This is a genomic window from Arsenicibacter rosenii (assembly GCF_001870735.1).
Classification (GTDB): domain Bacteria; phylum Bacteroidota; class Bacteroidia; order Cytophagales; family Spirosomataceae; genus Arsenicibacter; species Arsenicibacter rosenii.
The window spans coordinates 230,685-288,355 of record NZ_MORL01000004.1 but is presented as its reverse complement, the minus strand read 5'-3'; the positions used below and the strand labels follow the sequence as shown (position 1 = coordinate 288,355).

Sequence of the window (57,671 nt, the reverse complement as noted above, 5' to 3'; positions counted from 1 at the left end):
TACTAAACCGCTATGCCCGACGATATACCCCGTTTGGGAATCGGTGAAGAAAATTCGTCTGAGTACATTGGTTGTCCCCGATGTTTGCGATACCCATGTGGTGCCCCCGTTGGTCGTTTTCAGCAGTACACCATTGCTGCCGGCAATCCAGCCGGTTGTTGCGTCAACGAAAAACGTACTGTTAAGATTAGGCACAACATTTGATGTCTGAGCCGTCCAGGTTGTACCGCCATCGGTGGTTTTCCGGATAACACCGCCTGCGCCAACAACCCACCCGGTCGAGGCACTGGTGAAATACATGCTGTTGAGGGTCTGGGTTGTATTAGACGTCTGCGTGGTCCAGTTAGTACCGCCGTCCGTTGTTTTACGGATCAATCCGGCCTGACCGATAAACCAGCCTGTATTAGCATCTGCAAAATAGATGTTGGTCAGCCCATTGCCCGTTCCCGATGATAGTGTATTCCAGGTCGTCCCTCCGTCGGTTGTTTTGCGGAGTATGCCCGAGGCTCCCGACATCCAGCCGGTCGATGCATTCAGGAAATAAACCCAGTAGATATCATTCGTGGTATTTGCGTTCTGGGCAACCCAGTTAGCGCCGCCGTCGGTTGTTTTGTAAACAATTCCACCCTGCCCGGCAGCCCATCCTGTTGACGCGTCAATGAAGTACACACTATTAAAGATATTAACAGTATTGACCGTTTGTGCTGTCCATGTTCTGCCCGCGTTGGTTGTTTTCCGGATAACACCGTTTACGCCAACTCCCCAGCCTGTCGTTCCATTAACAAAGAACATACTGTTGATGTCGTAGGCTGAGCCATAGGTCTGTACGTTCCAGTGTTGTGCCGACAGAGGGACGCTTAATAGCATAACCATTGCACAAGCGTGTAGGTACTGGATAAGTTGAGATTTAGCTACCATAGCGGTAGCGTCGGGAACGTTTTTTTTCTTAATAAGCGGATAAAAGAAGTGCAGTAATCCTGGATGCATTGGGATGGGAAGTTTAATTTTTTGATTAAAGCTAACCAAGGGCTTATTGGCTGTCAGAAAATTGTATACGACCAACTGCCTTTGGTATGTGAGTAGCAGGAACTGGTATGTGGAGGAAATTAAATTTTGCAAATAAGTACCGATATGAATGATTGCGTTTACCGTTTACGTGTATCTTAGCAACGCCATGCAGGATGTGGAAAGCGGAAGCGGAATATGGCCTGAAAAACTGAGTGAGCCGCCGTAAAACTATGACATCCGTTTACCCCCGACTTGAACCTCCGGTCGTAAAAGCTGGTTGCCGTCCGCTGCTGATACGATTTATCATTTATCTTCTTGTCGTATTACCCTGGCTGGCAACAGCTCAGACCCGGCCGATTATTATAACTGATCAGTACTATACCGGAACGCTCGAAGGCTCTGCTGAGGTGCTTCAATCAACAGTTACCAGTACAGAGATCCCCAACTTTCAGAACGCATTTAAACCGTTCCATGCAACGTCATTAGCTATTGGGAACAGTGAAAAGATTGTTTACTGGTTACGCTTTTCCGTTCGTAATGAATCACATGAGCACCTTTATGGAATGCTTACGCACGGGGGGTATTCGAAAGCTGACCTCTACGAATGGGACGGGAAAAAAACTAAGCTGCTCAGCAGGGGAGGGATGGATGTATCCGTGAAGGATCTTTACATTCCGCATACATCGGCTTTAATGCCACTGGCACTGGCGCCTCATCAGCAAAAAGTATACTTACTGCGGATCGAACGAGTCTGGATAAAGCAAAGCCCGTTACGGATTTACACGGAGACCGGCCTGTTGCGGGCCACTCAGTTGCAGGATATATCGGAGAGTATTTTTATCGGATACTTGCTGGGTATTTGCCTGTTCATTCTGTCTGCCTGGTGGTTGAGTAAAGAAACAGCCTATTTATTGTTGTTTCTGCATATTGTCATGCAGTTAGTGCAACACATAGTTGGTGCAGGACTGATAACAGGTTATTTTAATTTACCCGCCTGGCTTTCCGGCAGTACATTATTTACAATATTGTTGGGTGTAGTAGGAATTACATCCTGTCTGTTTCAACGCCATTTTCTACAGGTCAACCGGTATGGAAACCGGTTAATACACTATGGCTATTACGTGCATGGATTCGGGTATCTTTTAATCAGTATTATAGCCCTGTTCGATACTAAATTAGTCCTGGATCTGAATAGCGCATTCAGCGGAATGTGCTACTTTTTTGTGCTTTATTCCGACTTTTATGTAGCCCGGAGAGGATATAAACCGGCAAAATACCTGCTGGTTTCACAGATATGGCCGGTCATTTTCCTGCCCATTGCTCTTTTGCCTACCGAGGGCTACCTGACAGTTGATATTCAGCTCATGCTGAACATCTTTGTCATGCTGTCGCTCACCGGTTATGCCTTTACCGTCGGTTATAAAGTGCGGCTGTTTAAAGACGAGGCCGAAGCAATGATTCTGGAACAAAACCAGAAACTCGAAGGCATCGTCGCTGATCGGACAAAGGAGTTAACGCAGGAACGGGACCGCGCCGATGTGCAGTCGGAACGGTTGCGGCTGGCCCTTCGCGAGCTGAATCACCGTGTCCGGAATAACCTGGCCGTGGTGTCGAGCCTGCTTAAATTACAGAGCAACAACATTGATCCCGACAAGACAAAACAGGTGTTTGCCGAGAGCCGGCAGCGGGTAGATGCCATGGCCCTGATTCATCAGCAACTGTACCAATCAGAAGAACTGACCACCATTGACGTACCGGTCTTTATCACCAACCTGGTACAGGTGCTGTCGGACGCGTATGGCTATACGCCGGCCACACTGCGGGTACAGCTTAGTCTGGAAACGGTCATTCTGCCCGTCGAAAAGGCGGTACCGTTGAGCCTGCTGCTGAACGAGGTGCTGACCAATGCCTTCAAGTACGGACTTTCCCGCGCCTCGCAGCCGACGCTCAGCATTGCGCTACAGGCGGGCGGGGAAGCGATCCGGCTTGACATTACCGACAATGGTCCGGGCATTGATCTCAGCATCTGGCAAACCAAAATCAACTCCTTTGGCCGCCGCCTGGTCGACGGCCTGACCCGGCAGCTGAAAGGCGAATACACCATTGAAAATCAGTCCGGAACAACGTTCCGGTTTACCTTACCCATACACCAGGACTTACTTGTACTTGAATGACAACCTCTGCTATTAAGATTTTATTGATTGAAGACGAATTTATTCTGGGAATGGATATTGCCGACACGCTTACTGCCGAAGGTTACAGGGTAGTTGGCGTGGCAGAAGATTATACCACTGCCCTGGAGTTGTTTCAAGCCCATACCCCTGATCTCGTACTTTGTGATGTGCAGATTCAGGGACCATACGATGGCATCGGTGTGATCCGGAGACTGAGTGCGATCCGTTCATTTCCGGTTATTTATCTCACGGCGTTTACAGATACCGTTACCTTTAACAATGCGAAGGAAACCCGGCCGGCGGCGTATCTGGTAAAACCGTATCAGCTATCGACGCTCAGGACATCTATCGAACTGGCTCTGCATCGGTTTACCGAAGAAACTATTGAGGCCGGCACTCCGGACGAGGAAGTGCCTGAACATGAGGTTACGCTTGGCCGTGACAGTATCCTCCGGATCGATGAGGTTATTTTTATCAAGAAAGACGGCCGGTTCATCAAAATACAACTGACCGACATCATCTGCATTATTGCGGAAGGAAATTATGTGATGATCAAACTGGCAACGACGCGTTATCTGCTGCGCTTGTCGCTGGGAATGTTTCTGGAGAAAGTGAACTACAGCCGGCTCGTGCGCACACACCGGTCTTACGCGGTGAATGTGACAAAAGTCGATAACTTCACGGAGAGTGAAGTCATGATTCTGGACCAGACCTACCCGATCAGCCGGCAGTACCGCGATGACTTTCTGCGTAGTTTCATGATCCGGTAAACAGGCGGAATAAGGCCGCCAACAGTGCGTAAATTCACTTAGAGCGGGCAATAGCGTAGTTTTCCGGTCATACATTTATCCGATTGATTGCGGTTTGTTGCCGGAGTAGCTTTGTCAGGGTTTGTAAACGCTCTGTCTATGCGCTACGTTTTACAGCATGCTTTCATGGTGGTTTTGTTAATGATGGCGGTTCATCCGCGGTTATTGGCTCAGGCAAGACCGGATTCGACGGGGAAGGCGGCCAGAAAGCCCTCGCCCGTCAGGCTGTCGGGGGGACTGAATGCTTACGCCGGTCTCTACATGGCCAGCGGGATCGAGGGCCGCAACCAGCCATCGCCCTTCGGTATCAGCGGCAACGTGACGGTGACCCTGCCGGGCGGCATTGCGCTGCCGTTTTCGGCTGTGCTGGGCAATCAGGGTACCAGTTTCCGGCAGCCGTTTAACCAGTTTGGGGTATCACCGACGTACAAATGGGCTACCGTACATGCGGGCTACCGGAACGTAAATTTTTCGCCGTTTACACTGGCCGGTCATACGTTTCTGGGAGGAGGCGTCGAACTCAATCCCGGCAAACTGCGGCTGGGGGCCGTGTATGGCCGGTTCAATAAAGCCATTGCGTCTACCCTCGCCGAACCCGATGTCATTCCGTCCTACAAACGGACGGGCTACGCCGTAAAAGTCGGGTATGGCACTGCCGGCAATTATGTCGATCTGGTCATGCTGCGGGCCGCCGACGATTCAGCGTCCATTCAGTCTGTTGCCCCAACGGCAGCACAAACGGTTAAGCCGGCCGAAAATCTGGTGGTGGGTGCTACCTCGCGGTTGCTCATTCTGAAACACATTACCGTCGAACTGGATGCCGCCGTCAGCGCTTATACGCGGGATGTGCGGGCCAGCGAGGTCTCGGCCGAGGGCAAATCGCCGCTCGTCCGGTTTTTCGGGCAACTGTTTACGCCACGACTGTCCACCCAACTGACGCAGGCGACGCAGGCTGCTCTTGGCTACAAAGGCAAAAACGCGGGTATCAAGCTGCAATACAAGCGCATCGACCCGAATTTTCAGACAATGGGGGCCTATTACTTTCAGTCCGATATTGAGAGCTATGCCGTTGCCCCGAACCTGTCGGTGCTGGAAGGAAAACTCCGGCTATCGGGCAGTTACGGAATTCAGTTTGATAACCTCGGCAACAATAAAAATGCCCGCACCGGCCGGAAAATCGGCTCACTGGTGGTGAGCTATAATCCTGGTACCAAATTCGGGCTTGACCTCCAGCTGACCAACTATGGCATCAGCCAGCAGGCGGGCATCCGGCCCTTGATCGACACACTGAAACTGGCCCAGAATAACCTGGCCGCCACGACTAATCTACGCTATACCCTCCAGAAAGAAGACGTGATGCAGGTCTTCACCCTGACCACAACCTATCAGAAATTAAGCGATCTGAACGCCAGCACGGCCGGTCAGACCGAAAACACGAATATCAATTTAAATCTGGGCTATTTTTATCAGCAGACAGTGACAGGGTGGGGTGTTAATGGCATGGTGTCATACACCGAAACACAGTTGCCGGTGGCCGTGGGGACCGAAAACCGTCTGGTCCGGTTTTTCGGCCCCACCATCGGCGCTACCCAGTCGTTTCTGAAAAATAAACTGACGACCTCGCTCAACGGCAGCTACCTGGTCAATCAGCAGTCGGGGATTACGGGTAAAGTCATTAATGCATCGGCCAACGCCGGCTACCAGATCGCGAAGCGGCAGACCGTTAGCCTGTCACTGCTGTATCTGAACTCAAATACTGGTATTGCTTCACAAACCTTTAATGAATTCCGTGGGAACCTTGGTTATGGCATTACGTTCTAACGTCCGCTCCGCCCGCTGTTCGGGATTTACAATCCCGAACCATCTGAAAGCGGATTTGCAATCCGCCTGCCAACACCTTCTGTTGGCCCTTGGTTGTCTCCTGTTCCTGACTGGAAACCATGCTTTTGCGCAAACCTTTCCGCTTCAGATTCAGGTCAGTGTGGTGCCGCCCTACAGCGCCTATCTGCAGGATTATGCCGGTGCGGGGCAGCAGGTCCGCATCGTGATTATCAACACCAGCCAGACAACCTATCAGGTCCGGCTGACCGGTCAGCTGACGGGCGACAACGGCGTCGAGATCCGGACATCGGCCAACTACCGGCCGTTGCGGCCGCTGACGGTGCCGCCCGGCCAGAAGCTCCTGACCCGCGCCGACCTGGAGGGGCTTTTCGACCTGAACCAGATTGAGGTGGCGGGGATCGACAAGGCACGTTTGGCGCAGGGGCTGCCGTTGCCGGATGGGTTTTACCAGCTCTGCGTCCGTGCGTATAATGAGGGCCGTTCGGCAACGGGTGCTACGTTGTTTGGCCAGCCTCTGTCGGCAGAATTCCCGATTGGCTGCTCGGCCCCGATCCAGGTGCGGGCTGTTGAACCGCCGATTCTGGTGGCCCCGCTCTGCGATGCAGAAGTAATGCCGGTCAATCCGCAGTCGCTGGTGTTTACCTGGACGCCGCCGGTGGGCGTATCGCCCGCGCAGGTTGAGTACACGCTGCGCGTTGTGGAACTGCCACAGATAAACATAGACCCGAATGTATTTATTGATGCCGTAGCCCTGCCGAAGTCGGGAGTAGAAGTGCGTAATCTCCGCACCAGTACGTTTCTGTACGGCCCGACGCAGCCACCGCTGATCCCTGGCAAGCGGTATGCCTGGCGCGTACAGGCCATCGACCGCAGCAAAAAGCTGAATTTTCTGAACGACGGCAAAAGTCCGGTCTGTGTGTTTACGTACGGGAGCGGGCCATTAGGCAATCTGAAACCAGGCATGGAGGTTGCCCAGACACCGATTATCCCGATACCGGGCCTGGGCGGAACGAATACCCCACCGGACGGTAAGACAGCTGTGGCCTACAAATCAAATCCGATTGATGCTACCTGTTCCTGTAAATACACTGTCTCTGATAAAACGGTAAATAACAAACCGGCACTGGAAGCTGGCAAGGCCACAGTGGCAGGCTTTCCGGTAACGTTTCTGAAGACAGCAGATGGTGTCAGGGAAGTCAACGGAGTATTGACCGGCAATGCAACGATACCTATGCCGCTGGTCAATAATGCCTATTTCAAGTTGCGGGTAGAGCTGGTCAATGTGCAGTGTAATGCCACAGGAGAGGTGATCAGCGGGTATATCCAGGCTATTCGCAGCGGGGATTTCCCCGGTATTTTACCTAAAGCCAGTAAACCAGCGCTCGAACCACCTAAAATGCCGGAGATCAGTACCGCCAATGCGGACAGTGTCGGGAGTCAGATTCAGAAGCTAAGCGATCAGATGAAGGCCTTTCCGGGGCATATGCTGTCGCAGGCAGGAGAGGTTGCCAAAAGTGTCGGGATGGAAGTACCTTTCGGCATTGATAAAAAGATAGGGCCCGTCAGCTCAAATATTGCCATTACCGATGTGTATTTTACGCCGGAAGATGCCTGGCTGAATGCCACCACCTTTATTGAGTCGCCGGGCCTGAGTTCGCAGTTTAACGGCATTCCGCTGGCGGCCTATCACCTGTGTATTAAGCCGGACGGTACATGCGGAGACAAAATTCTGTACCTCGCCAAAGACATGGTGGCGTCGAGCCTGCTGACGCTGAAAGGCGGAGCGGTAGGCCTTAAAGCACTGCAAAGTAAAGTCACCCATGTTATTTTTGACCAAAGCGGGTTTAAAAGTCTGCATGTCGCAGCCGGTATCAATACTCCGGGGCTGCTTCGGAAAGTAGATGACCAGCCGCTTGAGTTACTGACTACATTTGATCTGCCTGCGCCAGAATTCAAGAACTGGACAGCCGAAGTACAAACGGAAGAAGACTTCTACGTAACGGGTTTGTCGGATTTCGTCTTATCCATGAAGGATAAAGATGGTAAGATTCAGCCTGCTATTTATGATCATGATGATGCAAAGAATCCGGGAACGATGCCCGCCGGTTATGAGCCTGGTAATGACCCGACATGGCATGGTTTATTCTTGCCGGATCTATCAGTGAGTTTACCCTTTATGAAGTCACTCAATAACGGTAACGATGTTCCGGTTGGGGTTCAGAACATGATTTACGATGCCAATGGCTTTACCGGTATTGCTTATTCAGGATCGTCACAAAAGCCATTGATTGCCTTGGAGGATGGAAGCCTGGGCGGTTGGTATTGCTCGACAGATCAGCTATCGATGACGTTTGTGCAAAGCAGTTTTGTGGGTGGCGGATTAAACGGACAGGTCGTGTTGCCGATTTTTACCCATAAAAAAGAAGACAATGCCGGTACTCCGTCGGTGTGGCCATGGACGTGTACATACACAAAAGCCGATAAGTCGCTTCAGTTTGTCGTGTCTCCGAAAGAAGAAGCCAGTGTAGATATCTGGATGGCGCAACTGACCATTCAGAAAGAGGGTAAAAACCTGAAAACGCTGAAGAACGGAAAACCGAATACTACCGCAATCACAGCCACCTATGACGGAGCGGGCTTTAATGCCAAAGCTGTGCTTAACATGACCCTCAGCCTGAATACGGGTGTAATCGTGGCACCTGGTATGAGCGTAGAAGGGTTGACGGTTCAGACAAGCCCGCCCCCGGGCGAAGATTACTTCGACCCGGGCATGTTTACGGCCGGACTGAATTCACCGCAGCGGTATATTGCCGGAGACAGCCCCGACAATGGATTGCCGCTTGAGTTGAAAAGTGTCAACGTAGCCAAGGCCGCATCAAAAAAGTCAGGAGAATATGATATTAATCTGGTTGGCGGTCTGAACCTCACCAAAATATCGTCACTGAAGGCAGGTGCTACGGGCTTTGTACGGTTTTGGGTAGGTAATAACAGCAAAGGGCGACCTGACTGGAAATACGTCGATACCGGTATTACGAGTGCGTCGGTGAACGGAGCTGTCGGGCCTATGACCGTAGCCGGGCAGCTGGAATTATTCGGGTTCAACGGACAGGAAGATAAAACATATGGTAAAGGGGTAAAAGCTGCCCTGGAGGTATCGGTATTGGGCGCGAGTTTTGGCGCAGGGGCTAAATTAGCCGGCTATTTTGGCTCCAAAACCGATGCACAGGGCCAATTCCGGTACTGGCAGGTCGGTGGGTATGCCGAATTACCCGGCGTGGGTGTGCCCATCGCTCCGGCGATTAACCTCCGGAAATTCGGGGGCGGGGGCTTTAATAACATGGTGTTGTCGCTTGATACGACCAGCAAAGGGGAACCCAACGGTAATGTAAATTTTAAACCGCAACGGGGAGGCTGCGGCTTTCAGGCCGCTGTGGGTATCACTACGGCTGATGGGACTGCCGTAGGCCTGACCGGGCGGCTAACGGTTGGTTTTACCGGCTGTGACGGCGATTTGAATCTGAACAATGTCACGATAGATGCCAATGCGCAATTGTTAGTGGCCGACAAACCATTGGCGGAAGGGCGCGGACTCTTCTCGGTTGATTTTGTGGATAATAGCCCAACCCTCATTACGGGAGTTGCTTCGTTAAAGGCGGATTATAGCTTATCCGGTATATTCAGTGCAAAAGGTGAGGGAACATTCGGCTTACACATTGACCTGACGAATCCTGAGAATTTCTACGTCTATCTGGGATTGCCCAAAGGCGAAGATGAACGCGTAAAATTAAGTTTAGGTATGCCATCTATCAACGCGAACCTCACGTTTGCTTCTTATTTCTTCTTAGGAAAAGCGCAGCTGGCAGGCATCAGTAAACTACCGCCCGATCCATATAAGGTAGATCCGGCGTTGTTAAAGCAATTAGGGTATGTAGGCGGTTCGGCTGTTCCGGACGATGCACTGGCCTTTGGTGCAGGACTGGCGTTTGACTATAATAATACCTTTGGCCCGTTCTACATTGATTTTTCGGCCCGGGTTGGGTATGATCTTGTTCTGCGGAATGGCCTTACCTGTGCCGGTGATCCGTCGGCCCCGGCTAATTCGCCGGCGGCTGCCGGCAACAACAATCCGGGCATTAACGGGTGGTATGCCAATGGTCAGCTCTATGCGAGTCTGGACCTGGCCCTGGGAATTGAGGTTGATTTATGGTTTTACTCCGGTAAACTGGAAGCACTGCGGGTGACGGCCGCCGCTTTGCTCGAAGGCGGTATGGTCAATCCGGTTTGGTTGCATGGGAGTGCTTTGTTAAAATACAGAGTATTGGGTGGCCGGATTAAAGGGCAGGTTAATGCTGAGTTCTGGTATCGGAAGGAATACCGTTGTGTGGTAGCCGTGCAGCAACCTAATCCGTTTGCCAGTATGCCGATTATTTCGATGGTGTTGCCGACGGGAAAAGACCCGATTAATACGATCTCACCGCTTTTTGCCAGTTTCAATTATCCCATCCGGACGCTGATTGAGGTGAATGATGTGGATGATAAAGGAAATGTGCTGGATACCTACCGGACTTTCCGCCTCGACTTTAAACCTGGCCAGCAGTTTAAGCTGACGCCTGAAAATGGCGCCATAAACAGCCAGTATGCCAAATGCGCCAACATCGAAACCGGACGGTTAGTGCTTGATCAAACCGCCGGTAATGATTTTGAAGAGTCAAATTATAATGCCACCTACTACCGGGATGCAGCCATGATGCCAAATACGAGCTATTCGTTAACGGTTGGTATTCAGGTATATATTAAGTCGTCGAACTGCGTTAATACGCCCGTTAAAAACTGCGGCGCGATCAACGGTGGCTGGGCGGAATACCTGTTTGCCGGCAAAGGAAAAGATGGTAAGCTGGGTACGCCGCAGAGTATCAACGAAACACAGACGGTACAGTTTACCACAGGTGACTGCAACGGCACACTTACCCGGGAAGGTGAAAAACCAACAGTTAGCTATTCATTTCCCTTTGAAGGGCAACGGTATTTTACGGTAGGAGATGCCTCGATGGGATTTGTCGAAATGACGGCGGTTAATTGCTGTAATCAGTCAATCAAAAGTGATGACAAATTCGATTTGAGTGTACGCTTTGTACCGTTTGCCAGTTTTACGGGCACGCCGTTTAATACCGACAATGCGCTGATGGCCACTAATGTGAAATACGATGACATCCGGTTGTCGTATACGATCCCTTCCGGTCTGAAAAAACAAACCCTGTACCGGCTGGATGTTGTCCGGATTCCGAATGAGAAGTATGTGCAGGAGCAAATGGCCGAGCTTGAAAAACAAAAGAATCTGGCTATGATCTATAAAGTGGCTGCGGCAATGGCGGCCACTACGCAGCAAACCATGGTTTATGGTGGCTTTGCGCCGTTAACTACCGATAACAGTTCACCAAATAAAGCCCTTTATACGGTTGGGAATGCATCGACGGGTATCGCTGATAAGGTGAACGGTGTATCGGTTAACAATGCTGCAAAACCCGGCCAATATCAGGTAGCTTCGTCTGGTGGCCAGACCCAGCCGGCTGCAAACAATGCAGGTCTTCTGTCCTCGGCTAAGCCGGGTGCCGGTTTAGGCGCACAGGCGGGAGCAATCAATGGTCTGGCTACCCAATATGTGTCAGACTACCTGGATGTGCAGCAATTGGGTAAGGGTAAGTTGGGAACAACGCTGGCAACGGGCATCACCTCATCGACCGTGACCGATAAGAGCAAGGTGAAGCTGACCCCTGAACAGCAGGCGGCGGAAATCAAAAAGAAATTTGAGCAGATACTCTATAGCTATCCGTTCCAGACCAGTAAATACAACACCCTGGCTGAAAAACTGGAGGACACCAAAATAGTAAGTGGAGAGGTGAAAAATCTGGTAGGCAATAGCTCCGTCTTTGATGGCTATTTGGTCGTACCGATGCAGGGGAAAGAAGGCTTTGATACCTATGAACTCGAGTGGGACAACCTGAGCATGGGCAAAGTTCGTCCACCGTTGGTGCTCTTCCGGCCCGACGATATAGGCAATGCCTGGTTCAAGGAGTTCGTCAAGCCAACGGTTGATTTTATCAATAATCTGGCAACGGCTACGAAAAGTAACGGGCAGAAACTATTCACCAACAAAGGGGCCGGTAGCCAGCAGTACGGACTTGAAAAGGTTGATTACGATGAATTAATGCGGTCGGTCATGTCATTCAATTTCCTGTTCGAAGCGGCTGAGCCACCCATTAGCAAAAACGAACTACTGCTTCTGAATCCGAAAAAATAACACGCACATGAGGACGAACGGAATGAAAGTAAGTGCGGCTCTGGTAGGGATCTTACTGGTTACTATGCAGGTTAGGCTACAGGCACAGGCGACTTTCCCCAAAACGACAGTGCCGAATATGTCTGTGCAAGACATGACGTTGCTCGTTAATGCGGGGGCGCTGGGTAGTCAGCCTACCCAACCGCCAAAGAATACGTCGTATGCGGGTTTTGCCGATAATTCAACTGTATTTAATCCGGTAAATAACAAGGCGTCTAAAGCGGATGACTTAACGAATCCCTCCATAAAAGGCGTGATTGGGGCCATGAGCAATCATATCAGCACGAAGCCGGGTAAGTACGGAATTGCTTTTGATGCGACGGTGGTGCAGGAAATGTACAAAAAACGGGTTTTGAATAACCTGGATATGCTGGTCGAAGCAGCAAGTGTCAACCTGAATCCAGGCAGTAAGGACATAACAGAACTATTGCTGACGAAACTACTGACTGATGCGGCCGCAAAAGAGAATACAACTTCTGCCGAATTAGCTAAAAACTACGGGCGGTTTATCAATTCCTTTCGGACGCAGCTGGCGAATCAGGATTATCCGAAAATTATGCAGGGTGATGTAATTGCCTTTTTTTCGGAGGTCATTAATAAAGCAGGTGTAGATCAATGTATTAGCTATTGCGAATACACCTTTCTGGAGTACACTACCTTTTATGGAAACAGTAAAACGACGCCGGCAGGTGTAGCCGCTGCTTTTTATGTGGCCTATTTGCTTGGGTACGAAAATGTGTGGAAACAAAACGATGCAACCTACAAAACCATCTACGAATCCTATGTTGCCAAAAAACAAGGAAAACAGTATGGTACGTATCAGTATATCTCAAGCCGACACGGCATGCCGGTTTCCTTTACCCGGTACGGGGTGCAATTTGGCGCCATTGCTCCGTTTATGATACTCTCTAAAAGTGCGCAGGCAACCAGTTATTTATGGGATCAGGACTGCGATTGCCCTGATAGTGACTTGTTTAATGTCTGGTCTTCTTCGCAAACAAAAGCAACGTTTATTATTCCCTAGATCAGCTATGAAACGTGCATTGGTAGTATTGCTTTGGGGAACGTTGTCAGGAGCCGTACAGGCGCAAAAAGCTCCTAACCCAACCAAGCCTCCTTCGCTGACGGCGGCTCCGGTAACCGATACCTCAAACCGGTTTCAGGTCGTGTTATTAACCCGGTCGTACGGAGATTCAATTGTCTTGCGATGGGCACCCAATAATGCGTTGTTATTCAGAGCCGCTGTCCGTGGAGGAGGATATGTGCTGACCCGCCGGAGCCTGGGGCCGGACCGGAAACTGAAAACGGATTTCGAACAGAAAATGGCGCCATGGACCATTGATCAGTGGAAGCAGAAAGCCGGTCCACGCGATACGCTTGCCGGAGTCTGCGTGCAGTTGCTTTACGGGAAAAACAGCGTTCAGCGGCCTGGCCAGCCGGTAACGCTCGATGATCTGGTTCAGCAAAAAACGCAGGATGATCTCCGGTTGATGATTGGCCTGACCCTGGCCGATGCCAATGCCCGGCATGCTGAAGGCATGGGATTGCGGTTTACGGACCGGAACGTGCAAAAAGGCGAGGTCTATTTCTACACACTGTATCCATTGGCTGACGCGAAGAACTATCCGACGCCCATTGAAAAAGCAACGATCGTAAATGATGGCCCTGGCGAGCGGCCGGCTATGGTTCCGGTAATGGCCGATCCGGCCGACCGGACCATCAAACTGCGTTGGTCGCGAATGGCGACGCAGGAGCGTTTTTCGGCCTATTATATCGAACGGTCAGACGATGGAGGGCGTACATTTAAGCGGTTAAACCGGCGGCCCTGGATGCAGTCGTCAGTGGCGCAGTTTGCTACCGTATTTGAGTATAAAGATTCGGTGGCCCAAAACTATAGACCTTATCAGTATCGTGTGATTGGCATTACACCGTTTGCAGAATTGAGCCAGCCATCGCCCGTTCTAACCGCGCAGGGCATCGACCAGACACCGCCAAGGGCTGCATCCAATGTTACGGTGAAGCACAAAGGTGGAACGGAAGTTCAGTTAAGCTGGCAGTATGGTAAAGCGGCCGGTGATTTTGCCGGTTTTGCTGTCGGCAGAAGCAATGCGCCAAACGGACCGTTTACGCCCGTAACCAATGCGTTACTGCCCGCCGGTACGACTACCTTTGTGGATAAAAACGCGGACCCTTATGACAGGGCATACTACGTGGTGGTGGCCGTAGATACGGTGCGTAATGCGGCATCGACGCCAGCTATTTATTGCCGCTTTATGGATGTAAATGGCCCGGCCAAACCGAAAGGGCTGCAAGGCTATATTGATTCAACGGGTTTTGTGCGCGTGGTTTGGGAGCCTAATACCGATCGCGATGTCATGGGCTATACCGTATTATTTGCCAACGACCCAACCCACGTGTTTACACCCGTTACGTCGGGGTTCCTGGCAGTCAGTACATTCGATGACCGAACCACACTAAAGACCTTAACCCGGAAACTGTATTATCGGGTTATTGCCTGGGATCAGAAACATAACCCGAGTCCACTGTCTGATATACTGACCCTTACCCGTCCGGATAAAGTGCCACCTGCTGCCCCGGCCATTGAGTCCTTTGCTGCCAGTGATTCGTCGGTACGTATACTGTGGCGAGTCAGTGCCAGCGATGATGTGCGTGAGCAGATACTATTACGTCGTTCAGAACCGACTGAACGCTGGAAAGAGTTGCTGAAAGTGCCTGCAAATCAGTATGAGTTCAGTGATACAACCGTTAAAAGCCGTACTACCTATCAGTATGCCATTGTGGCGGTCGATTCCGCAGGACTCCGCTCGGCTGAATCGTTCCCCTTGCAGGTGCGGACACCCGCCACCTATCCCCGTGCGGCACAGCAACTACAGGCAAACCTGGGCCCCGATCAGAAGTCGGTCGTGCTTAACTGGAAATTAACGAATGATTTTGCACGATATGTTATTTATCGTGGCGAAGCAGGTCAGCCATTACGTACCTACGCCGCTTCGAATCGTTCACGGACCTATACCGACAAGTCGATGTCTAAAGGCTGGTTTGAATATGCGGTAAAAGTCATCTACCCTGACGGAACAGAGTCCGGTTTGTCAAACAGAGTAAAAATTGAAATCAGATAGCTATGAAAAATAGTCAGTGTGTATTCGCAGTATGGCTACTGGTTTTGTTTTCCGGTAGATTACTCGCCCAGTTTACCGCGCCGACCAACCTCGCCGGTACAGCCCCGGCCTACAACCGCGTTGTGCTGACGTGGCGGGATAACTCGACGGGGGAGACGAAATTCGAAATCGAACGAAATAACTTCACCACCTTTGCCAAAATCGGGGAGGTTGGTGCCAATGTGACTACCTATACCGATAATTCGGTCGGGGGCGGAACCTATCGGGTGCGGGCCGTATTCGCAACCGGTGCTTCGGCCTACTCCAACGAATTTACGATTAGTACCCCGCCCGAACCACCCGGTGCGCCAACCGGACTGGCCCTGACGTTGCAGGGCAGCAGCATCCGGCTGGTGTGGAACAATGGTTCGGGCGGTACGGCAACCGATTACCAGATTGAACGCAGCAACAACGCGGGAAACGGATTTGTCCTGATCCAGACGGTTGCCTACAGCCGGACACCGGCGTATACCGACAACGGGATAGCCAGCGGCACGCAGTATTGCTACCGGGTACGTGCCCGGAACACTGGCGGAACCTCCGGCTACTCCAATGTGCCTTGCCTGACTACCCCGCTGGCGCCGACCAACGTTGTTAACCTGCAGGCGCAGGCCCTGTCGGGGACCTCAATCAAACTGACCTGGAACCGGTACGGCAAGGAAAGCGGCATTGCTATTGAACGACGGCAGGGGCAGAACGGCAACTGGGCACGGATTGCTACCACCCTGGCTGATGGCGGAGAATATACCGACAACAGCGGACTCTCGCCCGGCACCGAATATTGCTACCGGATTTATGAGGACGGGCACGACTATTCGTCGGTCGCCTGTGCCACGACACCACAGGTTGCCCCGACGGCCCCCGCGCGGCTGGTAGCAACCGTTATCTCGTCGACGCAGATAGATTTGCAGTGGGCCGATCTGGCCAATAATGAAACGGGCTTTGAGGTCGAACGGGCGAGCGTGCCGGGCGGACCGTTTACCAAAATCGCCGATCTCGGCATCAATACCCAAACCTATTCTGACCGGAACCTGACGCCGAATACGCAGTACTGCTATCGGGTGCAGGCTAAAAACAGTTCGGGCGGGTCGGGCTTTTCCAATACGGTCTGCGCCACAACCCCGGCGCCGCCGGTTCCGCCACCGGCTGCACCGGCCAACCTGGTTGCTACAGCGGTGTCGTCTTCTCAGATTAACCTCAACTGGACCGATAATGCAACCAATGAAACGGGTTTTGAACTGGAACGCTCGACCGATGGCACGAACTTTACCAAAATTGCCGACCTGCGCCCCGACATAACCACCTACCAGAATACCGGGCTGAATCCGGCAACCCGCTACTATTACCGTGTCCGGGCCATCAACCAGGGGGGGCAGTCGGCCTACTCAAACGTGGCTGATGCGACTACCGCCGATGTGGTTCCCAACGCACCCGCCCGCCTGACGGCACAGGCAACCTCCTTTTCGGCCATCGTACTAAACTGGGCCGACTTGTCGAACAACGAGACGGGTTTTCAGATTGAACGGGCACTTAGTTCAACAGGCACGTTTACCAAAATTGCGGATGTCGGTGCCAACGCGACCACCTACACCGATGCCGGACTGAATGGCTCTACCCCGTATTGTTACCGCATCCGGGCTATGAACGCGGTTGGTGCCGGTGCGTATTCCGACGTAGTGTGTGCGACAACCCCGGCTGCTCCGGTACCGCCGCCATCGGCTCCGACAGCCCTTGTAGCCACGGCGGTGTCGTCGGCCACGATCAACCTGTCATGGACCGACAATGCGGCGAATGAAACAGGTTACGAGATTGAGCGCTCGGCCGATGGTACGAACTTTACCAAAATTGCCGATGTGCCGGCCAATACGACGACCTACCAGAGTGTGGGCCTGAATCCGGCAACCCGCTACTATTACCGTGTCCGGGCCGTAAATCAGGGCGGTGGCTCGGCCTACTCAAACGTTGCCGATGCTACCACGGCCGATGTGCCGCCCGCCGCACCGGCGCGGTTGGTAGCGACGGCGGTATCGTCAACCCAGATCAACCTGCAGTGGGCCGATCTGTCGGGCAACGAAACCGGTTTCCAGGTTGAACGGTCGGCCGATGGTACGAACTTTACCAAAATTGCCGATGTGGGGGCCAACGTGACGACGTACCAGAACACCGGCCTGACGTTTCTGACCAAATACTACTACCGCGTCCGGGCGGTCAATGCCATCGGGCAGTCGGCGTACTCAAACGTAGCCGATGCCACGACCCTGCCGCCGCCGGTCCCGGTTGCGCCGCAGAACCTGACCGCCGTAGCCACCGACTTCGACCGGATCCGCCTGAACTGGTCGGCCAGTACCGACATTGTTTCGGGTTATGTGCTGGAACGGGCCTTATCGCCGGCGGGCACCTTTACCGTCGTTGCGGAAGTGGCGTTCGGCACCAATTCGTATCTGGATACGGGCTTGCAGGAGCAAACGGTGTACTATTACCGGCTGCGGGCGAAAAATGTGGCGGGGGCCTCGCCCTACAGCAACCTTGCCAGCGCAAAAACCGAAGAAATGGTGGTGGCCGTCAGGAAAGAGCCGGTGGCGCCGATGTGGCAGGTAACGCAGCTCGGCGACGAAGCACTGATCCAGTTTGCGCCGGAAGTGACGGGCCTGGTTCCGATCACCATCTACGACCTGCAGGGCCGCCCCCGGCAGACGCAAACCGTACGGGTAATGCCAGGCCGGCAGGTCTCTGTATCAACCATCAGCCTGAACGGAGCACTGTTTATCATGACCGCCGACACGAATAAAGGCCTGTTAAGACATAAGCTGATGAAGCCATGAGAAGCATAATGAATAATGGACAATGGAGAATGTTTAATGCACAATGTTTAATGCACAATGATCAATGGAGAATGAATAATGAAACAGGACATAAGGATATCAGTGCCTTTATTGTGAAGTGGAGCACATTATTCATTATTCATTTAACAGTATTCATTTATTCTTCCTGCCAGCCCAAACAGGTGACACCGGTTGACGGGCTGATCGGGAAGGTATGGAAGGCAAAGTCGGTGAAGGAGGGGACGACGGTGGTGTATACCGATGGGGGCACCGGCAACGTAAAACCGGGCTATAGCGGTTTCCGGCTCGACCTGACCAAAAAGGATCAGGTGACGCTGAAAGACATCGACGGCCGGACGCTGACCGGAACCTGGAGTGTGTCAACCGATAACACACGGCTGATCCTCGAAAAGCTGCAGCCGAACCCGACCGGCACCGTAGGTACTATCGAATATCTGTTTCTGAGTCTGCCGACGGCAACCAATATGAATATCCAGCGAACGGCCGAAAGCCGGAAGACCGGCAACAGCATCAATGAATATGAACTGGTGCCGGAGTAATTGTTTGTTCTTCCCAGCCAATAGCCTTAATTTCGGGTCCTTAATTGAGTAAACCTGATTATGGCCGAAGTATCTAAAGAATCAAATGAAAAAGCGGAACGTTCGCTTAATTTCATTGAACAAATCGTAGAAGAAGATATTGCCAGCGGCAAAAACGGTGGTCGTGTGCATACGCGTTTTCCGCCGGAGCCCAATGGCTACCTCCACATCGGGCACGCCAAGTCGATCTGCTTGAATTTCGGCCTGGCGGACAAATATGGCGGGCAGACCAACCTGCGTTTCGATGACACGAACCCCGTGACCGAAGACACCGAGTACGTTGAGTCGATCAAGGCTGACGTACGCTGGCTGGGCTTCGACTGGGAAAACGAATTCTATGCATCGGATTACTTCGACCAATTGTATGCGTTTGCCGAGTCGCTGATTCAGAAAGGGTTAGCGTACGTTGACGATTCGACGGCCGAGGAGATTGCGGCTCAGAAGGGTACACCTACGGAGCCTGGTACGCCGAGTCCGTACCGTAGCCGGTCAATTGACGAAAATCTGGATCTCTTCCGCCGGATGCGGGCCGGTGAGTTTCCGGATGGCGCAAAGGTGTTGCGGGCCAAAATCGACCTGGCGTCGCCGAACATGCACTTCCGCGATCCGATCATGTACCGGATCAAACACGCGCATCACCACCGGACGGGCGACAAATGGTGCATCTACCCGATGTATGACTTTGCGCACGGGCAGTCGGATTCCATTGAAAACATTACGCACTCGCTCTGTACGCTGGAGTTTGAAGTACACCGGCCGCTGTATCAGTGGTATATCGAAAAACTGGGCATTTTCCCGTCGCACCAGTACGAGTTTGCGCGGCTGAACCTGACCTACACGGTGATGTCGAAGCGGAAACTGCTGAAACTGGTGAACGAAGGGCATGTCAGCGGCTGGGACGACCCGCGGATGCCGACAATTTCGGGTCTGCGTCGCCGGGGGTATACACCGTCGTCGGTGCGGGAGTTTGCCGACCGGATCGGGGTGGCCCGCCGCGAAAACCTGATTGATGTCGGGCTGCTGGAGTTTTGTATCCGCGAGGAGCTGAACAAATCGACCAGCCGCGTGATGGCCGTGGTAGATGATCAGCCGATTAAAGTCGTGATCACCAACTATCCGGAAGGACAGACGGAGATCATGAAGGTCGAAAACAATCCCGAAGATCCGTCGTCGGGCGAACGCGATGTGCCGTTTGGCCGCGAAATCTGGATCGAGCGCGACGACTTCATGGAGAATCCGCCGAAGAAATACTTCCGCCTGGCACCGGGTCAGATGGTGCGGCTGAAAGGCGCGTACATCATCAAGTGTGAGGAGGTGGTGAAGAATGATGCCGGTGAAGTGGTTGAACTGCGGTGTACATACATTCCGGAAAGCCGTTCGGGCTCCGACACATCGGGCATCAACGTGAAAGGCACGATCCACTGGGTATCGGTTGCCCACGCCGTTGAGGCCGACGTACGGCTATACGACCGTCTGTTCATTGTCGAAAATCCGGCCGCCGACGAGCGCGACTTCCAGGAGCTGCTGAACCCGAACTCACTCGTCACGGTGAAAGGGCTTGTCGAGCCATCGCTGAAAGACGCCGTTGCCGGCGAACGTGTGCAGTTCATGCGCAAAGGCTACTTCTGCGTCGATGCCGATTCAACCGCCGACAAGCTGGTGTTCAACCGTACCGTCACGCTGAAAGACAGCTGGGCCAAGGAAGCAAAGAAAAATTAACCGTACGGGCGACCCCACGTGGTCGCCCTTTTCTTATATCACCGGATTGGTTTTGGTCGCCCTTTTCTTATATCACCGGATTAGTTTTGGTGGCCTTTTCCTATATCGCCGGATTGGTTGTGGTCGCCCTTTTCCTATATCACCGGATTGTTTTTTTCGCCCTGACAACACAATTATCCTGTCGTCAGCTTGGCCCGGATCACCCCCACGGCGTCTTCATACGACGCGCCGATGGGAATAAGATTGCCCGCCACGGTAATGTCCTGGCGGGCAATTTTTGTGATATGATCGACCGACACAATGAATGACCGGTGCACGCGCACAAATTGCCGGGCGGGCAGCAGTTGCAGAATGTCAGACATGGTTTGCCGGCTCAGGAGCTTGCGGCTGGTCAGCACAAATGACAGGTAATTACCTTCTGCTTCGATATAGAGGATGTCGTTCAGCAGCACGCGCTCTTCCTCATAGCCTGTTTTAATGAAAATAAACGGCGCAGCCTGATCGCCGGAACGGGCGTTTTTCTGGTCGAGGGCCTTGTTGCAGGCTTTCAGGAAACGGGCCAGCGAAAACGGTTTCAGGAGATAGTCAACCGCATCCAGATCGAACCCCTGCACAGCATAGGCCGAATAGGCCGTTGTAAACACAATCAGCGGCGATTTGGGCAGGCAGGTGGCCACATCAATGCCCGAAATATCCGGCATGTTGATGTCCAGAAAAACCAGATCGACCTTATTGCCCTGTAAATAGGCAATGGCCTCGAAAGCATCCGTGAAGGTGGCCGCCAGATGGAGAAACGGAACCCTGGCAGCATGTAAGCGGATGACTTCCAGCGCCTGTGGTTCATCATCAATGGCAATGGCAGTAAGTGCGTGCATAACTCAAAGGCAAAAATCGTCGGGCAAATTAAACCGGTAGCGCGTAAAAAGGAACGGCTACCAGTAAACCAGCGTCAGCGAAACAAAGAAATCCTGCTCCGACTGCTGAATATCCAGCGTATAGCGGTTGGGGTAAATCAGGTCGAGGCGCTTGCGGACGTTGTCGAGGCCGACGCCTGTGTTATGGCTCTCCGGATCGTTGGCCAGCTTCGGATGCCGCGAGTTATGGACCTTAAAATACAGCCGCGTGGCGTCGAGCGTCAGGGTGATAAAAATCCACGACGGGTTACGGAGGCTGACACCATGTTTAAACGCATTTTCGACAAACGGCGTCAGCAGCATCGGCGCCAGATAGATATCCCGTTCGGGTTCCTGCAAATGCACACGCAGGTCAAATCCATGCGAGTCGTCGAGCCGGAGCCGCTGAATATCCACATAGTTGTGGAGGTATTCGATTTCTTTCTGAAGCGGAATCCGCTCGTGGTTGTTCTCCTGCAACATAAACCGCATCATGTCGCCCAGTTTCTGGATGCCGTCGGCGGTTTTTTCGCTGTTTTCTTTCAGAGCCGTGGCATAGAGGCTGTTCAGGGCATTGAACAGAAAATGCGGATTAATCTGTGCCCGCAGACTAGCCAGTTCGGCGGCCTTGCTCGTTACTTCGGTTTTCAGCTGCGTTTTTTCGCGGCCAAACGTCATGCGGAGGTAAGCGATGAGCGCCGGGGCCATCAGCGAAAAGAACAGGTGCGGGGCCAGTACACCCGGAAACATGCGGCGGTTGCTGAACGGCGTACTGCCGGCCCAATAAATGAACAGGGCACCCGACAAACCGGCAAACAGAAAGATGACCACCCGGATCAGAAAGGACGTTGTATCCGGATGCTGGATGTAAGGAATAACAAAATGAAACAGGTACGTTTGCAGCAGGTAAACCAGAATGCCGGAACTACAGACGATCAGGATCGACCGGAACGGTTCGTGCCAAAGCGTTTGAGGGACATAGGCACTCAGGGCAAAGGTGAACAAAAACAGACAAAAACCACTGATCAGCAGGAAGCTCATTACCTTGAACGGGCGGGCAAACACCGGAGCCATTGTCCGGCGGATAAACACATACCCCTGAAACAAAAGCTCATAGGCATAGATAATGATCAGCAGCGCAAAGGTATCGGTAACGATGGTGCGCTTCCGGTAAAACGATTCCACTTTTAACCCGATTATAGTCCCCTGCATATCCTCCCTGAATCGCACATGCAATTTAAAGTAGTGGTAGATAAAGGCGCTGATAAACAGGGAAATAAGTGCAATGCCTGCCAGGGTTAAGGTCTCCCGGTCAGGTCGTTGTTGCGGAGAGACGCGGGACTGAAGACGTGGAAAAACCTCTTCGTGCAGCAGATAAAACGCAACCAGGAAAAACAGCATACCGCCGATGAGCGGAACATTGTTGTTGAGCGTGTGATCATAGCCCGCCAGGTGACGATTAATAACGGAAGCGGGTACGCCGTTACGGATACAACTCTCAACGGCGTTATTGATGTAGGAAATTTCGAAAATCAGCCGGCGGGTCACATAGATGACAGCCGCGCTGAGCAGCAGCATGAGTTCGTAGCGTCTGTGCAGGGTAAGTTGTTGCATCGTTTTTCGGATTGATGGCTCAAAACTACCCTAATCGTACAGGCAGTGGTGTGAAATGGGTTGAAACCGGCTGAAAATGGGATGAATGGCGTGCGTCACCCGTTGGTTATTTCGTACATTCGCCGGTATAAACCAGTAAACACCAGATTACTATGATCCGCAAAATTACCGGCGCTTTCCTGTCGGCCCTGCAAAACATCCGCAGCCGCTTTTTTCACACCATCTTGTCCATTCTGGGCATCGTTATCGGCGTGGCCGCCCTGGTCGCTATTCTGTCACTGATTGATGGACTGGAAAAATACGCACAGGAGCAACTTACAAAAACCACCTCGATTAAGGCCATCATGGTGGCAACGGAAAATACCAGACTCATCAACGACATTCGTGTGGCCAAACCGGATTACAATTATTTTAACTACGACCGGTTTGCAGCTATGACAAAATCGCTCAAACATCCGGCAACGGGGTATATCATGACCCGGGAGTCGGCTGAGCTTGAAGTTGTCGATATACATTTGCCTGTCGGGGCTATGGTGCGGGGTACAGCCTTACCGTTACCACCACCATCGACAACGTTTGTGGCCGGGCGTGCCTTTTCGGAAGAAGAACTCCGCAGCCGGAAACCGGTTGCGTTTATCAATCAGCGACTCGCCGAAAAGCTGGCGCCGAAGAATAAACCGGCAGAGGCTATCGGTAAACAAATCCGATATGGTAATCTGCTGTTAACAGTAATAGGTGTTGATAACAATGACGATTTTAAAGCCGGTCAGCTTTGTATACCCATCACTTTACTGGACGAAAGCGCCCTGAAAACCGAAATGCCGCAGGTGATTGTGGAAGCTGGTAAGGTTGAAGATGTACCGGTCCTGAAAAAAGAAATCGAAGCATGGATTACGGCCAACATGGCTCACAAAATGGACGATTTTTCGCTGTATTCTAATGACCAGCGTGTCGAACAGGCCGCGAAGGGCTTTCTGGTATTTCGGGTCGTGATGGGCATGATCGTCGGAATCTCAGTACTCGTCGGTGGCATCGGGGTGATGAACGTGCTGCTGATCTCGGTCAATGAGCGCACCACCGAAATCGGGGTCCGGAAAGCATTGGGCGCCAAACGGCGTGATATTCTGTGGCAATTTCTGTCGGAATCGATTACCATTTCAACCTTCGGCAGTTTGCTCGGGCTTGGGCTCGGTATCCTGATTTCAATGGCCGCGATTCCGATTCTGACCATGTTTGTAAAAGTGCCGTTTGCGGTCGCCTATACCTGGAATACGTTCATCATTATCATGATCATTGCCATGGTCATCGGCATCGTGTTCGGGACATACCCGGCCATGCGGGCCGCCAGGCTTGATCCGGTCGAGGCCATTCGCCGGGAATAAACAATGAGCTGCTTATTAACCACATAGGGCACCATAGAAAAACAAAGATTTTTTCTTTCTATGGTGCCCTATGTGCCTATGTGGTAAACTATTATTTCCTGCTACCGGACCCAGAAGCGGTTTTCCTGATCAATGTCGGCAGAGAATACCTGTGCGTTAACAATCTGCCCGTCTTTAACCGTATACACATCGATATTGTCGACGTCCAGAACTTCACCGGTAGGTCGGGCGGCGGTCCAGTGCAGGAGGCAGGCAATCTCGTTGCCGTTTTCGGCTACTACCTTAATATTGGTCAGGCGCATGGTATCTTCGGTGAGGCTGAACATCCCGCCAACCATCTGAAACACATCGGTTTTTGAGCGTTTGACGCCCGAAAAGGCATTGTTTCCGGGCTGATTCCACGTAATGCCATCGTGAAGAGCGGCGGCTAATGTGGCCTGATCGCCGGTCTGAACGGCTTTCAAAAAGCGGGTGACGATCTGAGTGGCTTGGTTTTTCATTGGTACTGAGCTTTTTTGTGGTTGATAAGCAATGGATTGGCTGACTAAAACCGATTGTGTTGGCGGCAGAATAGCGGCGTCGGTCACCGGAAGCAGCGCCGTAAGAAGCAAAGCAAGTGTCTTCATGGCTATTGCGTTTTGTTTCGGCAAAAGTACCGGAGCAACCGGGGGCATAACTTATCCGGAGCCGCCAATCACTTGTCATTTCACGCCAGTGTTTTCCGGAGCAGGCAGACGGGCGTACCTTGCAGAAAAACTACGGTTTATGAACGCCTACCAACACCAGTTTATGTGGCATTTACTGGCTTATGCCGTGCAGCGGAATGTTTCATTGCCGGCACTGTGCAGGGCCAATGGTATCGACGAACCGGCATTCCGTGCGGGGCGATTACCGGATCTGACCGAACAACAGGTGGTAATGATCTGGCAGCAGATTGGTGCAGCAACCAACGATCCGTTGCTGGGCCTTCATCTGGGGGAATCACTGCAGCTGGCAGCCCTTGGGGTGGTGGGCGATCTGGTGAAGTTCAGCCGGACCATCGGGGAGGGGGTGATGCAGGCGGCAGCGATGCTTCCGCTCGTTACGGAACTTTGGCGGATGGACGTAGAAACAGAAGGTGCGGTTTGCACCATTCGGTTTACGCCTGAGCGGCCGGAGGGGTCGCAGCCGCTTTCGTTTCTGCACCGGCACATGCTGGACATGCTGCTTGCCTTTACCCTGCACGAAGTCAATGGCCTGGTATTTAGCCGGATCGCTCCGGTAACTGTCGGGTTGCCTTATGAAACAGCGGAGACGGCCGAATATGCCCGTGTGCTGCGGTGTGATGAGATCCGGACGGGAGGTGCCTGCTACCTGACGTTTGACCGCCACGTCTGGCATGAGCCGGTATTGACCGCTAATTATGAAATGCAGCAGTATTTTCTGAAAAAAGCAGGGGAGATGATGCAGGAAAAAGCCCTGCGCCAGTCCCTTCGGGACCGGGTGGAATCCTACCTGATGACCAATGCCTATCTGGGAATACCGACGATTGAGGCCATTGCCGCTAACTTTAACACCAGTGCCAGGAGTCTGCAACGGCATTTACAGGAAGAAGGCGTCACGTACCAGCAACTGGCCGATCAGGTCCGGAAAACGCTGGCACTGCACTATCTGGAAGTCCGGAATTATCCGGTAAAAGAAATTTCGTATTTGCTGGGCTACAATGAGTTAAGTGCCTTTACGCGGGCCTTCCGGCGGTGGACAGGCACTAGCCCGTCCATGTACCGGTCATAAGGCAGATCAATCAGCTGATGGCGAGTATAATCTTGCCGGTGTGTTCACTGCTGGCCATCAGCCGGTGGGCCTCCGCTGCCTCACTAAGCGGAAAAACAGCATGGATAACGGGTTTGATATCGCCACGGGTGACCAGCGGCCATACATGCCTGGCCACGTCGGCGGTGAGTTGCGCCTTGAATACTGCATCGCGGGGTTTTAGGGTGCTGCCACTGACAATCAGTCGTTTGGTCATAATATCCATGATGTTGATTTCGCTTTTGGGCCCATTCATGGCGTTGATAAACATCAGTCGCCCGCCCGTCCGCATCAGCCGCAGGTTTTTGGCCGTATAGTCCCCGCCAACCATGTCAAGGACAACGTCGATACCATAAGAGGTAAGTTCGGCTTCAAAATCGTGGGTTTTGTAATTGACACACCGGATGGCTCCGAGTGACTCGCAGAAAGCGGCTTTTTCGTTGCTGCCCGCCGTGGCAAACGGTACCGCCCCGAATGCTTTTGCCAGCTGAATGGCCGTGATGCCAATGCCGCTGCTGCCACCATGCACCAGAAAATGCTCACCCGCCCGCAAGGCCGCCGACTGGAAAATATTAGACCAGACAGTTAGCAGTGTCTCGGGCCACGACGCAGCTTCGGTCATGGGCATATCCGACGGCACGGGCAGGCAATGCCGTTCATCGACTACCACATACTCCGCATAACCGCCGTTGGCAATCAGCGCACACACGGCGTCGCCGGGTAGCCAGTGATTGGCGTCGGGGCCGCAGGTTTCGATGATGCCGGCCACTTCGAGACCAGGAATCTGCCCTGACGGATCGCCGCCGTATTTACCTTCGCGTTGCAGTAAGTCGCTGCGGTTCAGGCCAGCGGCTTTGACGTGGATCAAGACCTGCCCCGGACCGGGCGTTGGTTTCGGAACATCCTGAAGCTGTAACACATCGGCGTCGCCGGGCTGTGTGATCACAATGGCTTTCATAAAGCAGAATTGTTTTGGCGATATACGTTGCCAATATAACTCCCTTTCTTTGTTCTTTTGTTTTGGAAACGTTTTGAACGATGGACTAAACCACGAAGACGGGAAGGCGTGAAGGGGCACGAAGTTTTTTCTTCTTTATGCTCCTTGATTCCTTCCCGTCTTCGTAGCGAAAAAAAGATATGCAGACAAAAGAACACTCTTTCTGGCAGGATCATGTGAATCTGATCCGGTTTGTGGGTAAATGGGCCCTGCTCATAACGCCCGTCGCCATTGCAGGCGGAACGGCCAGCGCGCTGTTTCTGTGGATGCTCGATGAAGCAACCAGGCTTCGGATCGCCTATCCGGCCTTGTTGTACGGCCTGCCGCTGGCCGGTGTGTTGATCGTTTGGGTGTATCAGCAAGCCGGTAAACGGGCTGAGCAAGGCAATAACCTGCTGATCGACGAGATTCACCAGCCGGGCGGAGGCGTACCGGGGCGTATGGCACCGCTGGTACTGCTGACGTCGGTGCTTACGCATCTGTTTGGCGGTTCGGCAGGCCGCGAGGGAACGGCGGTCCAGATGGGCGGCAGCCTCGCCGGGGTAATTGGCCGGTGGCTGAAACTGTCCGAAGCCGATCTGCGGATGCTGCTGATGGCGGGCGTGGCGGCTGGATTCGGGGCCATTTTCGGGACGCCGCTGGCGGGCGCCATCTTTGCGCTCGAAGTACTGACCATCGGCCGGATGGAATACAGTGCCATTGTTCCCTGCCTGATGGCCAGTATAGTAGGTGATGTCGTTTGCTCGGCATGGGGTGTTCACCATACGCATTATGCCGTCCTGTTTTCGGGCCGTGAACTGCCCGTTTTTTCCGCGGAACATACCTGGCTGGTCGGCAAAACAGTGCTCGCTGGCTGTGCCTTCGGCCTGGCGGCGCTCCTGTTTTCGGAGATGAACCATGGCTTTCAGCGGTTGTATAAGCGATATGTTCCCTCGGTTTACCTTAAACCGGTGATCGGCGGACTGGTGCTGATCGGGCTGGTGTACGCATTGGGCACCCGCGATTATCTGGGGTTGGGCGTAACGGCGCAGCGTCCGGGCGGGGTATCTATCCTGAGCGCCTTTGTCTCCGGCGGGGCCGATCCGCTCAGCTGGTGGTGGAAGCTCTTATTTACCACCATTACGCTCAGCAGCGGTTTCAAAGGCGGCGAGGTGACCCCCTTGTTTTTCATCGGGGCCTGTTTGGGCAACTGGCTGGCGGGGCTTATGAATGCTCCCGTTGACCTGTTTGCGGCCATCGGGTTCATTGCCGTTTTCGGAGGGGCTGCCAACACCCCGCTGGCCTGCACCATCATGGGGCTTGAGCTGTTCGGAGCCGACAACCTGATTTTCTTTGCCATTGGCTGCTTTGTCGCCTATCTGTTCAGCGGTCACCGCAGCATCTACATGGCCCAGCGTATCGGCCTGTCTAAAACCGACGATGCGATTCGCAGCACCATTCAGCGGCTGAGTGACCGGTAAAAATAGGAGTCGTCTTTCCGATATTTAGTGAATCTTACGAAATATCATGATAGAACGCTTTGGAAATGCATAGTTAATGCTTTTAAAACTTTTTATAGGATTCATGTATAATAAGTTTTCGGGAGTATTTTTATGAGTTATACGAGTTTTTGTTAATAGAATGACTGAAAATATAAACTAAATTTGATTAGTAATTTTTTTTATTTTCTTGATTATATGTTGTTTATGGTTTTTCTATGTTTTTTAGGTAACTTTTTTGTTATAAATTGAAAATAACGTTCATGAATAATGGAATAGTTTTTGTTATAATTTTGAAAATTAATTGTTTGTTCATATGCTGATTTGTGTCGGTTGAATATGAATTTTATGTGTCACATTAACTTTGTATTATTTATGAAAAAAAGTTTTTTTATACTTAATTGCGTAATAATGTTCATAATATGGCTGTCTTTGTCTTGTACTGAAGATCATCGTATACCAAATTATGAAGAGCGTATTGTTATTGCCAATAGAGGAGGCAGTAGTATTTCGTTTGTTGATGCTAATTCGGATCAAGTTATAAAAACGTTGACTATAACTGGTTCAGAACCAATGTACGTTGTATATGTAGCAGCTAAGGATAAGCTATATGTAGGAGACCGGGCAGGGAAGAAAGTTCATGTTGTAAACCCTCAGACAAAAGAAGTTGAAAACGCCATTCCTGTCGGAAATGGTGTTTTTCATATGTGGGCAGATGCCCTGGGTAAGCAACTTTGGGTTAATAATGATATTGATAATACAATATCAGTAATTAATCTTACCACCGATAAAGTTGAGACATTGATAAAACTAGACGAGAAACCACATGATGTTTTTCTTACAAAAGATGCAACAAAAGCGTATGTTTCGATCTTAAATCCTGATGCAGCCACACCGGATAAAATAGTTTTATTTTCGATGCCGAGTTTTAAAAGGATAAATGAAGTTAATGTTGGAAAAGATCCGCATTTATTTCATTTATCGAAGAGCAATAAACTAGTTGTTCCTTGTCAATCCGGTCAGGTATTTACACTGAACGGGAATGATTTAAACGTATTATCAACTAGTTCGTATGCAGGAGCTCATGGTATTTTTCCAGCACCCGATGAAAATACAGTCTTTGTTACAAATATTACCGGTGCACAAATATATTCTATTAATCCGGCTGATAATATACAAAACAGAACTGTAACAGCATCATTAACTGCTACGCCGCACAATGTTGTTGCAAATGAAGCCGGTAGTAAATTATTTGTGACGCATTCAGGCGCAGCAGCAAACACAGTTTCTACCTATACCGTTGGTTCGAAGTCTTTAACACCAGGTACAACTATTACTGTCGGAACAAATCCTTTTGGTTTAGCTTACTATAAAAGAGAAGCAAAATAGCGAAAGCTACAGCACTAAAAGCAATGTTCAGGCCTCCACAAATTCCATATTTTATATGCAAAGTTTGTTCATATCCGTAACTTGACGGATAATTATAAAATCCCATTTCTATTTTAGAGATGGGATTATTTTTTTAAGGATTATATGACTTCTGCCCTAACTGCCACAGCCCCGTCCGCCAAACGGGTTTTGTCCATTGACGTGTTTCGTGCCGTCACGATGCTGACCATGATTTTTGTCAACGACCTCTGGTCGCTGTCCGGGATTCCCGGCTGGCTGGAACACGCGCGGGCCGATCAGGATTTTCTGGGGTTTTCCGACACCGTATTCCCGTGTTTTCTGGTCATTGTCGGCATGTCTGTTCCGTTTGCGGTGCAGCAGCGGCTGGCAAAAGGCGATACCTACGGCAAACTGCTGCTGCATATTGGTCTGCGCAGCGTGGCGCTGATCATCATGGGTGTATTTACCGTGAACATATCCGACCTGAACGAAGCCGCATCGGGAATGCGTAAAGAGTGGTTTCAGATCCTGATGGTAGCCGGATTTTTCCTGATCTGGAATCAATACCCGAAACAGGACGGCATGCTGAAAGGGCTGTTTACGGGGTTACAGCTTTTCGGAATCGCCCTGCTGGTCTGGCTGGCTTACCGCTTTAAAGGGGGGGCGGCCGATAACCTGACGGGGATGACGCCGCAGTGGTGGGGCATCCTCGGCCTCATTGGCTGGACTTATCTCACCTGTGCTACCCTCTACCTGTTTCTCCGTGACCGGTTTAGCGCCCTGGTGGTTTGCTGGGTTATGTTTAACCTACTGCCCGTTGCCGGTCATGCGGGCTGGCTGCGGCAACTGTGGCCGGAGGGGCCGCAGGACTGGATATTGGGCAACGGTGCATTCAGCGCGTTTACCTTTACGGGCATCCTCGCCACACGGATGGTGACCCGCTGGCAGGAGCAGCAACGGGCCACACACATCCCGCTATACCTCATCATCGCCGGTGGCCTGTTCGTTATGGCCGGACTTCTTTCCCGTAACTTCTTCCTTATTTCCAAGATTCAGGCTACCTCCACATGGATCTGGTTATGCTGCGGAATTGCCCTGATTGTATACGCGGGCATTTACTGGCTGGTCGACCTGAAAGATAAGGCCGGCTGGTTTACGCTGATCAAACCCGCCGGTACCAGCACGCTCACCTGTTACCTGATTCCGTATGTCTACTACAGCGTAGCCGATCTGTCGGGTATTTCGCTCCCTGCAATCCTCACAACCGGTGGAGTGGGGTTGCTGAAATCGTTGGTATATGCCTTGCTGGTTATCGGTATTACGGCCCTCCTGGGAAACGTGCGGATAAAGCTTAAACTATAGTTCGTCGCGTTGTTTCACATCCGGGTAATCATTTCTGCCAAAGAAAAAACGTAGATTAGCGCGAATTTCTAACCCTTATCCTGATGCTGAATCGTCGTTTACTTTTTCTGTTTTTACTTTGTTTCGTATGGCCCGGTACTACACTGCTTTATGCGCAAAGTGATGCCTTTATAACGGGAGATGCGTTACCCGATGCACCGGAACTGGCTTTACGCGGAGCGTATAAGGTAGGTGTCCGGACCCTGAAACTGACTAATCCCGGACAGCTTGATATTCTGAAGGCAAAAGACGGGGTTGTGCCGACCTACGACCGTCCGCTGACCCTCGAAGTCTGGTATCCGGCTCAGATACCGCAAGGGCAGACCGAACGGACAGTCTATGACCAGGTAATGGGGCAGGCCAATAATCCCCAGCGGCCGATTATTCCCTATACGTTTGAGGGGCGCGCCCTGCGGGATGCCGAGCCGGTCCGGGAGGGGACGCCTTTTCCGTTGGTTATTGTCTCACACGGCTATCCCGGCACCCGGTATCTGATGACCTACCTGACCGAAAATCTGGCCTCCAAAGGGTATGTGGTGGTGGCTATCGACCATACCGAATCGACTTACCGCGACATGGCCAATTTCAGTAGCACGCTGCTTAACCGTCCGTTCGATGATCTGTTTGTGCTGAACGAAATGGCCCGGCTGAGTACGAAAGGAAGCAACTCATTTCTGGCCGGTTTATCCGATGCCAACAACACGGCCATCATCGGGTATTCGATGGGTGGGTATGGGGTGGTGAATGTAGGTGGTGCCGGATACAGTGCACAGGCCGTAGCCTTTTTTAAACAAGCTACCGGTGGCAGCGACGCCCTGAAACTGCGTGCGGCGGGTTCACCGGCCATGGCGGCGGGACCTGATCCACGCATTAAAGCCGTGGTTGCCTTTGCGCCCTGGGGAATGGAGCGCGGCATCTGGGATGCCGAAGGACTGAAAGGATTGCGGTTGCCGACGCTGTTTATTGCGGGCGAAAAAGACGATGTGTCAGGCTACGAAAAAGGGGTTAAAGCCATTTTTGACGGAACCGTTAACGCCGACCGCTATATGCTTTCCTACATTAATGCCCGACACAATGTCGCCCCGAATGCGCCGACGGCAGCCGTTATGAAGCCCGGTGTTTCCTGGAACGAATACATGCACTACGCCGAGCCGGGCTGGAACGAACGGCGCATCAACAACATCAACCAGCATTTTGTCACGGCTTTCATTGGGATGCACCTCAAAGGCCAGGATAACCGCAAATACTTCGATGTCCCCGAAAAAATAACGGACGGCGTCTGGCCCGGCTTTAAACCCAGAGCGGTTGGGCTGGAAATGCGGCACCAGAAACCATAAAAACGCTTGAGCCGTTGCGGATTCACGCAACGGCTCAGTCACTCATTACCGATGATTCCTATTGATACGATAACCTCATTTCCGCTTGAGGAAACACTGTTTGTCTTTGCGCTCGAATCCGAAGCCGGGACCTCATTCGACAACCGCCATACCCTGTTTACCGGCATTGGAAAAGTAAATGCCGCCGTCAAACTGACCCGCGCCATATACCGGTCGCGGCCGAAGCTGATCGTTAATCTGGGATCGGCGGGGAGCAATGTATATAAAAAAGGAGAGGTGGTATGCTGTACAGCGTTTGTTCAGCGGGATATGGATGTCAGAGGACTGGGCTATGCCCTTTATGAAACGCCTTTGTCGGGCATTCCGATGGTATTATCGTATGGCCTGACGCTGGACGGGCTGCCGAAAGGTGTCTGCGGTTCGGGCGATAGTTTTGACATGAGCCACGCTGAGACGATTTACAATGTGGTCGACATGGAAGCCTACCCGCTGGCGCTCATCGCCATGCAGGAGCAGATTCCGTTTTTGTGCCTTAAATACATTACCGACGGCGCCAACGATGCCGCCGCCGAAGACTGGAATATGCTGGTACACCGCGCCTCGGAAGCGTTCAGCGGGTTGCTGTTCGCCAAAGCCCTGACGGTGGAGGAAACAAAATAGGGGTTAATATATACCAGATAGCCACATAGGACACAAAGAGAAAAGTAACTAAATCGTTGTGTTCTTATGTGGCTATGTGGTGTAGTGTTTTTATAAACAGACAGCTGTGTGTTTCGCGGTAAGGTCGCAATTACTGGTACCTCAATTCACCGCCATGGCTTTTTTCACCGCCTCGTACGCATTCACGATTCCGCCCGAACGGCTGAGGGTACTGAAAGGGACCGTCTCTTTTGCCGCTGCGCCTGGCCGCTGTACCGTCAGGTCTGGCTTCCAGACGGTCTGCATCAGCAACTCTTTTACCTGCACAGCCGTCAGCTTCGGGAAATACGACCGGAGCAGAGCCGCCACGCCCGCTACGCAGGGGGAAGCCATGCTCGTGCCCGAAAATTTTTCGTATTGATTCCCCGGTGTTGTCGACAGAATTGCAGTACCGGGGGCAAACAGATCAACAGTCCGCTGTCCGTAGTTTGACGAACCGGCCGGCAGGTTACTGTTGGCTTTCCAGGTCGAATTACCGACCGTAATAAAGTTGCGGGCCTCCTTCCCGTTTTCGTATACCGGTCGCGGGTAGGCAGGAATCGTATCGTAGTTTTCGCCGTTATTACCGGCTGCATGCACTAACAAAACATCCTTGTCTTCGGCATATCTGATGGCTGCATCAATCTGTTCCTTATACGGTGACAGCCGCTTGCCAAAGCTCATGTTAATCACTTTCGCACCGTTATCGACCGCATACCGGATGGCATTGGCCACGTCTTTATCCCGTTCATCGCCCCCGTTCGGCACCGCTGCCAGATACATCAGCCGGACATTATCAGCCACGCCATCGACACCAATGTCGTTGCCGCGCTGCGCCCCAACGATACCGGCAACGTGGGTGCCGTGTCCGCCGAGTCCGTCTTTGGCCACGAAAAACGGACTGCCGTAGCCGCGTTCATCGGGATTCAGCGGGTTATCGCCAACCAGCTCACGGGGCTTTAAATCAGCGTTGTAGGTTGCGTCGATGTCTTTCAGGATAATTGATTTCAGCACGCCGTACCGCGCTGTCAGCAGCTTTTCCATTTGCGTGAACGAGCCGAACTGTGGTGCAAATACTTCGCTAAGTATGGCTTTCACCGCGCGGCCCACCGAGTCGGTTTCCGTTGGCTGTATCAGATTCAGACTTTCACGGGCGAAGGTTTTATCGCTGATTTGGGCCAGTTGCCCTTTCATGGTTTCGATAAACCGGGCACTGTCGGCCATGGCCAGGCGTTTCTGACGCACCACCTTTGAGCGGTCCATAAACCGCTTTTTCGCAATCTGGTAGACCTCATATTGCCGCCGCTCAACCTTATTTTTCAGCTTGCCCGGGTCAATGGTATCGAATTTGTCTTTCCACATGACATAAATCTGGGTCACTTCTTCCTGATCATTGACGTAGGTTTTGCCATCGGGAGAAGCCATGAAGTTCCAGCCATGTACGTCATCGACGTAGCCGTTTTTGTCATCGTCCTTACCGTTGCCGGCAATCTCCCTGGTATTGGTCCAGAGCACGTTTTTCAGGTCTTCATGTACCAGATCGACTCCTGAGTCAATGACACCGACAACAACGGGCGTTGATGGCCTGCCTTTCAGCAGCTCGTAGGCACGGTATAGGCTGATACCGGCAATCGAGTCTTTCTGTGGGTCAAGGTATTGCCAGTCTTTGGGCGGGGTTCGTTTGAATGTTGGAATTTGTTGGGCCCATGCGCCTGAAACGGTCAGCAGGGCAACAAAAGGGAAGATGAGTTTTTGCATAGGTAATAATGGCAATCGGCGACATACACCGGCCGTTTATAGTAAACGTTTTTCTGACGGATTTTAACTCAGTGGCGGATAAAAATGTGGTAGCTTGTGACACAGTACCGAACCTGAATGACTGCCGGAAAAGGTCCACGCAGCGCGTAAATAAAAAAACGGAGCGGCTTGTTTTTTTGCCGCTCCGCTATGAAAACAGGTTAAACCGGTTCTGCTACCAGACCGGCACCGGCTTCTTCTTTTTCTTCCGGTTTCAGGTTCGCAGACATATAGGTATAAACCGCCGGGATAATGTACAGGGTCAGCAACGTCGAGAACAACAACCCGCCGACCACCGCAATACCCATCGACACCCGGCTTTCTGAACCTGCACCGAGTGCCAGCGCGATGGGCAACAGACCCAGGGCCGCGCAAAGGCTGGTCATCAGAATAGGCCGGAAACGGGCAACGGCTGCTTCCAGAGCTGCCTGATGTTTGTTGTCGCCCTCTTCTTTGCGCTGATTTGCAAACTCCACAATCAGGATACCGTTTTTGGTTACCAGACCAACAAGCGTGATAATCCCGATCTGGCTGAACACGTTCAGGGTCTGGCCGAAATCCCAGAGCGACAGCAGGGCACCGCACAGGGCAAGCGGAACCGTCAGCAGGATAATGATCGGATCCACGAAGCTTTCGAACTGGGCGGCCAGAATCAGATAAATCAGGACCAGGGCCAGGGCAAAGGCAAAATAGAGTGATGAGGAGCTTTCGCGGAATTCCTTCGCCTGTCCGTCGAGTGCCGTTGAGTAGCTGGAATCCAGGACTTCTTTGGCAATCCGTTCCATCTCGTCGATACCAGCCCCGAGCGTTACGCCTTTTGCCAGACCGGCCGAGATCGTAGCTGCCGAATAGCGGTTGTAGCGGAAGAGGGTAGGGGGCGTACTTTGCTCACTCACCCGGACAAGGTTATCCAGCTGAATCAGCTCGCCGCGATTGTTTTTTACGTAGAGCGACTTCAGGTCGGTTACGTCATTGCGGTCGTCGCGCATGATCTGACCGATAACCTGATACTGTTTGCCATCCATGATGAAATACCCGAACCGGCGGCCCGAAAGCCCTAATTGCAGGGTCTGGGCTACATCCTGCACCGATACGCCCAGGTTGAGCGCCTTGTCACGGTCAATGTCAAGCCGGATTTCCGGTTTCGTAAATTTCAGGTTGACGTCGGAGGCTGAAAACTTGTCGGACGACTGCACGAGTTTCATAAACTCAGGCACCACCTTGCGAAGCTTGTCGAAGCTCGTGGCCTGAATCACAAACTGCACCGGCAGACCGCCGCCGCCGCCCACACGGGCTCCCGACTGTATGGTCTGCTCCTGAATAACCAGCGCCTTCGCGCCCGGAAACTTCTTGATTTTCGGCGTAATGTCATCCACCATCTGTTGTTGAGAGATGGTTCGGGGTGGTTTGTCGCCCAGGACAATCCGGAACGCGGCTGAGTTGGTGGCACCGGAGCCAAAGCTGGGCGACGTGATGGCAATCACACCGGCCACATCTTTTTTGTCGAAGTTTTTACGCAGGAATGCCGCCACCTGATCGGTATAATTCAGCATGTATTCATAGGTTGCCCCCTCCTGAGCGGTTGCCTGAATCCGGAACCCGCCGCGGTCTTCCATCGGGGCCAGTTCCTGCGGAATCGCCTGAAATTTAAAGAGCGCATAGATGATGCCGCCGAAAGCCAGAATCAGCACCCATGCCATCCAGCGTATTTTGAGGAAACCAGCCAGAGAGTTCTGGTAACCGTTGATCATCCACTCAAAAAACGGCTCGGTTACCCGGTAGAGCCACGGCTGGCGATGGCGGTTTTTTAACAGTTTCGACGACAACATCGGCGTCAGCGTCAGCGACACAAAGGCCGAAATCAGGACCGATCCGGCGACCACAATGCCGAATTCGCGGAACAGACGACCCGTAACCCCCTGCAGGAAGATAACCGGCAGAAACACCGCCGCGAGCGTAACCGTCGTCGAAATAACGGCAAAGTAAATCTCTTTCGACCCTTCAATCGCTGCCTGCATGGGCTTCATGCCTTCCTCGATCTTGGTATAAATGTTCTCGAGTACCACAATGGCATCATCCACGACCAGACCGATGGACAAGACGATACCGAGCAGGGTCAGTACGTTCATCGAGAACCCGCAGATGTACATGATAAAAAACGACCCGACGAGCGAAACCGGAATGGCCGTCAGCGGAATCAGCGTACTCCGCCAGTCGCGGAGGAAAGTAAAGATAATCAGGGCCACCAGGGCAAAGGCAATGATTATCGTTTCCTCTACTTCTTCGATTGATTTCCGGACATAGCGCGTGTAGTCAAAACCCAGAATGAGCTTCACATCCGGCGGCAAGTCCTTCTGAATCTGCTCCTGTTTTTTGTATACATTGTTTACAATCTCAATCTGGTTGGCACCCGGCTGCGGAATAACGGCAACGCTGAGCATCGGAACGCCATCCCGTTTGAACAGGGTTTTTTCCACTTCCGGGGCCAGCTCGGCATAACCGACATCCTGAAATTTAACCACCTGATCGTTGGTCTCCTTCAGAATCAGGTTGTTGAAATCCTGAGGTGTGGTCAGGCGGCCCAGTGTCCGTACGGTCAGTTCGGTACTGGCGCCTTCCACGCTACCCGATGGCAACTCAATGTTCTGCGTCCGGAGCGCGTTGGATACATCAATGGCCGTCAGCCGGTAAGATGCCAGTTTCACCGGATCGATCCGGAGACGCATGGCGTATTTTTTCTCTCCCCAGATCTGGACGCTGCTCACGCCCGGAATGGTCTGAAAGCGTTCTTTAATCTGACGGAGGGCAATGTCGTTCAGCTCCAGCAGGGAGCGGGTTTTCGACAGAACCTGAATAAAGTAAATCGGGCTGGCGTCGGCGTCGGCCTTGGCCACGATCGGCGGATCGACATCGGGCGGGAGGTTGGCGATGGCCCGGCTTACGCGGTCGCGCACGTCGTTGGCGGCGTCCTCAATGTTGACGCTCAGTTCAAATTCTACCGTAATCTGGCTCCGGCCGTCCCGACTCGATGACGTCAGGGTCCGGATACCGGCAATCCCGTTGATGGATTCTTCGAGCGGTTCGGTAATCTGTGATTCGACAATATCGGCGTTAGCACCCGTGTAAACCGTCGAAACGGTCACGACCGGCAGGTCGATACTGGGGAACTCGCGCACCCCCAGATAGGCAAAGCCAATGCCGCCAAAGACTAAAATCAGCAGAGACATCACAACCGCCAGTACCGGCCGCTTGATGGATGTTGTTGATAGGTTAGCCATAAAAAATTGAGTGATTGTGTGAAAGTGCGATTGAGTGAATCGATGGCGTTTTAGTTCGCTCAATCACTCAACCGCCCAATCACTAATTTAAGTTTCTGATGTCAACTTCGCCGCCGGGTTTGACGAGCTGGGTGCCGGCGGTGATGAGCGAATCGCCGACGTGGAGGCCGCTGCGGATTTCGACGGTCCGGTCGTTGCGAAGGCCGATTTCAACCGGGACCGACTCGGCTTTGCGGTTACGGACCACAAATACTTTCTGGCCGGCCTGTTCGGGAATGATGGCCTCCGTTGGCACCACAATGGCGTTGCCGTGGGAATTGAGGACAACGTTGATCCGGGCAAAAGCACCCGGTACGAGTGTCCGGTCGTTGTTCGGGCTGACGGCACGCAGCAGCAGGCTTCGTGTTTCGGGATCCACTTTGGTTTCGACAGCGTAGACCGTTCCGCCATATTGCCGGGAGGAGCCCTCGACCAGAAACTGGATTTTGCTGCCCTGACGAACCAGTTGGGCGTATTTTGCCGGTACCGAAAAGTCGAGTTTGGCAGGGTTGGTATTGGTAAGGGTCGCGATCCGGCTTGCCGGTGAGATATAGCTGCCGCTGCTGATGTACCGCAGCCCGATGGTGCCATCAAACGGCGCACGGATGACGGTTTTGCTGATTTGTACTTTCAGGTTTTCAATATCGGCCAGAATCCCGTTCAGGTTGGTCTGGGCGATGTCGTATTCCTGGCGGCTGATGGCTTCTTTTTCCAGCAGTCGTTTCTGCCGCGATTCATTGGTCTCGGCCAGTTGCTTGTTCGACAGCAGTTTCTGCAACTGTGCCTGCAGGTCGGCGTCGTTGATGCGCAGTAAAACAGCATCCTTTTTAACGTATTGGCCTTCTTTGAAGAAAATGCCGGTCACCCGACCGGAAATTTCACTCCGGACTTCTACTTCTTCATTCGGGATAATGGTACCGGTAGTCAGGATTTTCTCATCGAGCGATTGCATATTGACGACCATAACGTCGACAGATGCCTTGCCGCCGCCTTTGGCATCGCCGCCGGGTTTGCCGCCACCCGTCGCCGCTTTTTCGTCGGGTTTTGGTGCCAGGAGTGGTTTTAGTTTAGGGTAAAAAGCCAAAGCCCCAACCAGCACAATGATGATAGCGGTCAGTAGTCGTTTGGTAAATGTTGTCATAGGCAGTGAAGGTAAAAGTAGCGTCGGTTTTGGCTACTAAACTAGGCAAAAAAGTGGATTTAAACGTGAATCTGTCTGCCTCAGATGAAAATATCGGCACCTGCTGATTGCATGTAACCAAAATAAGGAAGTTGCGGATTAACAGGTTGTTGGTATGGGATGTACGCGTATAAAAAAAGTGGCCAGTCCGGAAACTGGCCACTCATTCAGCGATTAAGAACGGACAACGGTTTTAGTTGCGGACGGTAAACGTAAACGTTTTGTAGTTTTCGCTTGGATTGATATCCGTTGACGTGGCCAGTGTCGTTACCAGCGTCACTGTTTGCGTAGTCGGAGCCGTAGCCGGAATGCCGGGCAGGAACCGAACCACCAGATATCCGACACTGCTGTTTGGCGGAATGGTAACCTGGCCTTTGGTACCAACAATCTGATAGTGCGTACCTTCAACAGCGGTGCTTGTCGGATCAATGTTATAGTTGATCGTCGTAGCAACGGGGCGTTGCGGACCAACCAGCTGGACCAGAATACTGTCGCGGCCGATGCCCTGACGAACGGTACGGGTACGGACGCCATTGGCCACGTTGTTGGTTGGCTGCGTGGCAAAACCACGGCGCGGGTTGCTGAACTCAGCCACGGTAGGGCCTTCGTAGGTCCATGACGGATTTTCGAAGCAGGATGTCAGGCTCAAAACCATAGCCCCGAATCCAAGAATATAACTTAATGCTTTACGCATGTCTTTTACAAATTTTGAGTTACGAGATTAATAGCCTGGGTTCTGCTTTAGTTTGCTGTTCAGCTGAACCTGTGCATTTGGCAGCGGGGCCAGAATCCGGAAGTCTGTGTACGGAACAACCGCCGACAGGTTGGCTTTAGTGATCGTTAATCCCTTACGCTTCAGGTCAAAGAACCGGTGGCCTTCCAGTACCAGCTCCAGACGACGCTCGGTCAGGATCAGATCAACCAGGCCCTGACCGGTAACGGTTGACGCGATCGGCGTTGCGCCGCTGCGAGTGCGGATACGGTTCAGGTCAGTGATTGCCGCCGCGCTGTTGCCCGACATGGCATACGCCTCCGCCCGGATCAGCAATACTTCTGAGTACCGGATCACCGGAATGTTATCGGTGAATGGCCCGCGTGAACCAGAGAATTTACGGCTAAAGAAGACCGCTTCACCTGATTTCGTTGACGAGTAGAACATTGCCCGGCGAACGTCGGCTGCCTCATACAGGTTCAGCAACTCTGTAGTCGGCACCACATCACCCCAGTTACCGGTTGTCAGGTTGGTAGTCAGCGAGTGCATTGACTCATTGGCACCCAATGACTCCGTAGCCTGCACATAGTTGATTTCAAACAGTGACTCCGGATTCGGTGCTGTTGTAAAGGCTGCCTGATAGCCTGTGCCTGAAACCAGGGTAGCCGCTGTGCCCGCCAGGGCATCCGTAGCGGCCTGGATAGCTTCCGGGAATTTTTCCCAGTACAGATACAGACGGGCAAGCAACGCCTGAGCAGCGGCTTTATTAGCACGGAGACGGTTGGCAGATGCGGATGCCGGCAGGTTGGTGATGGCATCCTTCAGGTCTTTCTCAATCAGCTGATAGGTTTGCTCAACGGTTGAGCGTTCCAGGAAAGTTGCCTGTGACGCATCTGACGTTGGTTCTGTCCGGAGAATCATGCCTAAATTGAAGCCGTTAACCACTTTAGTAGGCTCATAGGCGAAAACCCGTGCCATATCAAAATAGAGTAAGGCCCGAAGGAATTGCGCTTCACCTTTGATCTGGGCTTTCTCGGCATCCGTTGCATTTGAGCCATCGATCCCTTTAATGATAAAGTTGGCTTCGTTGATAGCGGCATAGTTATCCCAGAACTGCTGCATGTGTACCCCAACGGCATTCACCCGCTCGTTGAAGTAGCGGTTTGAGTTACTGTTAGTCAGACGAACATTGTCGGCCATGATTTCCGGTGCAATCATCATCCGGGCACCGTAATAGGTATTTGGCTGCAGACGGTCATACACGGAAATCAACAGGGAACGTACACCGGTTATGTCCTGCAAGGCCAGATCCGAACCAACAGACTGTTTAGGCTGTGTAATGAGCAGATCGCTGCATGAGCTGGCTGCCAGCACAATAAGGCAGCCGGTCAATGATAGACGAATATGTTTAAACATGATAGTTGATGCTGTTTGTTGATTAGAAACCGAACTGAATGCCACCCATTACCTGCTTGCTTTGTGGGTATGTACCGATTTCGGTGTTCAGGATTTCAGGGTCAAAGCCGGTGTAAGCTGTCCAGGTCAGGAGGTTAATTCCCTGCGCAAATACCCGGATTTTGTCCATTTTAATTCGGCGGGTCAGGCTGGATGGCAGTTCATAGCTTAGCGTAATCTGCTTCATCCGGACATAACCGGCATTCTCGACTTGTTTCGACGAGAATGTCTGGATTGATGAACTGCCCGGTACCGAACCCCCTTCATACGGGGCTGCTACACTGGTGATCTGACCTGGTGTTGTCCAGCGGTTCAGCTGACTGGCCATGTTGTTCCAGCCGGCTGTTGCCGAGCTTTCCATAAAGAAACCGTTGTTGTTCAGTACGCGGTTACCCCACTGCCCCTGGAAGAATACTTCCAGCGCTAATCCTTTATAGCGGAATGTGTTCGTTACACCACCAAAACCTTTTGGAATCGGTGAACCCTGAACCCGTGAATCGCGTGTCTGTAGTGTATAGGTAATATTCCCCAGTGTATCTAACCACATGGCGCGGCCATCGGCCGGGTTGACACCGGCATAGGTTGGATACCAGTTGATGTTAATTGGCTGCCCAACCTGTAAGGCTGTACCGATCCGGTTCTGGCCCGGTAGCAGTTGAAGAATCCGGTTCCGCTGGAACGAAGCATTCCAGTCTGTTTCCCACCGGAAACCGCCTTTGTCAATATTGACGTGTTTCAGACTGATTTCGAGACCACGGTTTTCAACCTTACCGAGGTTTTCGAATATCGAGCCAAAACCGCTGTCATTTGGTAACGGACGGGATAACAAGAGCTTGTCATTGATTTTGCGATACGCATCGATGGCGGCACTGATACGGCCATTAAACAAGTCAAAATCAACACCGACGTTCAGCGTACGCGCAACTTCCCATGACAGGTTGTTGTTACCCAGCTGGCTTGGGCGAATACCCGGTAAATCGATATACTGACCACCCAGACCGAACAAAGCGCGTGAGGCAAAATCCGAAATCAGGTTATTCCCGGCTTCACCATAACCTGCCCGGATTTTCAGATCCTTGATGACCGGAATGTTTTTCATGAATTCTTCTTCCGAAATCCGGTAGCCAATAGAAGCCGACGGGAACAGACCCCAGCGGGTATTGGCACCAAAACGTGACGAACCGTCATAACGCAGGGAGGCCGTCGCCAGGAATTTATCACCGAACTTGTAGTTCGCGCTGCTCAGCAAGCTGGCAATCCGCCAGGTTGTGTATGTACCCGTTGTGGTAATCGGACGGGCAGCTGCTGCCAGCGTCGTGAACAAACCGTTCGGGAAACCCTGACCGGTTGCTGAAGCCGTCTCACGAACTTCCTGGCGATACTCGGCACCGGCCAAGACGTTGATGTTGTGGCGTCCGAATGAGCGGTTATAGTTCAGCGTCTGGTTCGTATTCCAGTTGAGGGTATACCGGTTGGTTACCGTAGCCGAACCGCCGGTTGACGCAAACTGTGGTACGATCTGATCCCGGTAGTTGTTGTCCAGGTTGTTGGCATAGTCTATGCCATAGAACGACCGGAAACGCAGACCACGGATAATTTCGTAATTAACGGCAATGTTACTGACCGTTTGTACCGTAGTACCCAGACGGGTTTCGTACTTTACACTTTGTAGCGGGTTATAGCTGAATGCTCCGGAAAGTGGGGCATTAAAACTACCGTCTGTCTTGTAGATCGGCTGGTTTGGCAGGATCAGAGCCGCTGCAAAGAACGGACTGTTAATGAATGCGCCATCAGCAATCGCTCCGTTCAGACGGGTCGCTGATAAACCGATGGATGTTTCAATTTTCAGCTTCGGCGATGCCTGGTGGTCCAGGTTTACCCGCAGGGTTCCACGGCGGAAATCGGATTTGATGACCTGACCTTCCTGGAAGTTATACGAACCGGCAATGTAGAAGTTTGTTTTGCCGTCGCCCCCTGATGCTGAGACATCATACATCCGCAGGCGGCCACGCTGGAAAACGGCATCCTGCCAGTCGGTATTCTGAACCGTTGACGGGTCACCATATTGGGTAATAGCTGATGTACGGGCGGTTTCAACCGATGCATTCGTCTGAATAGCACGGTTAACAAAGTTTTCAATTTTCAGCGTCGCAAACTCCGATGCGCTTAATACATCCAGTTTTTTCAGGACGTCAGTAAAGCCATCCTGTACGGATACGTTGAATTTGGTCCGGCCCGAACGACCCCGTTTTGTGGTGATTACCACTACGCCGTTAGCTCCCTGTGCCCCATAGATGGCGGCGGCGGCCGCATCTTTCAGGATGTCGATTGACTCAATATCGTTCGGGTTTAGTGAGGTCAGTACGTTTGAGCTGGCCTGGCCGGATAAGCCACCGTCCGATACCTGTACCCCGTCGATGACGTACAGTGGGTTGTTACCGGCGTTGATAGAGCCGACACCACGGATACGCACGTTCAGCGCACCGCCCGGCTGACCGCTGAGGGCTGTGACTTGCACACCGGCCGCACGGCCTTGCAAGGCACGGTCAACCGACTGCATCGGGAGGTTTTCAATGGTTTTGCCAGTCACAGCGGCAACCGCACCGGTGATATCCTGACGGCGAGCGGCATTTCCGTAACCCGTTACGACAACTTCGCTCAGTTCCGAGGCGGATGCCTGCATGACAACATTAAGCGTAGTCCGGTTGCCGACCGCGATTTCCTGGGGCGTAAAGCCGATATAGCTAAATACTACACGAGCGCCGGAAGGGGCATTGAATTTGTAATTACCATTGGCATCGGTTGTTGTTCCGCGGCTTGACCCTTTGAGCTGGACACTAACGCCCGGCAAACCTGCGCCATCATCTGATGAAGTGACCCGACCACTGATGGTTATGTCCTGCGCAAGCAATGGCAGCGCGAAGAATAACGTCAATAACCAGGATGAAAGTAGTAATTTTTTCATCTGAAGTTAGTTGATAGAGTTGTAAGTTTATTTAGTTAACGGGGTGTAAAATTATCGTAAAGAACGAGTTTTGGAAACTATTGTTTGGGGATAAGCATAAATAACCAATTATTGTAAAGTGTATACAAGGGATATTTTAGGGCAATTCCCTGGATTATTCCCGGTATGGGATTGTATTAAAATTGCATTAAAATGGATTAAGTGAAATTTATCGGAGGAAAAGTATAGTTGAAAAAAACTTAAAAAAACTTAAAAAATGTTGGGGTATTACACAGAAAAGTTGCGGAGGATTCAGGATTAAAGGAGGCAATAGCACGTAAATCGCTTAATTGAAATATGATTGATATTATGTTTTTTGTCGATGTTTTTCTTATGTAGATGCCCTGTAGGTGATGAAAGAAAGGTAGATTAATGTGTCTCTTGAAAAATGAAGAACTATTCATTTTTCAAGAGACACATTAACAGATTAGGTTAAGTGTATTTAACATAATCCGGGTTCTAAGTATAAATAGCAAAAAAAGTGTATCGTTAATTTTAGCTAAGCAATAATTAGCTTTAAAACTATTTTTACCACTCAGGAAACACTGTAAAAAGAGTATGAAAATACGAGTAATCGGAAGATAGAAAATTGAATTATTTTGAGTAGATATACCAGATAAGTTGTCGCAATAATAATTGATTGGGCGATGTTTGTTTTGAAAACTAGTTAATATGACAAATATTGTTCTACATATGCCTTGATCAGAGAAAAGTTTAAATATGACACGGAAATGGACATTTATTGCAGGTGAATAATCTAAATAAATAGACACTAGTCTATATAACTAAATATTTTGACTACAAATTAAAACCACATTAAATATTTTATATCTACCATAAAGTTTACTTAAATGGCGCCTTTGTTTTCTGATCAGCATAATTAATAATTGTATTATAGTAATGTCTACCCAATAGATAAGGTATTAGGCCTTATTGGTTGTTGGTTATGAAATGCAATAGATTATTTTGGTAACAAATCGAATAAGTATATTAAATCTTTGTGTAGGTTATTTATAATAATACTATATTTGGTGCTCAAACAATAATATTCATTAACTTAAACTATGAGTCTATGAAGAAGAGCATACTTATACTATGCTTTCTGGCCGCGCTTACACTCATAAGCAATTATGGCTGGGCCCAGCAACGCAGTGTGTCGGGCCGGGTGACCTCATCAGAAGATGGGTCTGCTTTACCAGGTGTAAACGTCCTGATCAAAGGAACAAAACAGGGCGTCTCAACAGACGGCGACGGTCGGTACACAATTAATGTTCCATCAACAAACGCAACTCTTGTCTTTTCATTTATCGGCTTCGACCCGAAAGAGGTAGCCGTCGGCAATCAGACAGGCATCAATGCCACCCTTACGGCGAACGCCAGTGAGCTGAATGAAGTCGTCGTAGTCGGTTACGGTACGCAGTATAAGCGGGACGTAAGCGGCTCAATCTCGTCAATCGGCGGTAAGCAGATTGCGCAGTTACCGGTTCAGAGCTTTGAACAGGCATTGGGTGGCCGGGCAGCCGGTGTAAACATTACCGTACCAAACGGTTTGTTAAACAACCCGCCGGTAATCCGCGTGCGTGGGGTCAACTCCATTAACCTGAGTTCGTTCCCGCTGGTGGTAATCGACGGTATTCCTGCCTTTACCGGTGATAATTCATCAACCAACGCGCCGAACAACCCGCTGGGCAATATTAACCCATCGGATATCGAATCCGTAGAAGTGCTGAAAGATGCGTCTGCCAGCGCGATTTACGGTTCACGCGCGAGCGCCGGGGTTATTCTGGTTACGACAAAACGGGGTACCAAAGGCAAAGGCAAATTTACGTATGATGCATGGGTCGGGGTAACCCAGCCTTTCCGGTTGTTTGACATGCTGAATGCGGATCAGTACATGCTGATGAAAAATGAGGCGGTCCGTAACCTGAATGCCAACGTACTGGCCGTGAGCGGTAAACCTGGTACCAACATCGAAGGCTTCCGGCCAAGCCTGGACGCCAACGGCAATCAGGTGAATACTAACTGGTATGATTACGTCTATCAGAATGGTTTCTCACACTCCAACTCAGCCAGCTTCTCGGGTGGTAATGACAATACATCGTATTACCTCTCTCTGGGGTATACTGGCCAAAAAGGGATGTTGCAGAAAAACGAATTCAAGCGGACATCGGCCCGTCTGAACGTTGACCATAAAGTGTATAAAACATTCAAGGTAGGTACCAGCTTTGGTTACGCAAACAGCTACAACAGCTCACCAAACAGCGGTTCTATTCCTGGTGCGGCCTTCTCAACAGCCGGTTTGGGCCGTCTGCCGCTTGTGTTGCCGCCAAACGTAGCCCCTTACAACAACGATGGCAGCTTCAACATCAATGGCTCTAGCTTAGGCGCAGGCGCTAACGTAAACCCGGCTTCTGGGGCCGCCCTGCTGCCCGGTTACTACAACCCGGTAGTTGATCTGGCTAAAAACTCGTTTACGTCAGAAGGTAACGATATCCAGGGCAGCGTCTACGCAGACTGGGAGGTGATCAAAGGCCTGAACATCCGTACGCAGTATGGTATCAACAACATTGGTTTTGAAGATAAGTCGTTCCTGACCGGTCTTTCGGGCGACGGGTATTCGTCAGGTGGTTCAGCCACAAACACTTACCGTACGCTGAAGCGCTGGAACTGGCAGAATACAGCCCAGTATTCACGTACTATCGCTGAAAAACATAGTGTATCCTTACTGGTTGGTGCAGAAGAGCAGCGTACACAAATTGAACGCTGGGGCGCTAACCGCACAGCGGTGGCCGACGTTTTCTTCGAAAGCTATCAGGGAAACTTTACCAACATTGCCGTTTCCGGTAGCCAGCAGACTGAAAACTATCTGGTGTCGTATTTCGGCCGTCTGAACTACGACTTTGGTAAAAAATATTTTGCTTCGGTTAACTTCCGTCGCGACGGCTACTCGGCATGGGCCAATAAGTGGGGTAACTTCTACGGCGCTGCATTAGGGTATACTATCTCGGAAGAAGCATTCTGGAAAAACTCGGCATTCCTGCAGAATATCAACCACCTGAAACTGACCGGTAGTTACGGTGAAGTTGGTAACAGTAATGGTATCAATGACTTCGCCTCACTACAGACATATTCCTCAGGTCTGTACGGTGCAGTGGCAACCCTGGGCTATAACAGTGCCGGTAACTCAGCCCTGACCTGGGAGACCAGCAAGAAAACAGACATCGGCTTCTCGTTCGGCTTGTTACAGGATCGTTTACAGGGTGAGTTCTCATACTACAAAAACCTGGTGGATGGTCTGATTCTGGACGTACCGCAGGCGCCGTCGAAAGGGGTTCCGAATAACTCAGTACCCGCCAACGTAGGGTCGATGCAGAACACCGGTATCGAGTTCAGCCTGCAGTTCAACGCCATCACGCAAGGTGATTTCAAATGGACGATCAACGGTAACGTAACGACCCTGAAAAACCGCGTATTGGCCCTGAGCGCAGAAGGACAGCGGATTGGTACGGCAACCAGCCTGGAAACCATCAACTATACGACAGCAGGCCGCTCAGTGGGTGATCTGTTAGCGGTTCCTACCGTTGGCATCAACCCGGACAACGGTCGCCGGATGTTCCGTAAGGCAGATGGTACCATCGTGCAGTATGATCACCTGGGTACCGGCTGGACCAAGGTTTCTGACGGTAGCGGTACAACGTCGCCTTCACAGCTGGCCGACGGGGTATATTATGGCCCGGTACTGCCTAAATGGTACGGTGGTCTGGACAACACGTTCCGGTACAAAGGCTTTGATCTGGGTATCTTCCTGCAGTTCTCAGGCGGCAACTACCTGTACAACGGTACAAAAGCCGGTCTGCGCGATCAGCGTTTCTGGAACAACCACACCGACATCCTGAACCGCTGGACACCGGAAAACAAAAACGGTACCCTGCCACGCGTTGTTTATGGGGATAACGTATCTAACGGTTCGGCACTGGTTATTTCAGAGAACGTCGAGAAGGGAGACTTCCTGCGCGCCCGTAATATCTCGCTGGGCTACACATTTACCCGTGGTTTGCTGGATAAACTGAAAATCCAGAACGCCCGGATTTATGGTCAGGTGCAGAATGCGTTTATCCTGACGAAATACACAGGTATTGACCCTGAAATTTCGACAAACGGTAACAGCAATACAGGCGCTGGTGTTGACCGGAACTCAATCGGTCAGGCCAGAACATTCACGTTAGGTATCAATCTCGGTTTTTAATTGAGTCAGGATAATGAAAAAATACGTCAACAATAAATTTGCTGCAGTCGCACTGACAACGGCCCTGGCGTTTGGCCAGTTCTCGTGCCAGACGGACTTATTGAATCCAGTACCCAAAACCCTGTTCTCCGACCAGGTCGTGTATGATACTCCTGCCCGTGTGTTGCTGCAGGTAAATAACATGTATACGTCTGTAAAAAGCGGGAACTTCCTGGGTGGCCGTTACTATGTCTATGGTGATGTCCGGGCAGACGATTTTCTGAACCGTACCAACAACGGTGTAACCGCACTGGGCGTATGGAACCACACATTGACCGAAACGTCGCAGAACGATGTCATCAACATGTGGGGAGCGGCCTATGCCGCCATCAACCAGATCAACGTGTTTCTGGCTGGTCTGGACGCCAATACCGCTAAGTATGTAGTGCCGACCTTCCCGGCAGATTTTGCTACCGTTACAGCGAATCAGTACAAGGGAGAAGCGCGTTTCCTGCGCGCGCTGTGCTACTACTCACTGCTGCAGTTCTATGCCCGTCCGTACGTAGACGGTAACGGCAGCAAGCCGGGTCTGCCGCTTCGTCTGAAAGCGGAGACTAACTCACTGAACAATGAGCTGGCCCGCAGTACCGTGGCAGAAGTATACACGCAGATTCTGGACGACCTGAACTTTGCGGAACAAAACCTGCCATTGACATACGGCGATGCAACAACCCGCACGACACGCGCACATAAAAACTCGGCAATCGCTCTGAAAACCCGCGTTTACCTGACAATGGGTAACTGGGCAAACGTAGTGACTGAAGCAAACAAAATTGTGCCGGCTTCGGCACCGTTTGCCGCTGCTACGGGTGTTCCGCATGCACTGGCCTCGTCGATTGCCAACGTATTTGCGCCGCCGCAGGAGACAACTGAGACGATCATGTCGTTTCCGTTTACAGCGCAGAACGCCCCGGGTACGCAGAACCAGCTGGCCTATTACTTCCTGCCTTCGTCGCTGGGCGGTAACGGTGAGTTTAGTCTGAACCCGGCCGGTATCATTTCGAACACCGCTGTGTTGGGTGCAACGGATGCCCGCCGTACCAACTTCGTGGTGACGTCTGGTACGGAAACATTCCTGAAAAAATACCCGACCGGTACCCCGTATACCGACCGCGCGCAGGTAATCCGCTATGCAGAGGTATTACTGAACCTGGCAGAAGCCAAAGTACGGGCATCAAACACGGTAGATGCCCAGTCACTGGCCCTGCTGAATGCCGTACGCGGCCGCTCTAATCCGGCAGGGGTTTATACCGCTGCCAGCTTTGCCAATGCGCAGGCGTTTATTGATGCCGTGCTGCTGGAACGCCGCGTTGAGTTCCTGGGCGAAGGCCTCCGCAATACCGACATCATGCGTCTGAATGCCACCATTCCGGCTAAAGGAGCAGTTGGTGCGGTTCCGCCGTCGGATTCACGCTATGTATGGCCGATTCCGGCAACGGAGTTGCAGACCAACCCGTTGGTAGTACGTAACTAAACGGTTTATTCCGGTTAAATACTTTGTAAAAAGCGGCTGTCTCATTAGTTTTGAGACAGCCGCTTTTTTTAGTACAATAATTTGTAAGAATTAAAGAAGCTACTATATTATTTTGTCAGCAAAGTAAATTTAACAACTTCCGACGATTGTACAGACCTATGAAAAAGTTTATCAAGACAGTAGGAATTGCCGCAGGCGCGCTGCTGCCCATGGCCGTTTCGGCTCAGACGGCCGGCCTGAAAACCAAAATGGATAAGATGGCCGACGGCATCGAAAAGAAGGTGGTTGCCTGGCGTCGTGACTTTCACCAGAACCCGGAACTGGGCAACCGCGAAATCCGGACGATGGGCATCATTGCCGCCCACCTGAAATCGTTGGGCATCGAGGTCACAACGGGCGTTGGCAAAACCGGCGTAGTGGGTATCCTGAAAGGCGGAAAGCCAGGGCCGGTCGTTGCCCTGCGCGCCGATATGGATGGCCTGCCGGTGACGGAGCGTGTCGATATCCCCTTTAAGTCTAATGTCCGGACGGAGTATAACGGCCAGCAAACCGGCGTGATGCACGCCTGTGGGCACGATACGCACGTGGCCATGCTGATGGGAGCCGCCGAAGTAATGGCGGCCATGAAAAGTGAATTGAAAGGTACGGTTAAGTTTATTTTCCAGCCGGCCGAGGAGGGAGCGCCGCAAGGCGAAGAGGGTGGTGCGGCCCTGATGGTGAAGGAAGGCGTGCTGGAAAACCCGAAAGTCGACGCGATTTTTGGCCTGCACATCAATTCGCAGACCGAAGTCGGTACGATTAAATACCGCCCCGGCGCAACAATGGCGGCCGTAGATTCCTATGCCATTAAAATTAAAGGCCGTCAGGCACACGGTGCTGCTCCGTGGTCGAGCGTTGACCCGATTGTAACGGCGTCGCAGGTGGTTTTGGGCTTGCAGACCATTGTGAGCCGGAACCTGCAATTAACCGAAGGCCCGGCCGTTGTAACGGTTGGTGCGATCCACGGCGGTATCCGGCAGAACATTATCCCGGAAGAAGTGAACATGATCGGCACGATCCGGACGTTCAGTCCGGAAGCCCAGAAGCTGGTGCACCGCCGGATTGATGAAATCGCGACGAACATTGCCGAAAGCGCCGGGGCTAAGGCTGAGGTGAAGGTTGACGTAATGTATCCGGTAACCTATAACGATCCGAAACTGACCGATCAGATGATTCCGACGCTGGAAGCGCTGGCCGGAAAGGATAACGTGAAAATTACACCGGCCCAGACGGGGGCCGAAGATTTCTCTTTCTTCCAGCAAAAGGTACCTGGCTTCTTCTATTTCCTGGGCGGAATGCCAAAAGGGAAAAAGGTGGAAGAGGTGCCATCGCATCACACCCCCGACTTTTACATCGACGAAGGTGGTTTTGTCCTGGGTGTAAAAACCTTCTGCCACCTGACAGTTGATTACATGGAGCAGTTTAAGAAATAATCGTTACTGGTTGTTCTGGTGGTTGCTGTGAACAAGGAGTGGTGGCACGACCGCCGGGCGATCCTGTCTAAGTCGTGTTACTACTTTATTAAAGACGTAGGGCCGGTTGTCTATCCGACAACCGGCCCTACGTCTTTTACTCAGCAACTAACAGCAAATCAGAACAAAAAATTAATATCCCGAATTCTGAATCAGGCTTTTGTTGGCCAGAATTTCGCGCTGGGGAATCGGGTACACCAGACGATCGGCATTATAACGGATATTTCCGATGCTGCGGCGTGTACGCTTGATGTCATGGATCTGGGTGCCCTCAAAAGCCAGTTCGAGCCGACGCTCTTTTAGAATAGCATTCAGGTTCAGTTGGGCGCTGGTTAAAGCACCTAAGCCTGCCCGGCTTCTGATCAGGTTAATGTCGGCCAGTGGGGTGGCACCGATGCTGGAGCCGTTCTGAAAGTTAGCTTCTGCGCGTGTCAGGTACATTTCGGCCAGGCGCAACACCTGAATATTGCCGTATTTATTCACAAATTTTGCCGTCCGGATCAGTCCGGCATCATCCTGATAGAAAAGGCCTCCCCGGTTATCTGCCGTTTCATACTGACTCAGGTGGCGGTTTTCAATGTAAATATCGCCACGTCCGCCCCATCCTTCATCGATGTAATATAAATTCAGGTTGTTGACACCATCCTGGTCCGTAACCTGCATCGAAAGAATTGTTTCTTCCGTATCCCGGCCATTTACAAAAAAGCGCAGGTCAAATACGTCTCCCAGATCAACAAGCTTATACTGATTAGACTGAATCACGCGGTTGGCCGCATTGGCCGCTGCGGCATAATTGCTTTGTTGTAAGTAAACACGGGACAACATAGCGGCTGCGGCGCCACTTGATGCATAAAAATCATTGCTGATCGGAATTTTGGCTTCCGCATCGGTCAAGTCTTTGATAACCTGGGCGTAGACCTGCGCAACGGTACTGCGGCTGACAAAATCGCTGTTCGAAATGGTCGTCGTCGGCGTTAATACCAGCGGGACTCCGGGGTTTGTATTGGCGTCACCGTCGCCCCACGATTTAGCAAACAACCGGACCAGTTCGAAATACATCGAACCGCGGATAAACTTCGCCTCGCCTTCAATGCGTGTTTTTTCGTTGGCATCGGTTGCGAGGTCAAGGTTGGCCAGCACGGTGTTACAGATATTGATGGTGCTGTAGGCTGATATCCACATGTTGGCTACATCCTGATTTGTCACCAGAATCTGTTTGCGGTAAATCTGACCCGGGTCAATGAATGTACCATCCCAGGTCGCTTCGCCGTTATCGCCCAACAGTTCGGCATTACGCTGCAGATTGCCGCCATACAGATCGCCGTCGCCCAGGGCATCATAGGCACCGACGAGCAGCGCCTGCAGATCGGTCTGGGTTTTAAGGGCATCTTTGGAATCAAGTGAGTTGCGGGGCTGAACATCCAGTTTGTTGTCGCAGCTGCTAAACAACAGACCGCCCACCAGCAGCGAACCCGTTATGAATAACTTGTAGGTTTTCATGAGTGTATATGTTAAGCGCTTTCCGGCCAGGCCGAAAGGGAGCGTCTACGATCTTAGAAATTGATGTTTAAGCCTGCAATAAACGATTTAGGTTGCGGAGCGGAGTAAAAATCGTTGCCCAGTCCGATGTTTCCTGCGGCGGCATCGGTATTTACTTCCGGATCCCAGCCGTTGTATTTAGTCAAGGTATACAGGTTCTGAGCCGTTGCATACACCCGGACGCGGTTCAGTTTTACCTTGTTTGTCAGGCTTTTCGGCAGGATGTACGAAAGCGTTACCGTTTTCAGCCGCAGATAGTCACCGCGCTGCACATACCGCGATGAGTTGGTGTTGCCGTTATCGCCGCCGTACCGGGCCTGAGGCACATCCGTAATATCGCCTGGTTTCTGCCAGCGGCGCAACTGATCCGGTGTCTGGTTATCAATCAGACTGGCATTGGACGACATGTAGGTACCGGCCGCATTAAAGATGTCATTGCCATACTGCCCCTGAACCAGGAATGTAAGGTCAATGCCCTTATACGACAGGTTGTTGGTAATACCACCGATCCATTTCGGATTCGGGTTGCCAATGACCACCTGTTCGGCCAGGTTGGGGTTGTTGGTGGTGGAGCGATCACGCGAACCATCACCGTTCAGGGTATTTTTGTAATACAGCGCGTCACCGTTCTGCGGGTCTACACCGGCATACTCATAGGCATAAAACACCCCGATCGAATAGCCTTCACGGGCCTGGTTAACAAACCCTCCGTCGATTACCTGCCCATTCAGATTCGTGATTTTATTCTTGTTCGTCGAAATGTTAAAGCTGGTATTCCACGTAAAGGCACCCCGTACGTTCTGGCTGTTTAAGACGACTTCTATCCCTTTGTTTTCCAGATTACCCACGTTACGAAGCTGAGTAGCATAGCCCGTTGTGGCCGGAATGTTAACATTCAGTAAGAGATCGCGGGTGTTTTTGATGTAGTAGTCCAGCTCACCCGACAGGCGGCCGCCAAATAACCCGAATTCAAGCCCGACGTCGGTCTGTAAGGTTTTTTCCCAGCTCAGATCCGGGTTTGGAATCTGGGTAGGAGCCTGCCCCGGCACACCGGCATAACCGGCCGTACCCGAATACAGCGAACGGGAACCAAAGTTTCCTACCTCCGCATTACCCGTCAGCCCGTAGCTGGCCCGCAGTTTCAGGTTGCTGATCACCGGAATGTTTTCCATGAAGGACTCTTCGGAAATAATCCAGCCTAATGAAGCAGACGGGAATGCACCATACCGTTTGTTTACCCCGAACCGTGATGACCCGTCAATCCGTCCGACCAGCCCGAGAATATACCGGTTGTTATACTGATAATTCAGACGGGCAAAGTAAGACAGGAACGTAAATACAGTCTCTGTAGTAGAACCATCGGTAATACGGGCCGCCGATGAAATCTGCCGGTAGGCATCGTTCGGGAAATCCTTACCCGTTACGTTGGTGAAATTCGTCTGTGATTCCTGAAACGACATACCGGCCGTTGCATCAAGTGAATGCTTCTCTGCAAACGTACGGCCATAGCTGAAGAAGTTGTTGGTCGTATAGTTGGTTACCTGCGTAAAGTCATTGGTGGCCAGCGCCTGCGGATTCCCCAGCAGGGTTTCGCGGCCATAGTACTGCTGCTGGTTCTGGTTGAGCAGGTCGATCCCCCACTCCGAACGGAACGACAGGCCTTTGAACAGCTTGTAATCGGCATAGACATTGCCGATTACCCGATTGACAAACGTCGTGAATGAAGCGTATTCCTTATCCCGAAGCGGGTTGTAATACGGTGTATTTTCATTGAACTTGCCGGTAACCGGGTCGGCTGCCGGTGCGAATGGCGGTAATGCCACAATCTGCATGGGTGTTGTAAACGAGTTATCGTTGGCCAGACGGTAGTTGGTTGTCCGGGCAATATTCATGTTGACGCCCAGGGTTAACTTATCGCTGGCAGAGTGGTCGAGGTTGACGCGGCCGCTCATCCGGGTAAACCGGTTTTTGGCCAGAATACCATACTGGTCCGAATAAGACCCCGATACGTAGAAGCGTGTTTTGGCATCGCCGCCACGGGCGCTCAGGTCATACTGCTGCATAGGTGCATCCTGGAACGCAAGCGACTGCCAGTCGGTATTGACGGTGGCCTGTTCCCAGGCCGAGCGGTTGTTGAGGGCGTAGAAGGTAAAAAAGTTTTCCAGCTGGTTCTGCGTGATGCGGGTTAAACCCAGGGCGTTGGAGTTGTTAACGGCCTCGCGGAACAGGGTGATGTAATCTTTGGTACCCAGAAACTGACGTTTGTGCGTGGGCGTACTGGCGCCGTAAAACGCATTGAGCTCAAACTGAGTCGGCCCGCCTTGTTTCCCTTTTTTGGTTGTAATCAGCACCACCCCGTTTGAGGCGCGGGAACCATAGATGGCTGTAGCTGCCGCATCTTTCAGGATTTCGATGGATTCAACGTCGTTGAAGTTCAGATCGGCAATCGGGTTGGTTGGCGCGCCGTTGGTCGAGAGGTTCTGCGACGTCACCGGAATGCCGTCGATCACGTATAGCGGCTGGTTGCTGGCCGTCACCGACGATGAACCCCGTACACGGATCTGAATACCCTGGCCGACTTTACCGTTCAGCGACGTAATCTGTACCCCTGCCGCGCGGCCCTGCAAGGCCTGTTCGACACTTGGTACCGGAATATTCTGGATTTCGGCGCCGCTTACTTTAGCGACGTTACCCGTTAAATTCCGTTTCGACTGGCTTCCGTAACCAACTACAACTACTTCATTAATAGAGCGGGTATCTGCGGAAAGGCTGACATTGATGGTAGCGCGATTACCGATCAGGAGTTCCCGGGTCTGGTAACCGATAAAGGAAAATTGAAGTGTGGCGTTGGCGGGCACGTTCTGAAGCGTAAATTTCCCTTCATTGTTGGAGGTAGTACCTCTGTTGGTACCTTTAATCTGAACACTGACTCCCGGCAAAACAGACCCTTCATCTGCCGAGGTGATAACACCCGAAATGGATCGATCCTGAGCCAGCGCCGGCAGCCAGAAGGCAAAGCAAACCAGTAAGCTCAATAGTAATTGTTTTCTCATACTCAACGTGCAGTTAATGAGGGTTTTTTGCAAATTATAAATAAAAAACAAGTAACCTAATATGGCTTAATGCTATAAAAACCAGGCATAACAGGTTTCCTGAATACCCAATACGCAAAATGTTCGTAAACAGTTAATTATTAGTGTGAAATAAAATGAAAAAAAATCGGCCCGCCGAAAAAAAATGATTTTACAGCCTGATTCTGAAGCAGAAAATTGGGCTTATTCCGGTTTTCGCCGACGAAGAATATAGGAAAGCAGTCCGGGAAAGAATCGTTGCAGGTAGATACCCACCACTTCATACCCGCCGATATACACTTCATTTTTGCTGCGCAGGACGGCACGGGTCAGTTTCCGGGCAAAGACCTCCGGTGCCATGCCTTTGGTCTGATTGTCGTCCATACGGCCGTGTTTTTCACCCTTCGCATTGAGTGCGTGCAGCGAAATCGGGGTGCGGATATAGCCCGGGCAAACGATGGTAACCCGTAAGCCCTGTTCATACACTTCGGCCCGCAGCGAGTCAAAGAATCCATGCAGGGCATGTTTCGTGGCGCAGTAGCCCGACCGCATTTTGGTGCCGATCTTCCCGGCCACACTGCTGGTCACCACAAAATGACCGCTTCCCTGCTGTTGCATGACCGGTAATATCGCTTTCGTCAGCGCCACAACCCCGAAAAAATTGACGTCAAATAATTGCTGAAAAACCGGCAGAGCCGTTTCAGAGACCAGGCCGCGCTGGGTAATACCGGCGTTCTGAAAAACATAGTCGATCTGGCCAAAGCGGGCTGTAACGGCCTGTACAAGCTGCGGAAAATCATCGGGCCGGGCCATATCGAGGGGCAGGATAAACAGATTGTCGGGCAGAATCCCGGCCAGACCCGCTACCCGCCGGAGC

At 51.7% G+C, this 57,671-nt stretch carries 33 protein-coding genes (2 of these 33 cut by a window edge); 19 read left to right on the top strand and 14 right to left on the bottom strand.

The window, feature by feature from the left end; all coding sequences use genetic code 11:
- Positions 1-873, bottom strand: partial view of a YCF48-related protein gene (locus BLX24_RS10185; RefSeq protein ID WP_071503018.1) — the 5' portion only. It extends 765 nt beyond the left edge of the window; the window shows 873 of its 1,638 coding nt (coding positions 1-873); it begins with the start codon at positions 871-873; the stop codon falls past the left edge of the window.
- 365 nt (positions 874-1,238) lie between these two features.
- On the opposite strand from BLX24_RS10185, the gene BLX24_RS10180 reads away from it, so the two are divergent.
- From BLX24_RS10180 to BLX24_RS10140, 9 genes are all read left to right on the top strand, one after another.
- Complete coding sequence (locus BLX24_RS10180; RefSeq protein ID WP_071503017.1) at positions 1,239-3,182, top strand: histidine kinase dimerization/phosphoacceptor domain -containing protein; 1,944 nt, start codon at positions 1,239-1,241, stop codon at positions 3,180-3,182.
- Positions 3,179-3,952: a LytR/AlgR family response regulator transcription factor gene (locus BLX24_RS10175; protein ID WP_071503016.1), complete on the top strand. Its 774-nt coding sequence runs from the start codon at positions 3,179-3,181 to the stop codon at positions 3,950-3,952. The genes BLX24_RS10180 and BLX24_RS10175 overlap by 4 nt, the downstream gene beginning before the upstream one ends.
- A 138-nt stretch (positions 3,953-4,090) precedes the next feature.
- Complete coding sequence (locus BLX24_RS10170) at positions 4,091-5,812, top strand: hypothetical protein (protein ID WP_229201752.1); 1,722 nt, start codon at positions 4,091-4,093, stop codon at positions 5,810-5,812.
- Positions 5,796-12,131: a hypothetical protein gene (locus BLX24_RS10165; RefSeq protein ID WP_071503015.1), complete on the top strand. Its 6,336-nt coding sequence runs from the start codon at positions 5,796-5,798 to the stop codon at positions 12,129-12,131. Before BLX24_RS10170 ends, BLX24_RS10165 begins: the two co-directional genes overlap by 17 nt.
- A gap of 7 nt (positions 12,132-12,138) precedes the next feature.
- A complete protein-coding gene (locus BLX24_RS10160) occupies positions 12,139-13,194 on the top strand; it encodes a hypothetical protein (RefSeq protein WP_143092637.1) in 1,056 nt (351 codons plus the stop codon).
- A gap of 7 nt (positions 13,195-13,201) precedes the next feature.
- The gene (locus tag BLX24_RS10155) at positions 13,202-15,310 is read left to right on the top strand and encodes a fibronectin type III domain-containing protein (RefSeq protein WP_071503013.1); all 2,109 of its coding nucleotides are present in this window, start codon (positions 13,202-13,204) and stop codon (positions 15,308-15,310) included.
- 2 nt (positions 15,311-15,312) lie between these two features.
- The gene (locus tag BLX24_RS10150; RefSeq protein WP_071503012.1) at positions 15,313-18,171 is read left to right on the top strand and encodes a fibronectin type III domain-containing protein; all 2,859 of its coding nucleotides are present in this window, start codon (positions 15,313-15,315) and stop codon (positions 18,169-18,171) included.
- Positions 18,172-18,242: 71 nt separating this feature from the next.
- The gene (locus tag BLX24_RS10145; RefSeq protein WP_083421898.1) at positions 18,243-18,731 is read left to right on the top strand and encodes a hypothetical protein; all 489 of its coding nucleotides are present in this window, start codon (positions 18,243-18,245) and stop codon (positions 18,729-18,731) included.
- Positions 18,732-18,791: 60 nt separating this feature from the next.
- Positions 18,792-20,489 (top strand): glutamine--tRNA ligase/YqeY domain fusion protein, encoded by a 1,698-nt coding sequence (locus tag BLX24_RS10140; protein WP_071503011.1) that lies wholly within the window; start codon positions 18,792-18,794, stop codon positions 20,487-20,489.
- A 173-nt stretch (positions 20,490-20,662) separates the two neighbouring features.
- On the opposite strand, the gene BLX24_RS10135 is transcribed toward BLX24_RS10140, so the two are convergent.
- Complete coding sequence (locus tag BLX24_RS10135; RefSeq protein WP_071503010.1) at positions 20,663-21,364, bottom strand: LytR/AlgR family response regulator transcription factor; 702 nt, start codon at positions 21,362-21,364, stop codon at positions 20,663-20,665.
- Positions 21,365-21,421: 57 nt separating this feature from the next.
- On the bottom strand, positions 21,422-22,996 hold the full coding sequence (locus BLX24_RS10130) for a sensor histidine kinase (protein WP_071503009.1): 1,575 nt from the start codon (positions 22,994-22,996) through the stop codon (positions 21,422-21,424).
- A gap of 152 nt (positions 22,997-23,148) precedes the next feature.
- Here BLX24_RS10130 and BLX24_RS10125 point away from each other — a divergent pair, with 152 nt between their 5' ends.
- Complete coding sequence (locus BLX24_RS10125) at positions 23,149-24,378, top strand: ABC transporter permease (protein ID WP_071503008.1); 1,230 nt, start codon at positions 23,149-23,151, stop codon at positions 24,376-24,378.
- A 101-nt stretch (positions 24,379-24,479) separates the two neighbouring features.
- Here the strand turns inward: BLX24_RS10125 and BLX24_RS10120 are convergent, their stop codons facing one another.
- A complete protein-coding gene (locus BLX24_RS10120; protein WP_229201751.1) occupies positions 24,480-25,004 on the bottom strand; it encodes a nuclear transport factor 2 family protein in 525 nt (174 codons plus the stop codon).
- 139 nt (positions 25,005-25,143) lie between these two features.
- On the opposite strand from BLX24_RS10120, the gene BLX24_RS10115 reads away from it, so the two are divergent.
- Positions 25,144-26,151, top strand: coding sequence for an AraC family transcriptional regulator (locus BLX24_RS10115; RefSeq protein ID WP_071503007.1), 1,008 nt, complete (start codon positions 25,144-25,146; stop codon positions 26,149-26,151).
- A gap of 10 nt (positions 26,152-26,161) precedes the next feature.
- On the opposite strand, the gene BLX24_RS10110 is transcribed toward BLX24_RS10115, so the two are convergent.
- A complete protein-coding gene (locus BLX24_RS10110) occupies positions 26,162-27,127 on the bottom strand; it encodes an NAD(P)H-quinone oxidoreductase (RefSeq protein WP_071503006.1) in 966 nt (321 codons plus the stop codon).
- A 179-nt stretch (positions 27,128-27,306) separates the two neighbouring features.
- On the opposite strand from BLX24_RS10110, the gene BLX24_RS10105 reads away from it, so the two are divergent.
- The 5 genes from BLX24_RS10105 (at position 27,307) to BLX24_RS10085 (ending at position 33,431) form a co-directional block, all read left to right on the top strand.
- Positions 27,307-28,626, top strand: a complete 1,320-nt coding sequence (locus BLX24_RS10105) for a voltage-gated chloride channel family protein (protein ID WP_071503005.1) — start codon at positions 27,307-27,309, stop codon at positions 28,624-28,626.
- 393 nt (positions 28,627-29,019) lie between these two features.
- The gene (locus tag BLX24_RS10100) at positions 29,020-30,033 is read left to right on the top strand and encodes a YncE family protein (protein WP_071503004.1); all 1,014 of its coding nucleotides are present in this window, start codon (positions 29,020-29,022) and stop codon (positions 30,031-30,033) included.
- Positions 30,034-30,177: 144 nt separating this feature from the next.
- Positions 30,178-31,395 (top strand): DUF5009 domain-containing protein, encoded by a 1,218-nt coding sequence (locus tag BLX24_RS10095; RefSeq protein ID WP_071503003.1) that lies wholly within the window; start codon positions 30,178-30,180, stop codon positions 31,393-31,395.
- Between the two features lie 83 nt (positions 31,396-31,478).
- Positions 31,479-32,771, top strand: coding sequence for an alpha/beta hydrolase family protein (locus BLX24_RS10090; protein ID WP_071503002.1), 1,293 nt, complete (start codon positions 31,479-31,481; stop codon positions 32,769-32,771).
- A 51-nt stretch (positions 32,772-32,822) separates the two neighbouring features.
- The gene (locus tag BLX24_RS10085; RefSeq protein ID WP_071503001.1) at positions 32,823-33,431 is read left to right on the top strand and encodes a 5'-methylthioadenosine/S-adenosylhomocysteine nucleosidase family protein; all 609 of its coding nucleotides are present in this window, start codon (positions 32,823-32,825) and stop codon (positions 33,429-33,431) included.
- Positions 33,432-33,572: 141 nt separating this feature from the next.
- Here the strand turns inward: BLX24_RS10085 and BLX24_RS10080 are convergent, their stop codons facing one another.
- The 6 genes from BLX24_RS10080 to BLX24_RS10055 form a co-directional block, all read right to left on the bottom strand.
- On the bottom strand, positions 33,573-35,207 hold the full coding sequence (locus BLX24_RS10080; protein ID WP_071503000.1) for a S8 family peptidase: 1,635 nt from the start codon (positions 35,205-35,207) through the stop codon (positions 33,573-33,575).
- A gap of 200 nt (positions 35,208-35,407) precedes the next feature.
- Positions 35,408-38,524, bottom strand: a complete 3,117-nt coding sequence (locus tag BLX24_RS10075; RefSeq protein ID WP_071502999.1) for an efflux RND transporter permease subunit — start codon at positions 38,522-38,524, stop codon at positions 35,408-35,410.
- 82 nt (positions 38,525-38,606) lie between these two features.
- The gene (locus BLX24_RS10070; RefSeq protein ID WP_071502998.1) at positions 38,607-39,704 is read right to left on the bottom strand and encodes an efflux RND transporter periplasmic adaptor subunit; all 1,098 of its coding nucleotides are present in this window, start codon (positions 39,702-39,704) and stop codon (positions 38,607-38,609) included.
- A 232-nt stretch (positions 39,705-39,936) separates the two neighbouring features.
- Positions 39,937-40,437 (bottom strand): hypothetical protein, encoded by a 501-nt coding sequence (locus BLX24_RS10065; RefSeq protein WP_071502997.1) that lies wholly within the window; start codon positions 40,435-40,437, stop codon positions 39,937-39,939.
- Between the two features lie 27 nt (positions 40,438-40,464).
- Positions 40,465-41,871, bottom strand: coding sequence for a RagB/SusD family nutrient uptake outer membrane protein (locus BLX24_RS10060; protein ID WP_071502996.1), 1,407 nt, complete (start codon positions 41,869-41,871; stop codon positions 40,465-40,467).
- 22 nt (positions 41,872-41,893) lie between these two features.
- On the bottom strand, positions 41,894-44,875 hold the full coding sequence (locus tag BLX24_RS10055; protein WP_071502995.1) for a SusC/RagA family TonB-linked outer membrane protein: 2,982 nt from the start codon (positions 44,873-44,875) through the stop codon (positions 41,894-41,896).
- Between the two features lie 1,111 nt (positions 44,876-45,986).
- Here BLX24_RS10055 and BLX24_RS10050 point away from each other — a divergent pair.
- From BLX24_RS10050 to BLX24_RS10040, 3 genes are all read left to right on the top strand, one after another.
- Positions 45,987-49,160, top strand: a complete 3,174-nt coding sequence (locus BLX24_RS10050; protein WP_071502994.1) for a SusC/RagA family TonB-linked outer membrane protein — start codon at positions 45,987-45,989, stop codon at positions 49,158-49,160.
- A gap of 13 nt (positions 49,161-49,173) precedes the next feature.
- A complete protein-coding gene (locus BLX24_RS10045; protein ID WP_071502993.1) occupies positions 49,174-50,673 on the top strand; it encodes a RagB/SusD family nutrient uptake outer membrane protein in 1,500 nt (499 codons plus the stop codon).
- Between the two features lie 158 nt (positions 50,674-50,831).
- Positions 50,832-52,145, top strand: coding sequence for an amidohydrolase (locus tag BLX24_RS10040; RefSeq protein WP_071502992.1), 1,314 nt, complete (start codon positions 50,832-50,834; stop codon positions 52,143-52,145).
- A gap of 171 nt (positions 52,146-52,316) precedes the next feature.
- Here BLX24_RS10040 and BLX24_RS10035 read toward each other — a convergent pair whose 3' ends face one another.
- The 3 genes from BLX24_RS10035 to BLX24_RS10025 all read right to left on the bottom strand — a co-directional run.
- Positions 52,317-53,684: a RagB/SusD family nutrient uptake outer membrane protein gene (locus BLX24_RS10035; protein ID WP_071502991.1), complete on the bottom strand. Its 1,368-nt coding sequence runs from the start codon at positions 53,682-53,684 to the stop codon at positions 52,317-52,319.
- 53 nt (positions 53,685-53,737) lie between these two features.
- Complete coding sequence (locus tag BLX24_RS10030; RefSeq protein WP_071502990.1) at positions 53,738-56,776, bottom strand: SusC/RagA family TonB-linked outer membrane protein; 3,039 nt, start codon at positions 56,774-56,776, stop codon at positions 53,738-53,740.
- Between the two features lie 222 nt (positions 56,777-56,998).
- Positions 56,999-57,671 carry the 3' portion of an SDR family oxidoreductase gene (locus BLX24_RS10025; protein WP_071502989.1) on the bottom strand. It continues 122 nt past the right edge of the window, so 673 of the gene's 795 nt are visible here — the last part of the coding sequence; its start codon lies beyond the right edge, outside the window; its stop codon occupies positions 56,999-57,001.

Coding starts and splice junctions, on each gene's coding strand:
- BLX24_RS10130 (WP_071503009.1), bottom strand. CDS start 22,996: ATGCAACAACTTACCCTGCACAGACGCTACGAACTCATGCTGCTGCTC.
- BLX24_RS10055 (WP_071502995.1), bottom strand. CDS start 44,875: ATGAAAAAATTACTACTTTCATCCTGGTTATTGACGTTATTCTTCGCG.
- BLX24_RS10160 (WP_143092637.1), top strand. CDS start 12,139: ATGAGGACGAACGGAATGAAAGTAAGTGCGGCTCTGGTAGGGATCTTA.
- BLX24_RS10045 (WP_071502993.1), top strand. CDS start 49,174: ATGAAAAAATACGTCAACAATAAATTTGCTGCAGTCGCACTGACAACG.
- BLX24_RS10090 (WP_071503002.1), top strand. CDS start 31,479: ATGCTGAATCGTCGTTTACTTTTTCTGTTTTTACTTTGTTTCGTATGG.
- BLX24_RS10105 (WP_071503005.1), top strand. CDS start 27,307: ATGCAGACAAAAGAACACTCTTTCTGGCAGGATCATGTGAATCTGATC.
- BLX24_RS10165 (WP_071503015.1), top strand. CDS start 5,796: ATGGCATTACGTTCTAACGTCCGCTCCGCCCGCTGTTCGGGATTTACA.
- BLX24_RS10050 (WP_071502994.1), top strand. CDS start 45,987: ATGAAGAAGAGCATACTTATACTATGCTTTCTGGCCGCGCTTACACTC.
- BLX24_RS10070 (WP_071502998.1), bottom strand. CDS start 39,704: ATGACAACATTTACCAAACGACTACTGACCGCTATCATCATTGTGCTG.
- BLX24_RS10145 (WP_083421898.1), top strand. CDS start 18,243: ATGAATAATGAAACAGGACATAAGGATATCAGTGCCTTTATTGTGAAG.
- BLX24_RS10150 (WP_071503012.1), top strand. CDS start 15,313: ATGAAAAATAGTCAGTGTGTATTCGCAGTATGGCTACTGGTTTTGTTT.
- BLX24_RS10060 (WP_071502996.1), bottom strand. CDS start 41,871: ATGTTTAAACATATTCGTCTATCATTGACCGGCTGCCTTATTGTGCTG.
- BLX24_RS10175 (WP_071503016.1), top strand. CDS start 3,179: ATGACAACCTCTGCTATTAAGATTTTATTGATTGAAGACGAATTTATT.
- BLX24_RS10155 (WP_071503013.1), top strand. CDS start 13,202: ATGAAACGTGCATTGGTAGTATTGCTTTGGGGAACGTTGTCAGGAGCC.
- BLX24_RS10135 (WP_071503010.1), bottom strand. CDS start 21,364: ATGCACGCACTTACTGCCATTGCCATTGATGATGAACCACAGGCGCTG.
- BLX24_RS10115 (WP_071503007.1), top strand. CDS start 25,144: ATGAACGCCTACCAACACCAGTTTATGTGGCATTTACTGGCTTATGCC.
- BLX24_RS10170 (WP_229201752.1), top strand. CDS start 4,091: ATGCGCTACGTTTTACAGCATGCTTTCATGGTGGTTTTGTTAATGATG.
- BLX24_RS10180 (WP_071503017.1), top strand. CDS start 1,239: ATGACATCCGTTTACCCCCGACTTGAACCTCCGGTCGTAAAAGCTGGT.
- BLX24_RS10080 (WP_071503000.1), bottom strand. CDS start 35,207: ATGCAAAAACTCATCTTCCCTTTTGTTGCCCTGCTGACCGTTTCAGGC.
- BLX24_RS10125 (WP_071503008.1), top strand. CDS start 23,149: ATGATCCGCAAAATTACCGGCGCTTTCCTGTCGGCCCTGCAAAACATC.
- BLX24_RS10040 (WP_071502992.1), top strand. CDS start 50,832: ATGAAAAAGTTTATCAAGACAGTAGGAATTGCCGCAGGCGCGCTGCTG.
- BLX24_RS10095 (WP_071503003.1), top strand. CDS start 30,178: ATGACTTCTGCCCTAACTGCCACAGCCCCGTCCGCCAAACGGGTTTTG.
- BLX24_RS10030 (WP_071502990.1), bottom strand. CDS start 56,776: ATGAGAAAACAATTACTATTGAGCTTACTGGTTTGCTTTGCCTTCTGG.
- BLX24_RS10140 (WP_071503011.1), top strand. CDS start 18,792: ATGGCCGAAGTATCTAAAGAATCAAATGAAAAAGCGGAACGTTCGCTT.
- BLX24_RS10075 (WP_071502999.1), bottom strand. CDS start 38,524: ATGGCTAACCTATCAACAACATCCATCAAGCGGCCGGTACTGGCGGTT.
- BLX24_RS10100 (WP_071503004.1), top strand. CDS start 29,020: ATGAAAAAAAGTTTTTTTATACTTAATTGCGTAATAATGTTCATAATA.
- BLX24_RS10085 (WP_071503001.1), top strand. CDS start 32,823: ATGATTCCTATTGATACGATAACCTCATTTCCGCTTGAGGAAACACTG.
- BLX24_RS10035 (WP_071502991.1), bottom strand. CDS start 53,684: ATGAAAACCTACAAGTTATTCATAACGGGTTCGCTGCTGGTGGGCGGT.
- BLX24_RS10120 (WP_229201751.1), bottom strand. CDS start 25,004: ATGAAGACACTTGCTTTGCTTCTTACGGCGCTGCTTCCGGTGACCGAC.
- BLX24_RS10110 (WP_071503006.1), bottom strand. CDS start 27,127: ATGAAAGCCATTGTGATCACACAGCCCGGCGACGCCGATGTGTTACAG.
- BLX24_RS10065 (WP_071502997.1), bottom strand. CDS start 40,437: ATGCGTAAAGCATTAAGTTATATTCTTGGATTCGGGGCTATGGTTTTG.